We start from the raw sequence: 57,671 nt of genomic DNA, 5'->3' as shown, positions 1-57,671 counted from the left end.
AGGTCTTGGCGTAGTCGACCTCCTGAAACGCGCCGCGCCCGATCTGGCTGCGCGGAACGTGGCCGACGAACAGGATGAGGGGGGCGGCATCCTGCTCGGCCGAATGCACGCCGATGGCGGCGTTGGTCGCACCCGGCCCGCGGCTGACGAAGGCGACGCCCGGCCGATGGGTGAGCTTGGCATCGGCCAGCGCCATGAACGCCGCGCCGCCTTCGTGCCGGCAGGTCACGGTCTGGATGTCGGACCGCCCGTGCAGCGCGTCGAGAACCGGCAGATAGCTTTCGCCCGGCACGCAGAAGATACGGTCGGTCCCCTGGGCGACAAGACAATCGACCAACAGATCGGCGGCGCGCTGGGTCATTCTGGGGCTCCTTTCACGGCACGGCGACCGGGATCAGCGATTGGGGGTCAGGGTGAAGTTGCGGCCGCAGTCGACGACGATGGTCTGCCCGGTGATCGCGGTCTGCGCGCAGAGGAAGATCATCGCATCGGCGATATCCTCGGGCTCCACGAAACGGCGAAGCAGGGTATTCTCCAGCGAGCGTTCCTTGCGCGCCTCGGGCCAGCCATCGGTCCAGGGCGTGCGCGTCAGGCCCGGGGCCACGGCATTCACCCGGACGTCCGGCGCGAGCGCCTGCGCCAGGTTGCGGGTCAGGTTGATAAGGCCGGCCTTGCTGGCGCCATAGGCAAGCGAACTCGCCTGCCCGCCCATCCCGGCGATCGAGGCGGTGGCGACGATGCAGCCCTGTGCGGCCCGCAGCGCCGGTTCGGCGGCACGGGTGCAGCGGAACGGGCCCACAAGGTTGGTGGACAGGATCGCGTCCCAGAACGGCTCGTCCAGGCGGTCCAGATCGGCGTAGGGAACGGGTTCGGTCGAAACCGGGGTGCCGGCGTTGTTGATCAGGATATCCAGGCCGCCGAGCGTGTCGATCGCGCGGGCGACCATATCCTCGGCCGCGCCCGCGACCGATACGTCGCCGGGGGCGCTCAGCGCACCCAGGCGCGCGGCCTCCTGGGGTCCGCGCGGGTCGTCGGCCAGGTGATTGATCGCCACCTGCGCGCCGCATCGCACCAGCGCGCGCGCCGTCGCCAGGCCGATGCCCGAGGCCCCCCCGGTGACCAGCGCGCGCTTGCCCGAGAGATCGGCCGCGATCATGCCGGAAGCCCGAATATCTCTCGCGCCTCGTCCGGCGTGGCGACACTGTGCCCGGTCAGGTCCAGGATCGTCGCCGCGCGGTCCACCAGCGCGCCATTGCCGGGGGCAAGCTGCCCCTTCGAGAGGTAAAGATTGTCCTCGAGCCCGACACGCACATGCCCGCCCAGCGCCGCCACCATCGCCACCATCGGGAACTGCTGCGCCGCGATGCCGAAGCCCGACCAGATCGCATCGGCCTGCAGTTGCGCCTGCATCGCCATCAGGGTCTGCGGCGTCGCCGGGGCGCCGTACGGAATGCCCAGGCAGATCTGGAAAAGCGGCGGCGCATCCAGATGCCCCTCGGCGATCAGCTTTTTCGCCAGCGCGATATGGCCCAGATCGAAGACCTCGATCTCGGGCTTCGCGCCGGCGGCGCGCATCCGCCCGGCCATCTCGCGCAGATGCGCGGGCGTATTGACGAAGACATGCTCGCCGAAATTCATGCTGCCGACATCCAGCGACGCGATCTCGGGGCGCAGTGCCTCGACATGCGCCACCCGTTCGGCCGGGGTGCTCAGCGTCGTGCCCTCACCGGGCGAGCGCGGGTCCGGCGCGCCGGGCACGAAGCGCGCGCCGGACCCGCAGGTCAGGTTCAGGATCACCTGGGTGTTGCGCGCGCGAATCCGCTCGACCGTTTCGCGGTAGAGCGCGAGGTCCATGCTCGGCGCCTGGGTCTGCGGATCGCGGACATGGATATGGACCACCGCCGCGCCCGCCGCCGCCGCTTCCAGCGCCGAGGCCGAGATTTCCTCGGGCGTCACCGGCAGCGCCGGATTGCGGTCCTTGGTACCGAAGGCGCCGGTGATGGCGCAGGTGATGACGACAGGTCTGGACATTTCGACTTCTCCCCGGGCGGCATCATTGACGCCCCGCGACGGGGACGCAAGCCCTGTCGGGTTTCCGCCGGCGCCGCGCGCGTCGCGGGAATGTGGCGCCCAAAAGTCTTGTTCGCCGGAGTCGGGGTCGCTACGGTGGCGCCATGTGTCCGCGACAAACGCGGGGCGGAGCGATCCGTCGAACACGTACCCTGGGGAGGAAAAACTGATGAACAACTCGACTCGACTCGGACTGCTGGCCGGGGCGACGGCCCTGAGCTTCACCGCACTTTCGGCCACGGTCGTGGCCGCGCAAGACATCGAGCTGCCGGCAACGGTCAGCTGGACCGCCTATGACACGGGGTCGGGCGGCTACAACCAGGCCGTCGCCATCGGCTCGGCGCTGCGCAACGTGGTCGGCTCGGACCTGCGCGTCCTGCCCGGGCGCAACGACGTGGCCCGCCAGGTGCCGCTGCAGCAGCGCCGCGTCGACTTCTCGGCGACCGGCATCGGCGCAAGCTACTTCTCGCAGGAGGGCGTGTTCGAATTCGGCGGCCGCGAGTGGGGGCCCCAGGATGTCCGCGTGCTGATCGCGTCGAACGACGACGGCAACCTCGGCATCGGCGTGGCCGCCGACACCGGCGTGCGACTCGTCGAGGATCTGCGCGGCAAGCGCGTCGCCTGGGTCGTGGGCGCGCCGGCGCTGAACGAGAACATCACCGCGATGCTGTCCTTCGCCGGCATGACCTGGGACGATGTCGAACGGGTGGAATTCCCCGGCTTCGGCGCCTCTTGGGAAGGCATCATCAACAACCAGGTCGACGCGGCCTTCGCCACCACGACCTCGGGCCCGGCCTACCAGCTGGAGGCCAGCCCGCGCGGCCTGACCTGGGTCGAGTTCCCCCATGACGACGAGGAAGGTTGGGCAAGGCTGCAGAGTGCTGCGCCCTTCTTCGCGCCGAACATGGCGACCGAAGGCGCCGGCATCTCGGCGGAAAACCCGCATGAGGGGGCGGCCTATCCCTATCCCGTGCTGATCGCCTATGCCGACCAGGACGTCGATCTGACCTACAACATGACCAAGGCGATGGTCGAGTTGTTCGACGAATACGCCGATGCCGCACCGGGCGCCGGCGGCTGGGCGCTGGACCGTCAGAACTTCCAGTGGGCGGTTCCCTACCACGACGGCGCGATCCGCTACTACGAGGAGATCGGGGTCTGGTCCGAGGAGGCGCAGGCCCACAACGAGATGCTGATCGAGCGTCAGCGCGTCCTGCGCAAGGCCTGGGACGCTTACATGGAAGACGCCCCCTCCGACGACGAGGAGTTCCTGTCGGGCTGGATGGAAGCGCGCGCCGCCGGGCTTGAAGATGCCGGCCTGGATGTCGTGTTCCAACCCTGAGGCCAGCGCGCAGGGTGGCCCTGGCCCCTTGCGCGCCCCATTGCGCGCCGCCGCCTGACGCTGCGGCGCGACCCGGCGGGCCGTCGCGGCCCGCCGGCCATCCGGGACAAGCGGTCCGCATCGGAGGACATTGATGGCAGAGCGGGACCCCAGGCCGTCGCCGGGTACGTCGGAGGCCGATCAAGCCGCGGCCCTCGCCGCCGCCAACGAGGCCATCGCGGCCGAGTTGCGCCGCCGCATCCTGCCCGAGCCGTTTCGCACGATCGTCGCGGTTACGACGGCGGCCGGGGTTCTGCTGTCGGTCAACCAGCTTTTCAATCTGCAGCTGATCGGCTTCGCGCTCCTTGACCCGCAATACCTCTACATCCTGTCGCTGCTGTTTCTGTTCATCACCTTCCTGACCTTCCCGGCCTGGAAAACCGCGCCGATGGATCGCGTGCCCTGGTACGACCTGGTGCTGGCGCTCGCCTCGATCGTGGTGGTGGGCTATTTCGTCGCCAACAGCGAACGCGCGCTGATGCGGGGCTGGGAATACGGCGCGCCGCAGACCGCCTTCTACTTCTCCGTCGCGTTCTGGCTTCTGATCCTCGAAGGGGCGCGGCGCACGGGCGGCATGATCATCTTCGTGGTGGTGCTGCTCTTCTCGATCTACCCCACCGTCGCGGACCGCGTTCCCGGCCCGATCCAGGGCTTTTCGTCCTCCTTCTACGACACGGTGGTCTTTCACGTCATCTCGAGCGAAAGCGCGCTGGGGATCCCGATGCGGTCGTTCGGACAGCTTGTCATCGGCTTCATCCTGTTCGGCGCGACGCTGCAGTTCACCGGCGGCGGCAGGTTCTTCAACGACCTCGCCTTCGCGCTGGTCGGCCGGTTCCGCGGCGGGGCGGGCAAGGTCGCGATCTTCGCCTCGGGCTTCATGGGCTCGATGTCGGGCAGCGTCATCTCGAACGTGATGACCACCGGCACGGTGACCATTCCGGCGATGAAGAAGTCGGGCTTCAGCGCGAAGTACGCCGCCGGGACCGAGGCCTGCGCCTCCACCGGCGGGGTGCTGATGCCGCCGGTCATGGGCGCCACCGCCTTCATCATGGCGTCCTTCCTCGGCCGCCCCTATGCCGAAATCGTGCTCGCCGCGGCCATCCCGTCGATCCTGTTTTATTTCGGGATCTTCGTGCAGCTCGATGCCTATGCCGGGCGCAAGGGCCTGAAGGGCATGCCAAAGGACGAACTGCCCACCGTCCGCGCGACGCTGAAGGAGGGCTGGCCCTACATCGTCGTCTTCGCCGTCCTGATCTATTTCATGATGTTCCGCCGGCAGGAGACGATCGCGCCCTTCTACGCCACCGCGCTTCTGCTGGCGATCAACCAGCTCTTCCCTTCGACACGTTTCAGCGTGAAGGGCTTTGTCGACCTTTTCGTGAACGTTGGGCGCTCCCTCGCCGAACTGGTCGCGCTGCTTCTTGGCGTGGGTCTGGTGGTCGGGGCGTTTTCGGCCACGGGCCTGGCCGGCACGCTGGTCAACGACTTGGTGTTCCTTGCGGGCAACGAGGCGCTGCCGCTTCTGCTGATGGGCGCGGTCACCGCCTTCATCTTCGGCATGGGGATGACGGTCACCGCCTGCTACATCTTCCTGGCCGTCGTGCTGGCGCCGGCGCTGATCCGCGTCGGCCTCGATCCGCTGGCCGTGCACCTCTTCATCCTCTACTGGGGCATGGTGTCCTTCATCACGCCGCCGGTCGCACTGGGGGCCTTCGCGGCGGCGACGGTCGCGGGGACCAGCCCGATGGGCGCGGCGGTCGCCTCGATGCGGCTGGGCAGCGTGATCTACATCATCCCGTTCTTCTTCGTGCTCAACCCGGCGCTGATCGGCCAGGGCTCCATCGCCGAGGTCGCCACGGTCTTCTGCACCGCCATCGTCGGCATCTATTTCATCGGCTCGGCCCTGCAGGGTTACATCACCGGCATCGGAGCGATGCACGCGGGCCTCGCCGGATTCGCGCTGCGCTTCAGCCTCTTCATCGGCGGCCTCTTCTTCGCGTCGCCCGGTGCGATCGGACTGGGGCTGACGCATACGCACATGTCGCTCATCGGGCTCCTCGTCGGCTTGCCCTCGATCGCCCTGACCTGGATGGCAAACCGGACGCGCGCGGCATCCCCGTAGCGGGTCGGCGCGGGCGCTGGGCCGGTCCCGCAGCGCCGCGCTGACGCCGCCAGAAGCGGACAGTTGCCCCCGGCGTCAGGGGCCGAACATGAAACCCATTCATGTTCATGTCAAGAATCTCTCCATTTCCTTCACGTTGCTCGTGCTCTACCTGTCGGGTCTGCGCAGAACCGAGGATCCGACCGTCGATGAAAGCCTTCACGCTGCCCGATCATCCCGGCCTTGCCCGCCTGCAGGCCTTGGCTCGAGAGCGCATCCTCGTCCTCGACGGGGCGATGGGCACGCAGATCCAGGCGCTGGGTCTGTCCGAGGCGGATTATCAGGGCGACGCGGCTGAACCCGGCGGGCAGGCGCAAGGGCCGGGCTGTGCCTGCCCGCACCATTCCGACCATCCGCAGCAGGGTAACAACGACCTTCTGAACCTGACCCAACCGCAGGCGATCGAGGAGATCCACTGCCGCTACGCCCTCGCCGGGTCGGATATCCTCGAGACAAACACCTTTTCCTCGACCACCATCGCGCAGGCGGATTACGGGCTTGGGGACGCGGTCCATGATCTGAACGTGCAGGGCGCGCGGCTCGCGCGGTCCGCTGCCGACCGGGCGACGGCGCAGGATGGCCGGCCCCGCTTCGTCGCCGGCGCGCTGGGCCCGACCAACCGCACGGCTTCGATCAGCCCCGACGTGAACGATCCCGGCTACCGCGCGGTCAGCTTCGACGACCTGCGCCGCGCCTATGGCCAGCAGGTCCGCGGCCTGATCGCGGGCGGCGCCGACCTGATCCTGATCGAGACGATCTTCGACACGCTGAACGCCAAGGCCGCGATCTTCGCCTGCCTCGAGGCGTTTGCCGAGGCCGGCCAGAAGCTGCCCCTGATGATCTCGGGCACCATCACCGACGCCTCCGGCCGCACGCTCTCGGGCCAGACGCCGACGGCCTTCTGGCATTCCGTCCGCCACGCGCGACCCTTCACCGTGGGCCTCAACTGCGCGCTCGGCGCCGCCGCAATGCGCCCGCACCTGGCCGAGATCGCCGGCGTCGCCCAGACCTTCACCTGCGCCTATCCCAACGCCGGCCTGCCCAACGCCTTCGGCGAATATGACGAGGGGCCAGACGAGACCGCCGCGCAGATCGCCGAATTCGCCCGCGCCGGCCTCCTCAATGTCGTCGGCGGCTGCTGCGGCACCACGCCCGAGCATATCCGCGCCATCGCCGACGCCGTCGCCCCCTTCGACCCCAGAAAGCTGCCCGGCCATGACTGACCGCCATCTTCGCCTCTCGGGGCTGGAGCCCTTCGTGCTGACCCCCGACATCCCCTTCGTCAACATCGGCGAGCGGACCAACGTCACCGGCTCGGCGCGCTTCCGCAAGCTGATCGTCAACCGCGACCACGCCGCCGCGCTGGAGGTCGCCCGCGACCAGGTCGAGAACGGCGCGCAGATCCTCGACGTCAACATGGACGAGGGGCTGATCGACTCGAAGGCCGCGATGGTCGAATTCCTGAACCTCATGGCCGCCGAACCCGACATCGCCCGCGTGCCGGTGATGATCGACAGCTCCAAATGGGAGGTGATCGAGGCCGGGCTGCAATGCGTGCAGGGCAAGTCCGTGGTCAACTCCATCTCGCTGAAGGAGGGGGAGGCGCAGTTTCGCCACCAGGCCGGCCTCTGCCTCGCCTATGGCGCGGCGGTCGTCGTCATGGCCTTCGACGAACAGGGCCAGGCCGACACCTTCGACCGCAAGACGCAGATCTGCGCCCGCGCCTACCGCATCCTGACCGAGGACCTGGGCTTCCCGCCCGAGGATATCATCTTCGACCCCAACATCTTCGCCGTGGCGACAGGGATCGAGGAGCACGACAACTACGGCGTCGACTTCATCGAGGCCACGCGCTGGATCCGCGCCAACCTGCCGCACGCGCATGTCTCGGGCGGGGTCTCCAACCTCAGCTTCAGCTTTCGCGGCTTTGAGCCCGTGCGCGAGGCGATGCATGCGGTCTTCCTCTACCACGCGATCCGCGCGGGCATGGACATGGGCATCGTGAATGCCGGCCAGCTTGCCGTCTACGACCAGATCGACCCCGCCCTGCGCGAGGCCTGCGAGGACGTGGTGCTGAACCGCCAGCCGAAAGCCGGCGGCACCGCGACCGAGCGGCTGCTGGACCTGGCCGAAAGCTTCCGCGGCGCCACGCGCGAGGAACGGGTGCGCGATCTGACCTGGCGGACCTGGCCGGTCGCAAAGCGCATGGAACACGCGCTGGTCAACGGCATCACCGAATTCATCGAGGCCGACACCGAAGAGGCGCGCCAGGCCGCCGCCCGCCCGCTCGACGTGATCGAGGGGCCGCTGATGGCGGGCATGAACGTGGTCGGCGACCTATTCGGTGCGGGCAAGATGTTCCTGCCGCAGGTGGTCAAGTCCGCCCGCGTGATGAAACAGGCCGTCGCCATCCTGCTGCCCTACATGGAGGAGGAGAAACGCCTCAACGGCGGCACCGGCCGGCAGACCGCCGGCAAGGTGCTGATGGCCACGGTCAAGGGCGATGTCCACGACATCGGCAAGAACATCGTCGGCGTCGTGCTGGCCTGCAACAATTACGAGATTATCGACCTGGGCGTCATGGTCCCGCCGCAGAAGATCCTGCAGGTCGCCCGCGACGAGGGCGTCGATGCGATCGGGCTTTCCGGCCTCATCACCCCCTCGCTGGACGAGATGGTGCATCTGGCGAGCGAGATGCAGCGCGAGGGCTTCGACATCCCGCTCCTGATCGGCGGGGCGACCACCTCCAAGGTGCATACCGCCGTCAAGATCGCGCCGCGCTACACGCGCGGGCCGGCGGTCTACGTGACCGACGCCAGCCGCGCCGTCGGCGTCGTCGGCGCGCTCCTCAGCCCGACGCAGAAGGCGGATTACATCGCCGGCATCGAGGCCGACTATGCCGAGGTCGCGGAACGCCACGAACGCAGCGAACGCGCCAAGTCACGCCTGCCGCTGGCCAAGGCCCGCGCCAACGCGCTGCAGATCGACTGGGACGCCTACGACCCGCCCGCGCCCGCCTTCACCGGCACCCGCATCCTCGACGACTGGGATTTGGCGCAGATCGCCGCCCATATCGACTGGACGCCCTTCTTCCAGACATGGGAGATGAAAGGCGTCTACCCCAAGATCCTCGAGGATGAGAGGCAGGGCGACGCCGCGCGCGCGCTTTTCGACGACGCGCAGGACATGCTCGACCGGATCGTCGCGGAACGCTGGTTCGCCCCACGCGCGGTCCTCGGTTTCTGGCCGGCGAACGCCGTGGGCGACGATATCCGCCTCTATACCGGGCCGGCGCGCGACCGGACGCTGGCGGTGCTGCACACGCTGCGCCAGCAGACGGCGAAGCGCGGCGGCCGACCCAATGTCGCGCTGTCGGATTTCGTGGCACCGGTGGGCCGGGGCGCCGACCATGTCGGCGGCTTCACCGTCACCGCCGGGCCCGAGGAAGCCGAAATCGCCGCCCGCTTCGACCGCGCCAACGACAATTACGCCGCGATCATGGTCAAGGCGCTGGCCGACCGCATCGCCGAGGCGATGGCCGAGATGCTGCACCAGCGCGTCCGCCGCGAGTTCTGGGGATATGCCGCGGACGAGGCCTTCACGCCCGCCGAACTTATCGCCGAGCCCTATCGCGGCATCCGCCCCGCCCCCGGCTACCCCGCGCAACCCGACCATACCGAAAAGCGCACCCTCTTCCGCCTGCTCGACGCCGAGGCCGCGACCGGTGTGCGGCTGACCGAAAGCATGGCGATGTGGCCCGGCTCCTCCGTCTCGGGCCTCTACCTCGCGCACCCCGAGGCCTATTATTTCGGCGTGGCGCGCGTCGAGCGCGATCAGGTCGCCGATTACGCCGCCCGCAAGGGCATGGCGCTGGACGAGGCGGAACGCTGGCTCGCCCCGATCCTCAACTACATCCCCGGGTCCAGACCGGATCGCGCCGCCGCCTGACCGCCCGCCCGCGATGCGCTGATAGGGACGGAATTGACCCCGGCTCGATATGTGCATATGCAAGCAATAACCCCCACCGAGGCGAGACGCGATTGCCCCTTCCCCGCCCAACCGACGCCGCCGCACCTTCCCGCATGGACCATCTGGATGCCGCCCGCCTTCTGGCGGCGGAATGCCTTTGCTTTCGCAGCCGGCGCACGGCGCGGGCGATCACCCGCCTCTATGATGCGGCGCTGCGTCCGACGGGCTTGCAGGCGACGCAACTGACGCTCCTCGGCGCGATCGCGTTGGGCGACGACGGCGCGCAACCGATGGGCCGCCTGTCCGATATCCTGGCGCTCGAGATCTCGACGCTCACGCGCAACCTGCGCGCCATCGAGGCCGCCGGGCTGGTCACGATCGGGCGCAGCCCCACCGACCGCCGCGTGCGGGTCGCCCGCCTGACCGATGCCGGCAGGACCCGGCTGGAAACGGCACTTCCACACTGGAACCGCGCCCACGAGGCGCTGCTGCGCACCCTTGGCGAAGCGGGCGCCGAGGATCTGCACAAGGCGCTCGACACGGCCAGCCGGGCGCTGGGCGCAGCACCGGGCGCCCTCCCCCCTGCGGATCCCGCCTGATCCCGGCGCGCGCGGCGAAAACGACCCCCGTCGCACGCACGGCCCACCAGATATGGTATGCCCGATCGCCCCGACCCCAAAACGGCCCGAAAACCGTGCAAAAGTCCGGGGCCGAAAAACGTCGATTCTTTTCACCAAGCGACGATTTTCCGTTCGAATTTTTCATCCTGCGGGGATTTTCCGCAAACCACAGACACTTTTCCCGCGTGAGCGGCCAGTTGTGCAAGCTTGCACGCCCCCGCCCCCCGGCGCGACCCGATCCCACCCGATCCACGGCCCGGTTTCAGCGCCGCGCCCGGCTCCGCCACCCCGCATCGACGACACTTTCCAACGTGCGGAATTTCCTGTATCTGCCGCGCATCTGAAACGTGACGCCCGGGCCCCGGCGTTCGACGCAAGATGGATGGGGCCGGCGGCAATGGGGCCGCCATAGGATCAGGGGGCCCGGAGGGCCGGGTAGTCCCCGTACAGGATACGCTGAATGTTCAACATCACCAAGAAATCGATCCAGTGGGGCCAGGATACGCTCACGCTGGAAACGGGCCGCGTGGCCCGTCAGGCCGACGGCTCGGTCATCGCCACCCTGGGCGAGACCTCGGTCATGGCCAACGTCACCTTCGCCAAGGCGGCGAAGCCGGGTCAGGACTTCTTTCCGCTGACCGTGCACTACCAGGAACGCTATTACGCCGCGGGCAAGGTGCCCGGCGGCTTCTTCAAGCGCGAGGCGCGCCCGTCCGAGAAGGAGACGCTGACCTCGCGCCTCATCGACCGGCCGATCCGCCCGCTCTTTGCCGACGGCTTCAAGAACGAAGTGCTGGTCATCTGCACCGTTCTCTCGCACGATCTGGTCAACGAGCCCGACATGGTCGCGATGATCGCGGCCTCGGCGGCGCTGACCATCTCGGGCGCGCCCTTCATGGGTCCGATCGCCGCCTGCCGCGTCGGCTTCGAGGGTGGCGAGTATGTGCTCAACCCCGATTGCGAGGACATGCACAAGCTGCGCGAAAACCCCGAGCAGCGCCTCGACCTGGTCGTCGCCGGCACCCGCGACGCCGTGATGATGGTCGAATCGGAAGCCTACGAGCTCTCCGAGGCCGAGATGCTGGGCGCGGTGAAATTCGCCCATGACAGCATCCAGCCGGTGATCGACCTGATCATCGACCTGGCCGAGGATGCCGCGAAGGAACCCTTCGACTTCCAGCCGCCCGACTACGCCGACCTCTACGCCAAGGTGAAGGCCGCCGGCGAGGATCAGATGCGCGCCGCCTTCGCCATCCGCGACAAGCAGGAACGCGTCAACGCCATCGCCGCCGCCCGGCAGGCGGTCAAGGACACCCTCACCGACGAGGAACTCGTCGACGAGAACCTCGGCTCGGCCTTCAAGAAGCTCGAAGCCTCGATCCTGCGCGGCGACATCATCAACGGCGCCCCGCGCATCGACGGACGCGACACCCGCACCATCCGCCCGATCGTCGCCGAAACCGGCGTGCTGCCGCGCACCCACGGCTCGGCGCTGTTCACCCGGGGCGAGACGCAGTCGCTCTGCGTCGCCACCCTCGGCACCGGCGAGGACGAGCAGTTCATCGACGCGCTGACCGGCACGTCGAAATCGCCCTTCCTGCTGCACTACAACTTCCCCCCCTATTCGGTGGGCGAGGTCGGCCGCTTCGGGCCCCCGGGCCGGCGCGAGATCGGCCACGGCAAGCTGGCGTGGCGGGCGTTGCAGGCGGTGCTGCCGGCCGTGACCGACTTCCCCTACACCATCCGCATCGTGTCCGAGATCACCGAGTCGAACGGCTCGTCCTCGATGGCCACCGTCTGCGGCGGCTCGCTGTCGATGATGGATGCGGGCGTGCCGCTCAAGGCCCCCGTGGCCGGCGTGGCGATGGGCCTGATCCTGGAAGACGACGGCAAGTTCGCCATTCTCTCCGACATCCTGGGCGATGAAGACCACCTCGGCGACATGGACTTCAAGGTCGCGGGGACCGAGAACGGCATCACCAGCCTGCAGATGGACATCAAGGTCGCCGGCATCACGCCCGAGATCATGGAACAGGCGCTGGCGCAGGCCCGCGACGGCCGGCTGCACATCCTGGGCGAGATGAACAAGGCGCTGTCGGCCCCCGCCGGCTTCAGCGAATACGCCCCCAAGATCGAGACGATGACCGTCCCCACCGACAAGATCCGCGAAGTGATCGGCTCGGGCGGCAAGGTCATCCGCGAGATCGTGGAAGTGTCGGGCGCCAAGGTCGACATCAACGACGACGGCGTCATCAAGATCGCCTCCAGCGACCAGGCCGCGATCAAGAAGGCCTACGACATGATCTACTCGATCGTGGCCGAACCCGAGGTCGGCAAGATCTACACTGGCACCGTGGTGAAGATCGTCGATTTCGGCGCCTTCGTGAACTTCTTCGGCAAGCGCGACGGTCTGGTCCATGTCAGCCAGATCGCCAAGCAGCGCCTGAACCACCCCTCCGACGCGCTGAAGGAAGGGCAGGAAGTCAAGGTCAAGCTGCTGGGCTTCGACGACCGCGGCAAGGTCCGCCTGGCGATGAAGATGGTCGACCAGGAAACCGGCCAGGAACTGGCGCCGGAACAGGCCGAAGGCTGAACGCCCGCCACAGTCCATCCAAGGCCCCGGCGCCCCGCGCCGGGGCCTTCCCGTTTTCCAAGGAGAAACAAACCCATGCTGTATGTCGACATTCCCACGCCCGCCGAAGTCAGGAAACTGGTTTCCGCGCGCGGTGAAGCCTTTGTCAGCATCTACCTGAAGACCACGCCCGAGACACAGCATATCGACGCCGCCCGCACGCGCTTGAAGCAACTGACCAACGACGCCGTCGCGCAACTCGAAGCGGTCGGCGCGGCCAAGCGCACGATCTGGCCGATCGAGGAACAGCTTCACGACTTGATGGACGATGACGATTTCTGGCGCACCCAGGCCAACAGCCTGGCCATCTTCGTGACCCCGGACTCGCTGCGCACCCAGCGTCTGCCGAACCACCTGACCGAGACCGTGCAGGTTGCAGACCGCTTTCACCTCAAGCCGCTGCTGCGCGCCGTCTCGATGTCGCAGCATGCCTTCATCCTGGCGCTCGCCGAAAACGAGGTGCGGGTGATCGAGCTTCTGGGCGACCAGCCGGCGCAGGAAATCCGTGTGCCGGATCTGCCGAAGGACGCCGCCAGCGTCGCCGGCACCGCCAATGTCAATTCGCGCAGCTATTCGGGCCGCCAGGGCGGCGGCGAAGGCCAGAAACATCATCTGCGCCAGTACTGCCGCCAGGTTGATGCGGCGCTGCGCGGGCTCATGTCGGGCCGTTCCGAACCGCTGATCCTGGCCGCGACCGACCCGCTCCTGTCGATCTATCGCTCGATCAACAGCTATGCCCATCTCGCCGACGCCGCGATCGAGACAAGCCCGGTGCGCATCGCCCCCCATGACCTCGGCACCGAGGCGCGCAAGATCGTCGACCAGCTGAACGCGGAACTCGTCGCGGACTTCACCGGGCTCTATTCCGAGCGCGAAAACGAAGGCCGTGCAACCACGCAAGTGGCCCGCGCCGCGCGTGCCGCAACCTTCGGCGCCGTCGACACGCTGCTTGTCGACATGGACAGCGTCGTGCCCGGCCTGATTGACGAGGAAACCGGCGAGATTACCTTCGACACCGAAGACAGCGCCGTAAGCTACGGCGTGATCGACGAGATTGCCGGACGTGTCCTGGCCAATGGCGGGCGAGTTCTCGCCGTGCGCCGGGCCGACATCCCGCAGGAAGCCGAACTCGCCGCGATCCTGCGATACGCCATCTGACGACCTGACCGGCGACAGCAAGGGGCGGGCAGTCCTGCCGGCCCCCTGCTGACGAGGCCGAACTCGGACATCCGGTCCGCACCCGGGCGTCCACGCTCCGGCTCCGAAGGCGCCCTCGACGGAACGCCAACGCTCGGGTGCAAAGTGCCGGCACAGTCCCGCGCGCCGGTTTCGACCTTTGAGAACCCGGCTTTGTTCCGGCCCGCCGAAAGGCATTCGAAGCCCCCTCGCACGCCGGGCTTGCTGCCGCATCTGCGCCGACACAGCGCGCCCGCCGCCCGCCGCCAGCGACGGCATGTCTTGCCAAGGCCTTGCGGCACCGTTCGGAACTGCCATACGCTTGCCATACGCTTGCCAGCCCCTTGCCATACGCCTGCCAGCACCCTTCTGGCACCGCCGCAACCGGAGAAATCGATGTTCCTGTCCGTGTTCGACATGTTCAAGATCGGCATCGGCCCCTCGTCCTCGCACACGATGGGCCCGATGGTCGCCGCCGCCCGATTCCTCGACCGGCTGCGGAATTCTCCGTTCAAGGCCAATGGCTTGCGCGCCTCGCTGCACGGCTCCCTGGCGTTCACCGGCGTTGGTCACGCGACCGACCGCGCGGTAATCCTCGGCCTCGCCGGCTTCCAGCCCGACACCTACGACGCCGAAAAGGCCGAGGCTGAACTGGCGAAAATCAAGGAATCCCAACAGGTTACCCCACCAGACCTCTCCCCCCTCGCCTTCGACCCCGCGCGCGACCTCCATTTCGACTACGGCCCCCCCCTCCCCGGCCACCCCAACGGCCTGATCCTGATGGCAACCGACGCGCAAGGCGATGTAATCCTTCGCGAAACCTATTTCTCCATCGGCGGCGGCTTCGTCGTGACCGAAGACGAGATGCAGGCCGGCAACGCCCGCAACGCGCAGGCCGACATCCCCTTCCCCTTCGAATCCGCCGACGCAATGCTGCGCATGGCCCGCGAAAGCGGCAAGTCGATCGCCGCCATGAAACGCGCCAACGAGCTGAAAATGAACAGCTCTTCGGATCTGGACAGCGGCATCGCGCGGATCTGGCAGGTGATGAACGCCTGTATCGACCGGGGGCTCTCGACCGACGGCACGCTTCCCGGCGGACTCAAGGTGCGGCGCCGCGCCAAGGCCATCCACGAGGCGCTGCGCGCCGAATACGGCCTCAACATCACCGCCCCGCATGTCATCAACGACTGGATGTCCTGCTACGCCATGGCCGTGAACGAGGAAAACGCCGCTGGCGGCCAGGTCGTCACCGCGCCGACCAACGGTGCGGCGGGGGTGATGCCGGCGGTGATCCGCTACTGGCTCGACCATGTGCCGGGGGCAAGCACGCGCAGGATCGACGAATTCCTGCTGACCGCCGCCGCGATCGGCGGTCTGATCAAGCACAATGCCTCGATCTCGGGCGCCGAATGCGGGTGCCAGGCCGAGGTCGGCTCGGCCGCGGCGATGGCCGCCGCGGGGCTTTGCGCGGTGCTGGGGGGCTCGCCCGAGCAGATCGAGAACGCCGCCGAGATCGCGCTGGAGCATCACCTGGGCATGACCTGCGACCCGGTGAAGGGGCTGGTCCAGGTGCCCTGCATCGAACGCAACGGGCTGGGCGCGATCAAGGCGATCTCGGCCGCCAGCCTGGCGCTGCGCGGCGACGGCACGCATTTCATGCCGCTCGACAACTGCATCGAGGCGATGCGCCAGACCGGCGCCGACATGAGCGAGAAGTACAAGGAAACCGCGCTGGGGGGGCTGGCCGTCAACGTGCCGAACTGTTGAGGCCGGCGCGCCGGTTGGCCCCGTGCCGGGCGCGAATGGCGCAAGGTGTGCGCGCGTGCACACTTTTGCATAGCTTTGATATAGATATCAAATTCGGCGCGATTAACCGCAGTGAAACTTTTGGCTGAGGCCCTTTCTGGGTGTGCACGGCAACCTCGGGCAGAAGCAGCGTCACGCCTGCAGGCCCGCCCCGTTCAGCGCAACCGGTCGCGCAGGCGGCGTCCGAAGACCCGCGCGCCCGTGCGCAGCCCCTTGCCGGCCCGGCCGAGGTTTTCGCGGACATTCCAGCTTTCCGCCCCCTCCAGCCGGCGTCGATTGCGCTGCACCATCAGCGCCTCGTCCACCGCCGCGCTCAGGGCATCGATCACCGGGTCGACGTTCCAGTCCGGCGCTTCGGCCCGCACCGGGATCACCACCCGGCCGCCCATGTCCTGCCCGATCGCCGCCATCGCCGCCCCGACCCGGTCGGCCTCGTCCGCGGGCAGGCGACCCTCGGGATAGGGCCAGCCGGGCAGCAACGCATCGGCGGCGGCGGCGACAAGGATCAGCGGCGGGCGGCGGCGGGCGGGTTGCTCGGCCATCCGCGCCTCGAACTGCGCAAGCAGCGCGGTGTCCGGCGCGCGCCCGGGCCGATTGGCGCGCAGCACCCAGAGGATCAGATCGGCCTCAACCATCTGCGCCGAGAGGGACTTGAGCGTCTCCTTGCCGCCGTCCAGCCCTTCGGTATCGACCAGCCGGCAGGGCGTGTCATCCAGCACGAAGTCGTGCGCGGTCAGCCGGTCGGTGGTCGGTGCCATGTCCGTCTCGGCCGCCGAGTGTCCCAGCAAGGCATTGATCAGCGTCGATTTCCCCGCACTCACCTGCCCCAGCACCAGAATCCGCACCGGATCGTCGGGGATTGCCGCCGCGGCCATATCCCGCGCGTTCGAGGCCAGTTGCAACTCGGCCAGTTCGGCATCCGAAAACCTGAGGCGGCCGGAATAAAGATCCACCGCCGCCTGCGCCGCCTCCTCGAGCACGATGACCTGGCTGTCGAGCACCAACTGGTCGGTCAGCCTTTCCTGCAACCCGGCGGTCACCGCGCGCTCGACCTCGCGCAGCAGGCCGACGGCGGGGTTGAGAACGATCCGCACGCCGCGATAGGCCAGAAACCCGGTATCCCAGGCCCGCCGCACCCCATGCTGGCGCTGCCAGAGCCAGTAGAGCGCGCGCACCGATAACTGGTCCGAAAACGGCACGTTCACCCGCAGGAAGTCGCGGTAGCGCAGCGCCACGCGGTCGATCAGCAGCAGGGCCTCGGGCAGGGTGAAATCGAGCGCGGTGCGCTTGCCGCCCGAGATTTCGCGCGCCACCGTCTCGACCACGGCCAGGGCCTCGGCGGGCAGGTCCTCCCAGGTCAGGGGCTCCTTCACGCGCTTGCGGATGTGCGCGCGGGCGGTCTCAAAAGCGGCGCGCTCCGTATCCGACCAGTCGGGGTCGGCCTCGACCGCCGGCGCCTCGCGCACCGGCGCGGCGGTGAAGCCCGCGCGATTGCGCCGCATCCGCAGGACCAGCCGCACCGCCCGCAAGCCCGCGAACAGCAGGACCGAGGCGAGGACGAACCAGAGCAGCCATCCACGCTCGGCCAGCCACAAGAAGCCCAGGATCGAGGTGATGCCCAGCGGCAGGATCAGCACACCGGCCAGCCCCAGCCGGTTCCACCTGAGCCAGACCATCCGCAGCCGGTCAGCGAGGCGCATCGCGTGCGCTCCTCAGCGCCTCGACGTAGAGCTTGCGCAGATCGGCGGCATCGACCGTCTCGCCCCGAGAGGTTCGGAAAAGCCAGGCGGCCGCGACGCGCCCCAGGGCGTAGGTCGCCGCAAAGCTGACCGTTGCCGCCGCCGCCGCGCCCAGCGTCTGCCCGACGAAGGGCACCAGCTTCGCGCCCTGGCGCAGGGCGAAACCCGCCGCGTACCGCAGCAGGATCCCCGACCCCAGCGCCGAAGCGAAAAGCCCCGCGCGCGCCGCCGTCCAGTCAACCCCCTGACGGCGGGCAAGCGCGTGCAGCATCGCCCCCTGCAGCGCGGGCACGCTGACCACGCCGACCAGCGGCGCCGCATCGCTCGCCGCGGCGGCGCTGGCGTACCACATGACGATCGGTCGCAATTCGGCAAAGCGGCGCGCCTCGGCGTCGCGGCGCTTCTCGCGCATCATCAGCAGCGTCAGTTCGGGCAGCAGTTCGGCGATGGCGCCGCGCAGATCCTCCAGCCCCTCGGCCGCGCCGGCTTCGGGCAGGGCCAGCGTGACCGCGGGCAACGGATCCCCGGCGGCCTTTTCCATGACCGACTGCGTGCGCGACCGGGCCCGCTGCAGCGCGCCGGGGTCGTCGGGCAGGTCGGCGCCGGTATGAACCATCAGGACCGGCATCTCGGGCCGCCGCGCGCGGACGGCGGCCAGCGCCTGCGCGATCGACCCCTGCACCGGATCGTCGAGCCGCGCGATGACCAGCACCATGTGGCTGCCGCGCTCGGCCTCGGCCAGATCCTCGGACGGGTCGTAGCCCGCTTCGCCCAGGCCGCGCGTATCGAGGAAGCGCAGCACCGGCGTCTCGGCCGGATAGTCGAAGGCATGCGCGGTTCGGGTGCAGGGTGTGAAGCCGGAACCGACCTCGCCCACCCCGGTCAGGGCGCGCACGACCGAGGACTTGCCCGCGCCGGTCTTGCCCAGCAGCCAGAGCGTCGGCACCGGCACGTCCGGCGTTTCCGCGGGTCCCAGCCGTTCGCCCTCGCCCAACAGCTTGCGGATGATTCCCTTCACGCGCGTCCCTTGATTGCCCACTGCGCGAGTCTATGTGCAAAACCACCGGCCGGCAACGAAAGCCCCGCGAAATGGGTCGCGGCGCGCGTCGATTGGCGCTATGGCGGCCGGATGGATCCGTTCGAGATATTTCTGGTTGCCCCGCCCGGCCTGGAACCGCTGCTGGCCGCCGAGGCGCGCGCGGCGGGCTTTGCCGGCGTTGCCGAACAGCCCGGCGGCGTCGTCGTGCAGGGCGGCTGGCCCGAGGTCTGGCGCGCCAATCTGGAATTGCGCGGCGCCTCGCGCGTACTGGCCCGCATCGCCAGCTTCCGCGCGCTGCATCTGGCGCAACTCGACAAGCGCGCGCGCCGCGTGGGCTGGTCCGACGTGCTACGCCCGGACGACGTGCCGGTCAAGGTCGAGGCAAGCTGCCGGGCCTCGCGCATCTACCATGCCGGGGCCGCGGCCGAGCGCGTCGCCCGCGCGATCACCGAGGAACTGGGCGCGCCGGTCGCCGCGGAGGCCGCCCTGCGGCTTCTGGTGCGGATCGAGGATGACCTCTGCACGATCAGCCTGGATACCTCGGGCGAGCCGCTGCACCGGCGCGGGCACAAGCAGGCGGTGAACCCGGCCCCGATGCGCGAAACACTGGCGGCACTTTTCCTGCGGGCCTGCGGCTATGACGGGACCGAGCCGGTCCTTGATCCGATGTGCGGGGCGGGCACCTTCGTGATCGAAGCCGCCGAGATCGCCGCCGGCCTGATGCCCGGCCGCACACGTGCCTTTGCGTTCGAGGCGCTGGCGTCCTTCGACGCCGAGGCCTGGGCTGGGATGAAGACCCGCCCGCCTGCCTCCGACCCCGGCCTGCGCTTTATCGGGGCGGACCGCGACGCCGGCGCGATCACGATGAGCCGGGCAAATGCCGAACGCGCGGGCGTCACCGCCTTCACCCGGTTCGACCGCGCCGCGATCAGCGACCTGCAGCGCCCCGAGGGGCCGGCGGGCCTTGTCATCGTGAACCCGCCCTATGGCGGCCGGATCGGCAACCGCAAGCTGCTTTTCGGGCTCTACGCCGCGCTGGGTCAGGTTTTGCGGGACCGGTTCGGCGGATGGCGCGTGGGACTGGTTACCGCCGATGCCGGGCTGGCGCGGACGACCGACCTGCCCTTCGGCCCGCCGGGTCCCATCGTGCCGCATGGCGGGCTGAAGATACGCCTCTGGCAGACGGACCCCCTGCCCCTGCGTTGACGCGGTGTTGTGCGCGCCGGGCCATTGACCTTGGCGCGCCGGGCATGAGACCTTGCGAGCCTATTCTGGTGGGGGAAGACATGACCGACAACGCGAACCCGGTCCGCTACGCGGCAGAGGGCAAAATTGCCGTAATCTGCATCGACAATCCGCCCGTCAACGCCTGCAGCCAGCCGGTGCGTGCGGGGCTGATGGACGCGATGCAGCGCTTCGCCGACGGGCCCGAGAAGGTCGCGGTCATCTACGGCGCGGGACGCACTTTCGTCGCCGGCGCCGACATCAAGGAATTCGGCAAGCCGCCGATGGATCCGATGCTGCCGCACCTCGTCGATACGGTCGAGCAGCAGGAGAAGCCCGTGGTCTGCGTTCTGCACGGCACGGCGCTGGGCGGCGGGCTGGAACTGGCGCTGGGGGCGCATTACCGCGTCGCCCTGCGCGGCACCCGCGTCGGCCTGCCCGAGGTCACCCTGGGCATCCTGCCGGGCGCGGGCGGCACGCAGCGCCTGCCGCGGCTGATCGGCCTTTTGCCGGCGGCCGAGATCTTCACCTCGGCCCGGCAGGTGGGCGCCGAGGAAGCGCTGGAACTGGGGATCGTCGACGCGCTGTCGGAAGAGGAGCCGCGCGTGGCGGGGCTGAACTTCGCCGCCGAGATCCTGGCACGCGGCGACGGCCCGCGGCGCATCCGCGACCTTCCGGGTCCGAAGGTCGACGCCGAGGCCGTGGGCGACCTGCGCGCCAAGGTGGCGCGCGCCAACCGCGGACAGATCGCGCATCTGAGCGCGCTGGACGTCGCGGTCAAGGGCGCCTCCCTGCCCCTGGACGAGGGGCTGGCCGAGGAGCGCAAGGCGTTCATGAAACTGATGGAAAGCCCGCAGCGCAGGGCGCTGATCCACGCCTTCTTCGCCGAACGCAAGGTCGCCCGCCTGCCCGAGATCGAGGGCGTGGAGCCGCGCGCCATCGCGCATCTGGGCGTGATCGGCGGCGGCACGATGGGCGGCGGCATCGCGGTCGCGGGGCTGCTCAACGGCCTTTCGGTCACCCTGATCGAACGCGACACCGCCGCCGCCGACAAGGCGCGCGACGGAATCGGCCGGACGCTTGCCGACAGCGTGAAACGCGGCAAGCTGACCGAGGCCAAGCGCGCGGAACTGCTGGAGAAATCGCTGACCACCGGCGACGACTACGCGGCCTTGTCGGAGGCCGACGTCATCATCGAGGCGGTCTTCGAGAGCATGGAGGTCAAGCGCGAGGTCTTCGGCAAGCTCGACAAGGTGGCGAAACCCGGCGCGATCCTGGCCACCAACACCTCGTACCTGGACGTGAACGAGATCGCCGCGGCCACCGCGCGCCCGGCCGACGTGCTGGGCCTGCACTTCTTCTCGCCCGCCCATGTCATGCGCCTGCTGGAGATCGTCGTGGCCGACAAGACCGCGCCCGAGGTTCTGGCGACCGGCTTTGCGCTGGCCCGGAAGCTGAAGAAGGTTCCGGTGCGCGCCGGGGTCTGCGATGGGTTCATCGGCAACCGGATGCTGCGCGTCTACCGGCTGGCCGCCGACCACATGATCCTCGCGGGTGCCTCGCCCTATGACATCGACCGGGCGCTGGTCGAATTCGGCTTCGCCATGGGTCCCTATGCCGTGGCCGACCTGGCGGGGCTGGACATCGGCTACATGACCCGCCAGCGCCTGAGGCCGACGAAGCCGGCCGAGGAACGCTGGGGCGACTGGCCCGATCGCCTGCACGAGATGGGACGGCTGGGCCGCAAGTCCGGGCGGGGCTACTATATCTACGACGCCGAAAACCCGCGCGGCCGCCCCGACCCCGAGGTCGAGGCCCTGATCGCCGAGGAACGCACTGCCAAGGGGATCACCCCGCGCGACTTCCCGGATGACGAAATCGTCGCGCGCTACATGGCCGCCATGATCAACGAAGGCGCGCGCATCGTCGACGAGGGGATCGCCCTGCGCCCCCTCGACGTCGACGTGGTGAAGCTCTTCGGTTACGGCTTCCCGCGCTGGCGCGGCGGCCCGATGCACCATGCCGATGCGCAGGGGCTGGACACCGTGCTGGCCACGATCCACGACTGCGCAAAGGAAGACGCGTATTTCTGGCAACCCGCTCCGCTGCTTGCACGACTGGCGGCCGAGGGCGGCAGTTTCGCGAGCCTCAACGACGACTGAGCCGGCGCGCGTGGCGCAAAGCGTGACATCCATCAGACGGCCGCGGTCGCAGGGCTGCGGCCGCTTTCGCGGAGCCCCCGATGTCGGTTGAGCAGAGCCTGATCCTGTCGATCCTCGCGCTGACCATGGCGCTGTTCCTCTGGGGGCGGTTGCGCCACGACGTGGTGGCGCTGGCCGCGCTGCTGGCCTGCGTCGTCGTGGGCCTGGTGCCGCCGGAGGACGCCTTCAACGGCTTCGGGCACCCGGCGGTGATCACCGTCGCCTGCGTTCTGGTGCTGAGCCGCGGGTTGCAGAACACCGGCGCGGTCGATCTGCTGACGCGCACCGTGCTGCCGCAGTCAGGGGGGCGCATCGTGTCGATGACGGCACTCCTGGCGCTCGGCACCGGGCTTTCGGCCTTCATGAACAACGTCGGCGCGATGGCGCTGCTGATGCCGGTCGCGGTGCAGCTTGCCGGTCGGCTGGACCTGGCGCCGGGGCAGGTGCTGATGCCGCTCGCGTTCGGCACGATCCTCGGTGGCATGACCACGCTGGTCGGGACCCCGCCGAACCTGATCGTCTCGGGGTTTCGGCCGGGCGCGGGCTTTGCCATGTTCGACTTCGCCCCCGTGGGGTTGGCGGTGGCGATCACCGGCATCGTCGCCATCGTCCTCGTCGGTTGGCGCCTGGTGCCCGCGCGCAAGCCCAGCGGCGATGACGGCTTCCAGACCGCCGCCTATTTCACCGAGGTTCGCGTCGGCGAGAAAAGCGATGTCGCCGGCAAGACCCTGCGCAAGGTCGAGGAGGCGCTGGACGATACCGACGCGCAGATCGTGGCCCTCGTACGCAACGAGGTCCGGATGAGCGCGCCGCGCGGCAACCGCGTGGTGCGCGCCGGCGACATCCTGGTGCTCGAGGCGCATGTCGATGGGCTGGCCGAGGCGCTGGCGAAGCTGGACCTGCAGCTCGAGGAACAGGGCACCTCGGACGAGAAGGAGGAAGAGGAACTCGACGAGGAGATGATGGAAAAGGTTCGTCCGAGGCAGCCTGCGTCGACCGAGAAGGACGAGGACAAGGACGAGGAAGAGGATACGGACAAGGCCAAGGCCGACGACATCGTGCTGCGTGAACTGGTGGTGCTGCCCGGGTCGATCCTCAGCGGGCGCTCGGCCAAGGATATCAAGCTGCGGACGCGCTACGGGCTCAACCTGCTGGCCGTGTCGCGCGAAGGTCGGCGCCCGCATGCCCGCCTGCGCACCCTTGCCATTCGGTCGGGCGACGTGCTGCTGATGCAGGGACCGGCCGAGACGCTGGGCGAATTCGCCGGCGAAATGGGCTGCGTCCCGCTGGCCGACCGCGCGCTGCGCCTGCCGGAGCGGCGCATGGCGCTGACCGCGGCGGGCATCATGCTGGGCGCCGTGGCGATCGCCACGGCGGGGCTGCTGCCGGCCGCCCCGGCCTTCGCGCTGGGGGTGCTGGCCTCGATGCTGCTGCGCACCGTGCCGCCGCGGCAGATATATACCGCCATCGACTGGCCGGTGATCGTGCTGCTGGCGGCACTCATCCCGGTGGCCGGCGCGATGGAGGCGACGGGCACCGCCGACCTCCTCGCCGGGTCGATACTCTATGCGCTGATGGGCGGCGCCCCGGCGCTGGCGGTCGTCGCCATCATGGTGCTGAGCCTTCTGATCTCGAACGTCGTCAACAATGCCGCCACCGCGGCGGCCATGAGCCCGATCGCGGTCGGCATGGCCCAGGCGCTCGGGCTCAATCCCGACGCCTTCCTGATGGCGGTGGCGATTGGTGCCTCGGCCGCGTTCCTCACGCCCATCGGGCACCAGAACAACACGCTGATCCTCGGCCCCGGCGGCTTCCGGTTTGCCGATTACTGGCGGCTAGGCCTGCCGGCCTCGGTGCTGACCGTCGCGGTCAGCGTCCCCGTCCTGCTTCTGGTCTGGCCGCTGGACGGCTGACGCCGCCGGTGCTTCGCCTGTGAAGAAACCGCTTTTCACCGCCGCGCGCAGGCGCTAGGTCACCGGCATGAGCCTTTCTGCCTCGCCGCCCCCCTTCTCGGACGCCCGCGCCAGGCGCAATGTCGCGGTGCTGGTTGCGGCGCAGGCGATCCTTGGCGCGCAGATGCCGATGATCTTCGTCGTCGCCGGTCTTGCCGGCCAGTCGCTGGCCGCCAACATCTGCTGGGCGACGCTGCCGATATCCCTGATCGTGCTGGGATCGATGCTGACGGCGACGCCGCTGGCCGCCTTCATGCAGCGTCACGGCCGGCGCGCGGGCTTTGCGCTGACCGCGACCGGCGGCGCGATCGGCGCGGCGATCGGCGCGATCGGGCTGATGCAGGGTTCCTTCGTCCTCTTCTGCCTCGGCTCGCTTTTCACCGGTATCTACATGTCGGGCCAGGGCTTCTACCGTTTTGCCGCCGCCGATACCGCCTCGGAAAGCTTCAAGCCGAAGGCGATTTCCTATGTCATGGCGGGCGGGCTGCTGTCTGCCATTGTCGGCCCGCAACTGGTCAAGGTCACCGCCGATGCAATGGTGGTGACCTTCCTCGGCACCTATCTGGCGGTGATCGCGCTCAACCTCGGCGGCATGACGCTTTTCGCCTTCCTCGATATTCCGAAGCCGCCCGCCCCCGTCGCCGGCGCCGCGCGCGACGGGCGCTCGCGCGCCCAGATGCTGCGCGACCCGGTGATCGCCGTGTCGATCATCTGCGCGACGGTGGCCTATGCGCTGATGAACCTGGTGATGACCTCGACCCCGCTGGCGGTGGTCGGATGCGGCTTCACCACCGGCAATGCCGCCGACATCGTCTCGGCGCATGTGCTGGCGATGTATGCGCCCGCCTTCGTGACCGGCCACCTGATCGCCCGCTTCGGCGTGGAAAGGATCGTCGCCGCGGGACTGGTCATCCTGGCCAGCAGCGGCGCGGTCGCGCTGACCGGCGTCGAACTGGAGCATTTCTTCATTGCGCTGATCCTTCTGGGCGTCGGCTGGAATTTTGGCTTCATCGGCGCGACGACGATGCTGGCCCGCTCGCACAACGCGGCCGAGCGGGGGCGCATCCAGGGCATCAACGACATGATCGTCTTCGGCGGCGTCACCGCGGCGTCGCTGTCGTCGGGGCAGTTGATGAACTGCTCGGGCTCGGACGCCGAAACCGGCTGGCAGCTTGTCAACCTGGCCATGCTGCCCTTCCTGGTGCTCGCCGGCGGCGCGCTGATCTGGCTCGCCCTGCGCCCGCGCGCGGCCTGATCCGGCATTCCAGCGCGGCCGAAGACGACGGTCCTTCCCCCGTTAAGTGGAACGAAGGGGCCGGCCCGGAGTTCGACTCCGAAACAATGGAAGATGGGAGAGCAAACCATGAAAACCGCCATGATGTCTGCCGCCGCCGCGTTCATTGCCCTTGCCCCGAGCGCCGCAAGTGCCAGTGAAATCGGCACTGCCCTCATGCTGGATCGGGACAAGCGCGATATCGGCACCGTCGAGTTTCGCCAGACCCCGAACGGCGTCCTGATTTCCGTCGACCTCCGCGGTCTTCCGCCCGGCCAGGTCGCGTTCCATATCCACGAGACCGGCGCGTGCGAGGGGGACTTCAGCTCGGCTGGCGGGCATTTCGATCCCGACGATCGTGATCATGGCTATCATGCCGAAAGCGGACCGCACGCCGGCGACCTGCCCAACCTGCACGTTCCGGAAAACGGCGAGGTTCGCGTCGAGTTTTTCAACGCGATGGTGACGCTTGAGGAGGGCCAGGACAACAGCCTTCGTGGCGGGGATGGCACCGCGATGGTCATCCACGCCGATCCTGACGATTACGAGTCGCAACCTGCCGGCGACGCCGGCGAACGGATCGTCTGCGGCGTGATCCAGTAAGCCGGATCCGTTTCACCCCTCGGCCAAGGTCGGCAGAAACGTGATGGCCGCCGGGCATTGTCGCCCGCCGGCTGGGACCGGCGCCAAAGGTTTCATTCTGGTTTACATCACGATTTTTACTTAGCGAATACAGCATCGTGAAGAAATGTGCGCTGGCGCACGCGCTGCCCACGCTGCACGGTTCCGCCAGTATCAGCCGTTGTCCACCCCCTTGAAGCGGTCGCGGAACCGGTGTCGGGCGATGGCAGGCAGAGAGCTGCGCCGCAATCAGACCGAGCGGAACGTGCGGGTCAGAAAGTCGGGGACATGATCGCCCATGCCGACGACCGGCGCGTCATTGTCGCGGCCGCGCCGGCGGTCACGGCGGTCGCCGCGCTTGTCGTTGCGCCCGCGCTCGTCCGCGTTCGCGGGGTCGGGCTGCACCGGCGCGGGCGCCGGTTCCACGGGCTTTTCCACCTTCGCGGCGGCTTCGGGCTGGCTGGCAACCGCTTCGGGCTGCGCCTCGACCGGCTCCCGGCGCGCGCGGCGGGGCCGCTCGGCCCGCGCCGGTCGTGCCGCGCGTTCCGACCCCTCGCCCCGCTTCGGCTTCGGCGCGGGTTCCGGCCGCTCATCCGCCGCGACCTCGGGCGCTTCGCCGCGCGGCAGGGGCTTTTGCAGCATGTGCTCGATCGCGCCCAAGTACTTCTCGTCCGACGGCGACGACAGTGTAAAGGCCTTGCCCTTGCGCCCGGCGCGCCCGGTCCGGCCGATCCGGTGGACATAATCCTCGGCATGGCTGGGCACGTCGAAGTTGAAGACATGGCTGACCGCCGGGATATCCAGCCCGCGCGCCGCCACGTCCGACGCCACCAGGAACCGCAGCGACCCGTCGCGGAACCCGTCGAGCGTGCGGGTGCGCACCGACTGGTCCAGATCGCCGTGGATCGGGGCCGCGTCGAAGCCGTGCTGCTTGAGCGATTTCGCCACCACGTCGACATCGATCTTGCGATTGCAGAAGATGATGGCGTTCTTGCAGGCTTCGCCCTCGGCGACGATCAGTTCGCGCAGAAGCGCGCGCTTCTCGGCAAAGGTCCGGTCCTTGCGCGACGGTCTGAACTCGATCAGCCGCTGTTCGATCGACTCGGCGGTCGTCGCCTGGCGCGCCACTTCGACCTTCAACGGGTTGGACAGGAACTGGTTGGTGATCCGCTCGATCTCGGGCGCCATGGTGGCGCTGAAGAACAGCGTCTGGCGGGTGAACGGCGTCAGCTGGAAGATGCGCTCGATATCCGGGATGAACCCCATGTCGAGCATCCGGTCAGCCTCGTCCACCACCATCACCTCGACGCCGGTCAGCAGAAGCTTCCCGCGCTCGAAATGATCGAGCAGCCGGCCCGGCGTCGCGATCAGCACGTCGACGCCGCGGTCGATCAGCTTGTCCTGCTCGCCGAAGCTGACGCCGCCGATCAGCAGCGCCTTGGTCAGCTTGGTGTATTTCGAATAGGTGTCGAAGCTTTCGGCCACCTGCGCCGCCAGCTCGCGCGTCGGCGCCAGCACCAGGCTGCGCGGCATCCGCGCCCGCGCCCGGCCGCGGGCCAGCCGCGTCACCAGCGGCAGCACGAAGCCCGCGGTCTTGCCGGTGCCGGTCTGGGCGATGCCCAGCACGTCGCGGCCTTCCAGCGCTGCGGGGATGGCCTGCGCCTGGATCGGCGTGGGGGTTTCGTAGCCGGCTTCAACGACGGCTTTCAGGACCTTGGGGTCCAGCTTCAGGTCGGAAAATTTGGTCATGTGCGTCCGTGAATTACGGCATCGGGCCGTAAATGGGTCATGGGACGCATGCCTTTCGCGTCCCGGCATCTTGCGGATCGGCCCGTCTGGCCGTCAGAGGCGGCTACCGGAAAACGCCGCCCGCGTCAACCGGCGCCTTTGTTTCTTGGTTTTCGCGGGCGTTGTGTCGCTCTTGTGAAGGCTCCGGCGCTGGCCTATACGCCCGCCCATGCTGCAAGAGACCACCAACCGCCCGCCCCTGCCGCCCGAGGTCGCCCGGCGCCGCACCTTCGCGATCATCTCGCACCCGGATGCCGGCAAGACGACGCTGACCGAAAAGTTCCTGCTCTTCGGCGGCGCGATCCAGATGGCGGGACAGGTGCGCGCCAAGGGCGAGGCGCGGCGCACCCGGTCGGACTTCATGCAGATGGAAAAGGACCGCGGCATCTCGGTCTCGGCCTCGGCGATGTCCTTCGATTTCGACGGTTTTCGCTTCAACCTGGTGGACACGCCCGGCCACAGCGACTTTTCAGAGGATACCTACCGCACGCTCACCGCGGTCGATGCCGCGATCATGGTGATCGACGGCGCCAAGGGTGTCGAATCCCAGACGCAAAAACTGTTCGAGGTCTGCCGCCTGCGCGACCTGCCGATCCTGACGTTCTGCAACAAGATGGACCGCGAGGCGCGCGAGACCTTCGAGATCATCGACGAGATCCAGGAAAGCCTCGCCATCGACGTGACGCCGGCCAGCTGGCCCATCGGGCAGGGGCGCGACTTCCTCGGCTGCTACGACATCCTGAACGACCGGCTTGAACTGATGGACCGCGCCGACCGCAACCGGGTGGCCGACTCCATCGTCATTGCCGGCCTGGACGACCCCAAGCTCGCGCAGCACGTCCCCCCCGCCCAGCTGGCACAGCTGCGCGAGGAGTTGGAGATGGCCAAGGGCCTGCTGCCCGCCTTCGACCGAGCGGCGATCCTCAACGGCTCGATGACGCCGATCTGGTTCGGCTCGGCGATCAACTCCTTCGGCGTGCGCGAGTTGATGCGCGGCATGGCCGAGTATGGCCCGCCCCCGCAGGTCCTGCCCACCGACGCCCGGCAAGTGGGGCCCGAGGAGGAGGCCGTCACCGGCTTCGTCTTCAAGGTGCAGGCCAACATGGACCCCAAACACCGCGACCGCGTGGCCTTCCTGCGCCTCGCCTCGGGCCATTTCACCCGCGGGATGAAACTGCTGCATGTCCGGGCGGGTAAGCCGATGGCGGTATCGAACCCCGTCCTCTTCCTCGCCGCCGACCGCGAACTGGCCGAGGAGGCCTGGGCCGGCGACATCATCGGCATCCCCAACCACGGGCAGTTGCGCATCGGCGACACCCTGACCGAGGGCGAGGCGATCCGCTTCACCGGCATCCCGTCCTTTGCGCCGGAGCTGCTGCGCAGCGCCCGCGCCGGCGATCCGCTGAAGGCCAAGCATCTGGAAAAGGCGCTGACCCAATTCGCCGAGGAGGGTGCCGCCAAGATCTTCCGCCCGATGATCGGCGCGGGCTTCATCGTCGGCGTCGTTGGCGCCCTGCAATTCGAGGTTCTTGCCAGCCGGATCGAGCTGGAATACGGCCTGCCCGTGCGGTTCGAGGCGTCGCAATTCACCTCGGCCCGCTGGGTTTCCGGCCCGAAAGCGGCGGTGGAGGCGTTTGCCGCGGCCAACAAGGGCCACATGGGCACCGACCACGACGGCGACCCGGTGTACCTGACGCGCCTGCAATGGGACATCGACCGCGTCGCCCGCGACCACCCCGAGGTGAAGCTGACCGCGACCAAGGAAATGATGGTCTGAGGGCCGAATCCGGGTAAAGATCAGGTTAAATTGTTATGGGTAACACAACGATTTCATGGTCTTGCGCGATTGCTCAAGCTTGAGCAGCCCCCGGTTTCGCGCCCTCCACCAGGCAACGCGCCAGGTCCCGGCCGCTCAGATCCCGTCGAGCAGGCAGCGCATGAGCGGGCTTTCAGGGTCACGCAGCCCGTCGATCACGTCGAAATGGTGGCGCCCCGGCTCGGCATGCCAGGGGCAGTCCCAGGCCTCCGACAGCAGGCGCGCCTGCCACAGAAAGGCCGGCCGCTCCTGCGCGCCGACCCAGACGCGAACCTCGACCCCCGGCCGCCGGTCCCGCAGCGCCGGGCTCTCGGCCGCCGCCTCGTCGGGATCGAGGGCCAGCTTCGCGTTCATTCCCGTCCGCATCAGCGGCCGCAGGTCGGCCAGCGGCGAGATCGGCACGACCCGCGCCAGACGGTCCGCCCATTCCGGCGAACGGTCGGCGCAGGCCATCCGCGCGCTCAGATGCCCGCCCGCCGAATGCCCGGTCACCACCACAGGCCCGTCGACCTCCATCGCCGCCGCGCCGATCGCCGCCTCGATCTCGTCGGTCATCGCCCTGATGCGCGCCTCGGGCGCCAGGGTGTAGCCCGGCAGCGCCACCGCCCAGCCCCGCGCCAGCGCGCCCGCCGCAAAGGCCGACCAATCCCCGGGTGCGAACGCCAGCCAGTAGCCACCGTGGATGAAGACCAGTAATCCCTTTGCGCGCCCCTCGGGCAGGAAAAGGTCGAACACCTGCCGCGCCCCGGGGCCATAGGCCAGCCCACAGCGCGCCCGCCCGCCCAAGGCGTCGCGGAACGCCGCCGCCTCGGCCCGCCAGCGCGGCGGATAGTCGGCGGCACTGGGGATGAAATCGGCGTTTGCATAGGCAAGGCTCAGGTCTTCCGTCGCATCCATTGTCTTCCTCCGGCCGATATGATCTGAGTCCGGCAATCTTTTGACCACCTGCAGCCTTGGGAGGCAACCATGCTCGACACCCGCACCGATCTGCGCACCCTTCTGAAGGACCCGGCGCTTCTGGAAACCCGCGCCTATGTCGCCGGCGACTGGGTCGATGCCAAGGACGGCAAGACCTTTCCGGTATCCAACCCCGCGCGCGGCGACGTCATCGCCGAAGTCGCGGACCTGTCCCGCGACGAGGTAGCGCACGCGATCGCGGCCGCGGAAAAGGCGCAGAAAAGCTGGGCCGCGCGCACCGGCAAGGACCGTGCCGGCATCCTGCGCAAGTGGTTCGACCTGATGGTCGCAAACGCCGACGACCTCGCCACGATCCTGACCGCCGAGATGGGCAAGCCGCTGGCCGAGGCCAAGGGCGAGGTCATGTACGGCGCCGCCTTCGTCGAATGGTTCGGCGAGGAGGCCAAGCGGGTCTACGGCGAAACCATCCCCGGCCACCAGCCCGACAAGCGCATCACCGTCCTGCGCCAACCGATCGGTGTCGCGGCCTCGATCACGCCCTGGAACTTCCCCAACGCGATGATCGCCCGCAAGGTCGCCCCGGCGCTGGCCGCGGGCTGCGGCTTCGTCGGCCGCCCCGCGGCGGAAACGCCGCTCTCGGCGCTGGCAATGGCGGTCCTGGCCGAACGCGCCGGCATACCGAAGGGCCTGATGTCCATCGTCACCTCGTCGCGCTCGTCGGATATCGGCAAGGAGTTCTGCGAGAACCCGAAGGTCCGCAAGCTGACCTTTACCGGCTCGACCGAGGTCGGGCGGATCCTGCTGAAACAGGCCGCGGACCAGGTGATGAAATGTTCGATGGAACTGGGCGGAAACGCGCCCTTCATCGTCTTCGACGACGCCGATCTGGATGCCGCGGTGCAGGGCGCGATCATGTCCAAGTACCGCAACAACGGCCAGACCTGCGTCTGCGCCAACCGCATCTACGTCCAGGCCGGGGTCTATGACAAGTTTGCCGAAAAGCTGAAGGCGGCGGTAGAAAAGATGAAGGTCGGCGACGGGCTGGAGGGCGACGTGGACCTCGGCCCGCTCATCAACAACGACGCGGTCGACAAAGTGCGCGAACACATCAAGGATGTGCTCTCCAAGGGCGGCAAGGTGCTGACGGGCGGCGAGCGGCATTCGCTGGGCGGTAGTTTCTTCCAGCCCACCATCGTCACCGGCGTCACCCAGGACATGGCCGTCGCCAAGGAAGAGACCTTCGGCCCGCTTGCCCCGCTCTTCAAGTTCGAAACCGAGGACGACGCGATCGCCATGGCCAACGACACGATCTTCGGCCTGGCCGCCTATTTCTACGCCCGCGACGTCGGCCGCATCCATCGCGTGCAGGAGGCGCTGGAATACGGCATCGTCGGCGTGAACACCGGCATCATCTCGACCGAGGTTGCCCCCTTCGGCGGCGTCAAGCAGTCGGGTCTCGGCCGCGAAGGGTCGCGCCACGGGATCGAGGACTACCTGGAAATGAAGTACGTCTGCCTGAGCATCTGACGCCGTTCAGGCCAAGACCGATCAGATGCGATCGAAAACGCCCGCAAGAAGAGAACGCGCGCCCGCCGGGCGCGCGTTCTTGGTTTGGGGACGGCCAGGAAAGGGGGAGGGTCGCACAGAGGTTGTACCCGTTTGATCCCGGCTCGGTGCAGCAGGTGAGCAAAGGGGGGGTGTGCAAGGTTGCACAAACTCGCAAGCCACTGATTTGTAACGGGTGAATTCCCGCCGTTAACCGCAATGAAACTTTCGGAATCTGCGAGCGAATTTGACGGGGCGCGCGTGCGGCGGGCCGTCCAGGAAAGTGCGGCAATGCAGGCGAAAGTGCGGGCCGAACGCCGGGTTACAGAAAGTCCCCGGGGGCCGGCCTCACACTCAGGCCCGTCTTCTCAGACAGTTGAGGCTTGCAGTCCCAGTTGCCGGCCCATTTCCATGATGTCGGCAAAATGCTTGTTCGCCGCGTCATATTCCGGACCGCTCGTGGCGTCGCGCGACGTCTTCGCTTCGGTCACCATCTCGTCGAACTCGGGCTGCTTCAGTTCTTCCGCAAGCAGGCTGCGCTCTGCCAGAAGCGAGACATGCTCGCCGGTGACTTCGGCGAAGCCGCCGGTCACGACATAGCGGATCTCGCCCTTGTCGGTCGCGGCGATCACGATCCCCGGCCGAAGCGTCGAGATGAAGGGAACATGCCCCGGCATCGCGGTGAAGTCTCCCTCGGCGCCGGGGATCTGCACCTCGGTCGCGGGGACCGAGGCCAGCATCCGTTCCGGCGAGACGAGGTCGAATTGCATCGTATCGGCCATTGCTGCCCTCCTCAGGCTGCGGCGGCGAGGCGTTGCGCCTTGGCGACCACTTCGTCGATATCGCCGACCATGTAGAACGCAGCTTCGGGCAGGTGGTCGTATTCACCCTCGACCACGGCCTTGAAGCTGGAGATCGTCTTTTCGATCGGCACCTGCACGCCGTCGGTTCCGGTGAAGACCTTGGCGACGTCGAAGGGCTGGCTGAGGAAGCGCTGGATCTTCCGGGCGCGGGCCACGGTCAGCTTGTCCTCTTCCGACAGTTCGTCCATGCCGAGGATGGCGATGATGTCCTGAAGCGACTTGTAGCGCTGCAGGATCCCCTGCACGGCGCGGGCGACGTCGTAGTGTTCCTGCCCGACGATCTGCGGATCGAGGATCCGGCTGGTCGAGTCGAGCGGGTCCACGGCCGGGTAGATGCCGAGTTCCGAGATGGCGCGCGACAGCACGGTCGTGGCGTCGAGGTGGGCAAACGAGGTCGCGGGCGCGGGGTCGGTCAGGTCGTCGGCGGGGACGTAGATCGCCTGCACCGAGGTGATCGAGCCGGCCTTGGTCGAGGTGATGCGTTCCTGCAGCGCGCCCATGTCGGTGGCCAGCGTCGGCTGGTAGCCCACGGCCGAGGGGATGCGGCCAAGAAGCGCCGACACCTCGGAACCCGCCTGGGTGAAGCGGAAGATGTTGTCGACGAAGAACAGAACGTCGGTGCCCGACTGGTCGCGGAACTGCTCGGCCAGGGTCAGGCCGGTCAAGCCCACGCGCGCGCGCGCGCCCGGCGGCTCGTTCATCTGGCCGTAGACCAGCGCCACCTTGGACTTTTCCGGGTTCTCGATGTCGATGACGCCAGAGTCGATGAATTCGTGGTAGAGGTCGTTGCCTTCACGCGTGCGTTCGCCCACCCCGGCAAAGACCGAGTAGCCCGAGTGCACCTTGGCGATGTTGTTGATCAGTTCCTGGATGAGCACGGTCTTGCCCACCCCGGCGCCGCCGAAGAGGCCGATCTTGCCGCCTTGCGAATAGGGCGCCAGCAGGTCGATGACCTTGATACCGGTGACCAGGATCGCGCTTTCGGTCGACTGCGCCTCGAAGCTCGGCGCGGGCTGGTGGATCGCGCGCCGCTCGGAGGCATTGACCGGACCCTTCTCGTCGATCGGCTCGCCAATGACGTTGAGGATGCGCCCAAGCGTCGCGTCGCCCACCGGCACCTCGATCGGCGTGCCGGTGTCGGTGACCGGCTGGCCGCGCACCAGACCCTCGGTCGCGTCCATGGCGATGCAGCGCACTGTGTTCTCGCCCAGATGCTGGGCCACTTCGAGGACCAGCCGCTTGCCGTTGTTGTCGGTCTCCAGCGCGTTGAGGATCGCGGGCAGATCGCCCTCGAACTGCACGTCGCAGACGGCGCCAATCACCTGGGTGATCTTGCCGGTGGCTTTTGTCTCGGCCATTTTTTCTCTCTCCGGTTTCTCAGAGCGCCTCGGCGCCCGAAATGATCTCGATCAGTTCCTTGGTGATCGCGGCCTGGCGCGAGCGGTTGTACTCGATGGTCAGACGGTCGATCATGTCGCCCGCGTTGCGCGTCGCGCTGTCCATGGCGCTCATCCGCGCGCCCTGTTCGGAGGCCGCATTTTCCAGCAGCGCCGTGAAGATCTGCGTGGCCACGGAACGCGGCAGCAGGTCCTCGAGGATCGCTTCCTCCGACGGTTCATACTCGTAAACCGTCGATCCCTGCGATTCCTCCTCGGTTTCGGCGATCGGGGCGGGGATGATCTGCTGAGCGGTCGGGATCTGCGAGATCACCGACTGGAAGCGGCTGAAGAAGATCGTGGCGACGTCGAATTCCTCGGCGTCGAAGCGCTTGAGCACGTCCTGCGCGATGTCGCGGGCGTTCTGGTAGCCGACGCGCTTGACGTCCGACAGATCGACATGCGCGATCAGATGCTCGCCCAGATCGCGGCGCAGTTGTTCGCGCCCCTTCTTGCCGACGGTGATGATCTTCACCGTCTTGCCCTTCGAGCGCAGTTTTGCCGCGTGCTGGCGCGCCAGCTTCACGATCGACGAGTTGAACCCGCCGCAAAGCCCGCGCTCGGACGTCATCACGACCAGCAGATGCACGTCGTCCTTGCCGGAGCCGGACAGCAGCTTCGGCGCGGTATCCGACCCCTTGACCGAGGCCGCGAGGCCGTTGACCACCGCCTCCATCCGCTTGGCATAGGGGCGCGCGTTCTCCGCCGCTTCCTGCGCGCGGCGCAGCTTGGCGGCGGCGACCATCTGCATCGCCTTGGTGATCTTCCGGGTCGATTTGACCGAGTTGATCCGGTTCTTCAGGTCCTTGAGGCTTGGCATCGCCCTCTCCTCTCGTCCTGTTTCAGGCGAAGTCCCGGGCGAATTCGTCGAGCGCGGCCTTGATCTTGTCCTGCAACTCGCCCTTCACCGCGCGGTCGTTCTGGGTGATGTCATCCAGCAGCGCCTTGTGCTTGTCGCGCAGATGCGCAAGCAGACCCTTCTCGAACCGGCCGACATCGCCGACGGGCAGCTTGTCGAGGTAGCCGTTGGTGCCGGCGAAGATCACGCAGACGATTTCCGCGTTGGTCAGCGGCGAATACTGCCCCTGCTTCATCAGTTCGGTCAGGCGCGCGCCGCGGTTCAGAAGCCGCTGCGTCGAGGCGTCGAGGTCCGAGCCGAACTGCGCGAAGGCGGCCATCTCGCGGTACTGCGCGAGCTCGAGCTTCACGGGGCCGGCGACCGATTTCATCGCCTTGGTCTGCGCGGCCGAGCCGACGCGGCTGACCGACAGACCGGTGTTCACGGCCGGGCGGACACCCTGGTAGAAAAGCTCGGTCTCGAGGAAGATCTGGCCGTCGGTGATCGAGATCACGTTGGTCGGGATATAGGCCGACACGTCGCCCGCCTGCGTCTCGATGATCGGCAGCGCGGTCAGTGAGCCCGAGCCGTTATCCTCGTTCAGCTTCGCCGACCGCTCCAGCAGGCGCGAGTGGAGGTAGAAGACGTCGCCGGGATAGGCCTCGCGCCCCGGCGGGCGGCGCAGCAGCAGCGACATCTGCCGGTAGGCGACAGCCTGTTTCGAGAGGTCATCGTAGATGATCAGCGCGTGGCGGCCGTTGTCGCGGAAGAATTCGGCCATTGCGGTCGCGGAATAGGGCGCGAGGAACTGCATCGGCGCGGGGTCCGAGGCGGTGGCGGCAACGACGATCGTGTATTCGATCGCGCCGGTTTCCTCCAGCTTCTTGACCAGCTGCGCGACGGTCGAGCGCTTCTGCCCGATGGCGCAGTAGACGCAGTAGAGCTTTTTCGATTCGTCGTCGCCTGCGGCGTCGTTGTAGGCCTTCTGGTTTAGGATCGTGTCGAGCGCGACGGCGGTCTTGCCGGTCTGGCGGTCGCCGATGATGAGTTCGCGTTGGCCGCGACCGATCGGGATCATCGAGTCGATCGCCTTGAGCCCCGTCGCCATCGGCTCGTGCACCGATTTCCGCGGGATGATGCCCGGCGCCTTCGAGTCGGCGATGCGGCGCTCGGACGCCTTGATGTCGCCCTTGCCGTCGATCGCGTTGCCCAGGCCATCGACTACGCGGCCCAGAAGCGCGTCGCCGGCGGGAACGTCCACGATGGACTTGGTGCGCTTGACGGTGTCGCCTTCCTTGATCGACCTGTCGTCGCCGAAGATCACGATGCCGACGTTGTCGACCTCGAGGTTGAGCGCCATGCCGCGAATGCCGCCGGGAAACTCGACCATCTCGCCGGCCTGGACGTTATCGAGGCCGTGGACACGGGCGATCCCGTCACCGACCGAGAGCACCTGGCCGACCTCGGAAACCTCGACCTCCTGGCCGAAGTTCTTGATCTGCTCCTTGAGGATCGCAGAGATCTCAGCTGCTTGGATACCCATTTATCCGACCTCTTTCATGCTGTTCTGGAGGGAAGCGAGCTTGGAGCGGATCGAGGTGTCGACCATCTTCGAGCCCACTTTGACAATAAGACCGCCGATGAGCGATTCATCGACGGCGACATTCAGCTTGACCTTCTTGCCGAAGCGTTCGTTCAGCGTGGCAGCCAGCGCATCGGCCTGCGCCTTGGTCAGGACGGTGGCGGAGGTCACTTCGGCCGAGACCTCGCCCTTTTCTTCAGCGATCATCCGGCGCAGTGACACAAGGAGATGCGGCACGGCGAACAGACGGCGGTTCTGCGCCATGAGGCCAAGCACACCGGTCATCGTCTTCGACAGCGTCATCTTCTCCGCAATAGCAGCGACGGCGCGGCGCTGTTCGTTTCGCGGGAAAAGCGGTGACGTCATCATGCGCCGCAGGTCGCCACTCTCGGCAAGGGCTGCTTCCAGTGCGTCGACGTCCGCTTCCAGCACCTTGAGTGCCTTTTTCTCGCGCGCGAGGTCGAAAACGGCGGTGGCGTATCGCTGCGCGATGCCGGACGAAATCGAAGCTGATTCGGACACGTCCATCCTTCCGATGTCTGGTCACCCTTCGGCCACGCGCCTGGCCCGGGCAAAGGGGTGCGGACGTCGGCGCGGCACCCGAAATCGGCGCTTCCCTAGCAGAGCAATCACCCCCCCGCAACCGTGAAGGCGGGGTCTTGGCCCCAACAGGGCGCTGTTAGCGACAAAGGCCATGCATTCTGGCGGTTTCAGTCCCTTCGGGACAGACCATGGCTGCGATCGTAGCCGTTGGCCTGCGGCGGGGACCAGCCTTCAAGCGCCCCGTCTGCCGGCGCGAACACCTCGATGCACAGCGCATGGCATTTCGCCGCATCCGATGAATGCTCCGCACCGCAGTCTCCGCCGGGGCAGGCCGAAAGGACGCCCAGCAGATCGATCTCGGCGAAGAACTCGATGAAATCACCGGCGCGCGCGGGACTGGCCTTCATGAAATACTGCCCTGTATCGGCCGTGAACCCGGTGCACATGAAGACGTTGAGGACGTCATGAACCATCGCCTCGGCCCTGTCGGGCGCGAAACCCGCGTCGTCCAACGCGCGCGTGAGGTTCGAATGACAACAAAGATGATACTGCCCGCCCGTCAGCAGATGGTGCGTGTAGGGATCACAGCGCGTGCCGATCACGTCGTGGACGCGCCCGCCGTGGGCGTCCGCACCGTACCAGTCCAGGCTGTCCGACACGATGGTCGCCATCGGGCGCAGCCAGGGAAAACCGGACCACATGCGCGCGCCGGTCGACAGATGCGTTCCATGCAGGGCGCGCGTCTTGCCGGAATAGAATCGTTCCCCGGGGTCCGCCGCCGAGAAGAGATTGAGGTCGCCAACCTGCGATCCGTCGGGGCAGGAGATGCGGAAGAAATGCCCCTTGGGGACCTCGAAGGCCCTCGCGTCACGCGGCGGGATTCGCAAGCTGGCAACCTGCCGTGCGCTTTCCCTTGCCTTGCGGTAGAGGTTCAGGTCCGGTCGTGGCAGCGTTCCGGTCGGATAGCAGATCACCGGCGCCACGGCGCGACGGGCTTCGGCGTCGGAGGGGGGGTGGTGCATGGATGCGCTCCTGCAACTGGATGGAAAGACGGCGACATTGCCAGCACAGACGAGCGCGCACAGGGTGTCAAGCGGCGGTGAAGCACAGCGTCCGCGAGCAGGTTAACCATATATAAATTCTACTCGCGCTCTCTGGACCGCGCCCTTTCCCGTTCCGGTGAAGAACAGTCAATGCAGGTTGTACAGCCGAAAACCCTGCTTCCACCGGAAGACGCGCTGGGTGTCTATCCGATCGTCGTCGACGCGCTGGGACGGTTGCTGCGCGCGGATCGGGACGCGGTCGATCCGACCATTGATCATGTGCTCGCTCAGATCGGCACGCTCGGCGATGCCTGCCGCGCCTATGTATTCCAGTGCGACGGCGCCACCTGGCGCAACACCAGCGAGTGGTGCGCACCCGGTATCGCGGCCTTCAAGGACACGATGCAGGCCATACCCGAAGCCGACATCGCGCCGATCATCGATCCGATCCGTTCGGGACGTCACATGATGATCGAATCGGTCGACGCCCTGCCCGCGCATCCCTTGCGCGATCTGCTGGCCTCTCAGCATATCCGCTCGCTTCTGGTGGTTCCCCTGACACGCGACGGGACCTTTCAGGGATTGCTCGGTTTCGATCGCGTGCGCACGCAACGGGCCTTCACGCAGACCGACATCTGGGCGCTGCGCACCGTCGCCGACGGGATCATGTCCGCCATCATCCGCCAGCGCACCGAGGCCGCGCTGGTCGACGCGCGCAACGAACAGGCCGAAACGCTGGGCAGGCTGCGCGCGACACTGGCCGCGATGCCGGAGGTGGTGCTGGAGATCGACGAGGAGGGGCGCTGTTTCGACTATCACGTCTCTCGCCCCGATCTTCTGGCCGAATCGCCCGAGAAGATCCGGGGAAAGACGCTGGAGGAAACGCTGCCGCCCGAGGTGGCGTCCCTGCAACGTCGCGCCATGGCCGAAGCGCGGGCGAACGGTATCGCCTCGGCTCCGGTCTACCGGCTGGAAACCGGCGGCACCACGCGCGCATTCCAGCTGACGGTCGCTTGGCGCCAGTCCGTCGGGGCGAGTTCGGCGGGCTACGTCTTTCGCATCCGCGACGTGACCGAGGATCAGGCCCGCGTCGAGGAAAACGCGATGCTGGGCGAGGTCGTGCGCCGGATGCAAAGCGCCGCTGTGGTCACCTCGGCCGATCTGCGGCCGCGCTGGATCAATGCCGCGCTCGAGAAACGGATCGGCAAGACCCTTGAGGAGGTCCGCGACATCACGATCGAGGACTACCTGCTCTCGCCCGAGTTCAGAAACAGCGATGCCGACTGGATCCTTTCGAAGCTGCGCGCCCGGGAACCCGTACGCGTGGAGATAGAGCGCACCGTCTCTGCACAGGGGCCTGCCTGGGTCGATGTCGATTTTCAGCCGCTGTTTTCATGCTGCGGCGCCTTCGAGGGCTATCTGATCCTCTCGGTCGATATCACCGATCGAAAGCAGAAGGATGCCGAACTCGCGCGCCTGGCGCATCAGGCGGCGGAAGCCCAGGCCAGGGTCGATCACGCGATCGAGGCGTTGCAGGACGGGTTTGTCCTGTTCGACCCCGATCAGCGCCTGGTTCTGTGCAACGCCAAGTATCGCGAACTCAACGCCCCGGTCGCGGACATCCTCGTCCCGGGCGTAAGCCTGGTAGAGATCATGCGGACCGGGTTCGAACGCGGCATGTACGACTGCTCGACCAAGGAAATGGCCGACCAGCTTGGCTCGATGCTGGAAACGGGCAATGAGGAATATTTCGAGTTCGACCTGCCCTACCGCGATGGACGGATCATTCGGCTGCACAACAAGCGGTTGCGAGACGGCGGATATGTCGGCCTCCGGATCGACGTGACCGACATCCGCGATACCGAGCGGCGCCTGAGCGAGATCATCGACGGCGCACGGATCGGCACGTTCGAACTGGACCTGGAAACGCTGCTGGAAGATGTGAACAGCTACTGGGCCGAAATCCTTGGCCTGCAGCCGGAGTCGCACGCACGGGTGAGCCAGGAGATGTGGGATGATCTGGTGCATCCCGAGGACGCTGCGCGCGTGATGGAGGGAATTCGCCGGGTCAAGGACGGCGAGACCGACCGCTTCGAAGCCGAATACCGGATGCTCCACCAGAAGGGGCACTGGGTGCATCTGCTGGAAAGCGGCCGTGTCAGCCGGCGCGACGCCGAGGGGCGGCCGAGACGACTGAGCGGGGTGATGCTTGACGTCACCGAGCAGCGCAACGCCGAGGAACGTCTGCATCGCATCCTCAACGCCACGGCGGTCGGGGTCTGGGAACTCGACAACCTAACCGGCGAGGTAGTGTTCGAAGAGCAATACGCAGCCCTTCTGGGATACACGCGCGCCGAGTTGGAACCCTTTTGCCATGCCAGGTTCGAATCGCTCGTACATCCCGACGACCTGGACCGCCTGCATGCGAATGTATCGTCGCATTACGGGTCGGGACAACGTAGCGTCACGCACGAATTCCGCCTTCGCCACCGCGAGGGTCACTGGATCTGGGTGCTGTCCAAGGCTCAGGTCACCCGTTGGGCCGCGCCGGGCAAACCGGCTGCGGAAAGTGGCGTGATGCTGGATATCACCGAGCACAAGCTGCGGGAATTCGCACTCGCGCAGGCGAAGGAAGAGCTAGAACAGGCGCTTGCCGCGCGACAGGAGGCCGAACAGCGGTTCGCCGATATCGCCGATGTCAGCGACAGTTGGTTCTGGGAGCAGGACGAAAACCTGCGCTTCACTTACATCTCCAGTGGCTTCGAACGGGCGACCGGTATGCCTGCGACCACTCTGCTGGGACGCACGCGGCACGAAATGAATATGCATGCCGAAGCGCGCCTGAGTGCGGATTGGGACGAACTCGCGCGTCAGACTTCCCGGCGCGAGCCCTATTCGGACTTCGTCTACCGCGTCGCGGATGATGCCGACGGCCGGCCGATCTGGATCCGGATCAGCGGCTCGCCCTATTTCGGACCTGATGGGGCCTTCCGAGGGTATCGCGGGGTGGGTTCCAACGTCAGCGCGTTGGTTGCGGCGACAGAGCGCGCCGAGGCGGCGAACCGGGCCAAGTCCGCCTTCCTGGCGAACATGAGCCATGAGCTTCGGACCCCGCTCACCGGTGTGCTGGGGATGGCGGAATTGCTGGGCGATTCTGCGATAGATACCGAACAGCGCCGCATGATCGATACGATCCGCGATTCGGGTGAAGGGCTGTTGGCAATTCTCAACGATATCCTCGATCTGGCGAAGATCGAGGCGGGAAAGCTGGAACTGGAAAGCTATCCCTTCGCCCCGTCTGATCTGGCCCGGCGGGTCAGGGCGCTCTATGGCCCGCATGCCGCAAGCAAGGGGCTGACGTTGGATGTCACGGCATGCGCGCAAAGTGCCATGATGCGCATGGGGGACCGGAACCGCATACTGCAGATCCTGAACAACCTGATCGGAAATGCGCTCAAGTTCACTCAGGTGGGTTCCGTTTCGGTCGACTTCTCGATGCGTCCGGGCGATGTGCTGCAGATCCGCGTGACCGATACTGGAATCGGAATGACCGCAACGCAATGCGCCCGGGTCTTCGATGAATTCGAACAGGCCGAAGGATCGACGGCCCGCCGGTTTGGCGGCACCGGTCTCGGGCTGTCGATCACGCGCCGGCTCGTGCAGCTGATGGCCGGCGAGATCGCTCTGCAAAGCGCGCCGGGCAACGGCACGAAGGTTATCGTCAGTCTTCCGGTGGCGCCAGCGGTGCAGGATCAGATCCCGGCACGGATCGGGCAGGCCAACCTCGGCGGTGTGCGGGTTCTGGTTGCGGACGACAACATGACGAACCGGCGCATTCTGGATGGCATGCTGCGCAGCCTCGGGCTGTCGGTGACGCTGGTCGATGACGGTCGTGCCGCGCTGGAGGCGTTCCGCCCCGGCAAGTTCGACCTGCTGCTGCTCGATATCGCAATGCCCGAACTCGACGGGATCGAGGCACTGGCGCGCATCCGCGTCCGTGAGCGCGCGGCGGGTTCGACCCCCGTTCCAGCCATCGCGGTGACCGCGAACGCCATGCAGCATCAGGTTGCAGAGTACCTTGCGGCGGGCTTCGTCGGGCATGTCGCAAAGCCGTTTCGCAAAGCCGCCCTGGCCGAGGAGATCGCGCAGCACATCGACGCCCGGCAGGACGCCTAGTCGAACGCCTCACCCCTCTCGCTTCGCGCGGCGGCGGATCAGGACCCCCGCTGTGACCACCGACACGGCGACGATCCCGATGATGATCGTGGCCAGGGCGTTCACGTCCGGGCTGACGCCCAGCCGGACCTTCGAGAAGATGACCATCGGCAAGGTCGACGCCCCCGGACCGGACACGAAGCTGGCGATCACCAGATCGTCGAGCGAAAGCGTGAAGGCCAAAAGCCAGCCGGCGACCAGCGCCGGCGCGATCACCGGCAAGGTGATGTCGAAGAACACCCGCACGGGACCGGCACCCAGATCGCGCGCCGCTTCCTCCAGGCTTTCGTCCATGTCACGCAGCCGCGATTGCGCGATCACCGCGACGAAAGCCGCGCAGAAGGTCGTGTGCGCGATGATGATCGTGGTCAGCCCCCGCCCGGCCGGCCAGCCCAGCGTCAGTTCCATCGACACGAAGAGCAGCAGCAACGACAGCCCCGTGATGACCTCGGGCATGACCAGCGGCGCGGTGGCCATGCCTGTCAGCAGCAGCCGGCCGCGAAATCCGCCGAAACGCGTCAGCACGAAGGCCGCGAGCGTCCCGATCGCGGTGGCGACCGTGGCCGACGCGAAGGCCACCTGCAGACTGATCCAAGCCGCGCCGAGGATCTGCCGGTCACGCAGCAACTCGCCATACCAGCGCGTGGAAAACCCGCCCCAGACCGTCACCAGCCGGCTTTCGTTGAAGGAGAAAACCACGAGCGAGATGATCGGCGCATAAAGGAAGACGAAGCCGAGCACGACCGCCACCGGCAGGAACCAGCCGCGCGCCATCAGTCAAGCTCCCGCCGGTTCTGGACCGATTGCAGCCACATGATCGGCGCGACCACCAGCACCAGCATGACGATGGCCACCGCCGAGGCCACCGGCCAGTCGCGACTGGAGAAGAATTCGTCCCACAGCACCCGGCCGATCATCAGCGTGTCCGGCCCCCCCAGCAGAGCCGGGATCACGTATTCGCCGATGGCCGGGATGAAGACGAGCATGGAGCCTGCGATGATCCCGGGCATGGAAAGCGGCAGCGTCACGGTGAAGAACGTCACCATCGGCGAGGCGCCCAGATCCGCAGCAGCCTCCAGATGCGCGCTGTCGAGCTTGGTGAGGTTCGCATAGAGGGGCAGGATCATGAACGGCAGATAGGTATAGACAATCCCGATCAGCACGGCGAAGTCGGTCTGCAGCATGACCAGCGGCGTGTCGATCACGCCCATGCTCATCAGCATGTTGTTGATCACCCCCTCGCGCCGCAGAAACCCCATCCACGCATAGACACGCAGCAGGAAGGACGTCCAGAAGGGCAGGATCACCATCAGCAGCAGGATCGACTGGCGCGGCTCGGGCGAGCGGGCGATGTAGTAGGCGATCGGATAGCCGATGAGCAGCGCGAACACGGTCGAGATCACCGCGATCCGGATCGAGGATAGATAGGCGTTGCGGTAGAGCGCATCTTCCCAAAGGAACCAGTAGTTCTCGAGGCTGGCGATGATCTGCAAGGAGCCGTCCGGCCCGCGCTCGAACAACGGCGTATAGGGCGGCAAGGCAATCCGCGGCTCGGCAAGCGAGATGCGGCCCAGAACGAAAAACGGCACCAGGAAGAAAACCAGGAACCAGAGCATCGGGATGGCGATGACCAGACCGCGCCCGCTCAGGCCTAGCCTGCCAAACAGCCACGCGGTGCCACGCCAGACAGGGGAACGGGTGAGTGCGTTCATTCGGTCAGAACCCGCACCGCCGCCGGTGACCAGCTGGCGAATATCGGCTCGTCCCAGCTGATCGGATCTTCGTCGCGCAGGCGGTTGGACTGGGTCACGCGGATCACCCGCCCGCCGTCGAGCCGGACACGGAAATTCGACATGTGGCCCATGTAGCCCACTTCCTGAACGACGCCGGACACCACGTTCGTCGCCGCATCGGGGCGCACGCGGCTCAGGGTGATCCGCTCGGGCCGCAGGGCGACCCAGATCCGCTGGTTGCGACTTAGCCCTGATCGCGGCAGGGTCACGACGGGTCCCAACTCGTCGGTCTGCAGGCGCATCAGGTCCGGGGCGGCGGCCTCCACGCGGCCTTCGAACAGGTTCACCGAGCCGATGAAATCGGCGACGAACTTCGAATTCGGCTCCTCGTAGATCTCGCGCGGCTCGCCGACCTGGCGGATTTCACCCTCGTTCATCACCCCGATCCGCGTGGCCAGGGTCATCGCCTCGTCCTGGTCGTGGGTGACGACGATGAACGTGACCCCAAGCGATTCCTGAATTCGGATCAACTCGAATTGTGTTTCCTCGCGCAGTTTCTTGTCGAGCGCGCCGAGCGGCTCGTCCAGCAGCAGCAGCTTCGGCTGCTTGATCAACGATCGGGCCAGCGCCACCCGCTGCCGCTGCCCGCCGGAAAGCTGGTGCGGCTTGCGCTTCGCCAGCGTCTCGAGTTTCACGAGCCTCAGCATTTCCGCGACGCGCGCATAGGCTTCGCGCTTGGACTTGCCTTCGCGCAGCAGGCCATAGGCCACGTTCTTCTCGACGGTCATGTGCGGAAATAGCGCGTAGGACTGGAACATCATGTTCGTCGGACGCTTGTCGGGCGGGACCTTCGCCATGTCCTGCCCGTCAATCAGGATCTGCCCCTCGGTCGGGGCCTCGAAGCCGGCAAGCATCCGCAGCAAAGTCGATTTTCCGCAGCCCGAGCCGCCGAGAAGGCAGAAAAGCTCTCCGCGGAATATGTCGAGATTGATGTTGTTGACCGCGGTGAAGGTGCCGAACCGCTTGGTGATCCCCCGAATGGAGATGAATGGCTGCGCCTCGGGATCGAGCCAAGGCCGTGTTTCGGCGGCGATCGGCTGATTGGAGCCATGCTGGGTCATGCGGTGCCTCGACCATCGAAAGACCCCGCCTGTCGGACCGGCAGGCGGGGCATCTGCTTCTTACTGGCCGGTCCGCACGCGCGTCCAGAGCCGTGTGACCACCCGGTCCGTCCTGCCGTCGTAGGTGACGCCGGTGAACAGCTTGTCCATCACCTCGTCGCTCGGGTAGATCGCGGGATCGGTCCGGATCTCCTCGTCGACCAGCTCGAACGCGGCGGAATTGCCGTTCGGGAACCAGACATAGTTGGTGATCGCCGCCGCAACCTCGGGCTTCATGATGAAGTTGATGAAGGCATGCGCGTTCTCGGGGTTGGGGGCATCTGCCGGGATGGCCAGCATGTCGAACCACTGCATCGCGCCCTCTTCGGGGATGGCGTACCAGACGCTGACGCCGCGCCCGGCCTCCTCGGCACGCTCGGCCGCCTGCAGCACGTCACCCGACCAGCCGACAGCGACACAGATCTCGCCGTTCGCCAGATCCGAGATGTACTGAGAGGAGTGGAAATAGCGAACGTGATCGCGGACAGAGGACATCAGCTCCGCCGCGGCCTCGAAATCCTCGGTCGCGGTCGACTGGGGGTCAAGTCCCAGGTAGGCCATCGCCGCGGGGAACATGTCGGTCGGCGAATCGAGGAAAGAGATGCCGCAATCGGCCACCTGCGCCGCAATCTCGGGATCGAAGATCAGCGACCAGCTGTCGACTTCGTAATCCTCGCCCAGACGCTCCGCGATCATGTCGACATTGTAGCCGATGCCCGTGGTGCCCCACATGTAGATCACAGCATGCGCATTGTCGGGGTCGTGGCTGGCGGCCGACGCCATCAACCGCTCGTCCATGTTGTCGATGTTGGGCAGCAGATCGCGATCCAGGGGCTGATAAACCCCCGCCGCGATCTGCCGCTCCAGGAAGGTCGCGGTCGGCACGACCACGTCGAAACCCGACGATCCGGCCAGAAGCCGCGCTTCCAGCGTGTCGTTGCTGTCGTAGACATCGTAGACGACGCGGATGCCGGTTTCTTCGGTGAACTGCTCCAGCACCTCGTCGGTGATGTAGTCCGACCAGTTGAAAACGTTCACCACGCCCTGTGCCTGGGCGGTGCCGCCCAGCATTGCCAGCATCGCAGTCGTCGAGGCCAAAGTCCTAGCCCTGAGGCGTTTCATTCTATCGTCTCCCTGTCTTACCGGCGAACCGGCTTTCGTTTGCAATGGTACGCTGCGGGAAACTGACAAGAATTCAAGCCCGAATCCCACACGCGCTGATCGTTCGCCTGGCCCCGAAGGCCAGGGTCGACCCCGCATCCGAGATTAGTTGGCGGCACGCCGGCCGGCAAGCGCCACGCCGTGAGCCCAACAGTTCGCCGGCTCAGTCCCGGCGAGTCAGGATGACCAGCGCCACCAGATTGAGCAGCGCGGCGATGGCGAACGGTGCGCCGGGCAGCTCGATCACCGCGCCGCTGCCCGTGAACTTGGCGAAGACCTGCGTGAAGACCAGCGGCGCCGCCATCATGCCGACCGCGCGCAGGGACGCCATCAGCCCCTGCAACTCTCCCTGCCGGTCGGCACCGACGCGGTCGGACAGCTCGGCCCGCAACGCCGGCACGACGAATCCGCCCAACGCGGCAACAGGGACCAGCGCCAGGGCGAGCGCACCGCTTCCGACCACCGCCAGCCCCGAGAACGAGACGATACCGGCAAGCGTGCCGGCGATCATCGCCCCCTGACGGCCCAGTCCATTCAACGCGGGGCGGATCAATCCCGCCTGGACGACCGCAAAGCACAGTCCGAACAAGGCGAGCGAGAATCCGACCTGGCCGGGCGACCATCCGAAGCGGGCGATCGAGAAATAGGCCCAGACGACCGGATAGACGAAGAAACCGAACTCGTGCAGGAAATAGACCGCCAAAAGGCGCCTGCCCGCGCGGAAGCGGCCGATGTGGCCGAAGGCCGCGAAGGGGTTCGCGCGCCGCAAACGAAACGGACGACGGTTCTGGGGATGCAGGGTTTCGCGCAGGACGATGGCACCGAACGCCATGTTCGCCGCGGCAAGGGCCGATGCCACGACAAAGGGCGCGCGCGTTCCGAACTCCGCCAGCAGGCCGCCAATTGCCGGGCCCAGAACGAAACCCACGCCGAAGGCCGCGCCAACCAGCCCGAAACGCTGCGCCTTCTCCTCGGGCGTGGAGATGTCGGCGAGATAGGCCACCGCCGTCGCCTGCGTAGACGACGCCGCACCGGTCAGCAATCGCGCGGCAAAGACCAGCCAGATCGTCCCCGCAAGCGCCAGAATCAGGTAATCCGCAGAGAGGACGGCAAGCGACAACAGTAGAACCGGTTTGCGCCCGAACCTGTCCGACAACCCGCCGATCACCGGCCCGCAGAAGAACTGCATCACCGCGAAACCGCCGGTAAGCATTCCGGCCCAAAGTGCTGCGTGCGACAGGTCGCGCCCCGTCACCTCGACCAGCAGATCGGGCATCACCGGCAAGATCAGCCCGAAGCCGATCGCATCCAGCGTCAGGGTGACGAGGATGAAGACGACCGGCAGACGGGACGGCATCAGTCGCCGAGGATCGCGACGACCCGCTCGGCCAGCGCGCCCGGCATCGCGAAGAAGGGCGAATGCGACGATTGCAGTTCGCTCACGCGCTCCAGTGGCAGGTTGCGGGCCATGTAGCGTTGGTAGTCGGGTGGAATGGTGCGGTCATCGGCACAGACGATGTAATGCGATTCGATCCCCTCCCATGCGGCGGTCAGGTCCAGCGGCGTCGCTTGCGGGGCAATGGCCTGCGGACCCAGGTTCTCGCGCGCGAATGCGACCGCCTCTGCCGGGCAGTCGTGGTAGAAGACCTGGGGCTGCCAGTCCTCGGCGATGGTGAAGGAAAGACCGTCATCCCTGCGTCGGATCGCCGGCATGAGCGGTTGTTCGGGCCAGGCTGCCCGCATGTCGCTGAGCGAGCGACCGGACTCGGGCAGATAAGCGGAGAGGTAGATCAGCTTGTCGATCATGCCGGGTGCGCGCTGCGCCGCCGCGGTGATCGGGTAACCCGCCATCGAATGGCCCAGAAGGGCGACGCGTCCCCCCATGTCTTCGGCCGCGGCCAGGATCGCTTCGGCATAGGCGTCAAGCGTGACCTCTGACAGCGGCCTGGTATCTGCGCCATGCCCCGGCAGGTCGATCGCCCGCGCCGCGATCCCCCGTGCGGTAAGTTCCGGTAGAAGATCGCGCCAGCACCAGGCCCCGTGGCAGGATCCGTGGACCAGAAGAAGCGGGGGATGCGGCACGGCCTCAGCCCTGCAAATGGCCGGTTTCGGTGATGAAGGCGTTCAGGATCGCGGCATAGGCTTCGGGCTGGTCTACGCAGGGCAGATGGCCCGAGCCCCGGATCAGGGCGAACCGGCTGCCGGGGATCAGGTCCACCGTCTCGCGGACCAGATCCGGCGGGGTCGAGCCATCCTCGGACCCGGCGATGCCCAGAACCGGCAGGCGCAGGCCAGAGGTCGGCGTATAGAAGTCGGTGCCGGCGATGGCGGCGGCGCATCCCGCGTAGCCCTCGGCCGGCGTGCGCTCCAGCATGTGCTGCCAGGCGCGGCACTCGTCGCTGTCGCGGAAGGCTTGCGGGAACCAGCGTTGCATCACCCCTTCGGACAGGGCTGACACGCCATGCTCGTTGACCGCTTCGATACGCTCTTGCCACATCTCGGCGGTGCCGATCTTGGCGCCGGTGTTCGACAGCACCATGGCGCGCACCTGGTCCATCCGCTTGACCGCCAGCCCCTGTGCAACCATGCCGCCGATCGACAGCCCGACCAGCAGCACATCGCGCAAGCGCAGATGGTCCAGAAGCCTTTCCAGATCGCGCACGAGCGCGCCCATCGAATAGGGCGCCGCCGGCGCGTCGGACAGCCCGTGCCCGCGCATGTCGTAGCGCACGATCCGCAACCCTTCGGGCAGAAGCGGCACCACCTTGTCCCAGAGCCGCAGATCGGTGCCCAGCGAATTGGCAAAGACCACCGGCGCGCCGTCCTCGGGCCCGTCGATCCGATAGTGCAGGCGAAGATCGCCCAGATCGGCCATCAGCATGTGATCCTCCGGTGCCGGTGCAGACGAGACACTCTCTGCCGGCTTTCCGTGCGAAGGGCAAGCGTCCGCCCGGTGAACGGCCTTGCCCTCGACCGCTCGAAGGGACAGATCAGCGCGAAGCCCAAGAAACCGGAGAGACCATGACCGACCTTCCGCCCCCCGCCCGACCCGAGGTTCTGGAGTTTCTTCTGTCGCGCCGTTCCCGTCCGGCCAAGATGCTGCGCGCGCCCGCACCGGATCGTACAGTGCTGACCCGGCTACTGACGGCAGCCGCCCGCGTTCCCGACCATGGAAAACTCGAACCCTGGCGATTCGTGGTGCTGGAGCAGGCCGCGCTCGCCCGGCTGGGCACGCTCTGCGCGGAACGCGGCCTGGCGCTGGGCGAGGCACCCGAGAAGACCGAGAAGGCCGCCGCCACGTTCCGCGATTCACCCTTCGCGGTGGCGGTCATCGCCGCGCCCAAACCCTCTGACAAGATCCCCGAGGTCGAGCAGTTGCTCTCCGCCGGCGCGGTCTGCCTGTCCCTGGTCAACGCCGCCCTCGCCCAAGGGTACGGCGCGTGCTGGCTTACCGGGTTCGCCGCCCATGACCATGAGTTCTGCGCGCGTGGACTGGGCCTTTCACCGACCGAGAAGGTCGCGGGCTTCATTCACATCGGCACCACCGACGCGACCCCGCCAGAGCGTCCGCGCCCCGACGTCGCATCGATCACCCGCTGGGTCGAGGATTGAATTTCAACCCCGGGTCGCGCGGTATAGGAAATCGATGTCGTCGATGCCGACCAAGCCCGACAGGATGATCGCGGCAACGATCGCCCAGATGACGAAGCTTGCGATCGTGGTGATGGTCAACCGCTTGCGCATCTGCGCGTCCTGCGGCGCCGAAGACGGCGTGCCCGGCACGACCGAACCCGCATCCCCTTGGGTGGTAAGCCGCAATGGCAAGACCAGGAACAAGGTCAGGAACCAAAGGACCGCGTAAAGCACAAAACCCGAAAAGACGGTCATCAGACCTGCTCCAGTTCGACGAGGCAGCCGTTGAAATCCTTGGGATGCAGGAACAGCACGGGCTTTCCATGCGCGCCGATCTTCGGCTCGCCGGTGCCGAGGACGCGTGCCCCCGCCGCCTTGAGCCGGTCGCGGGCCGCGATGATATCCTGCACTTCATAGCAGATATGGTGGATCCCGCCCGCCGGGTTCTTCTCGAGAAATCCCTTGATCGGGCTCTCCTCGCCCAAAGGATACAGAAGCTCGATCTTGGTGTTCGGCAAGGTGATGAAGACCACGGTCACACCGTGATCGGGTTCGTCCTGCGGCGGGCCGACCTCGGCGCCCAGCGTGCCGCGATACTGCGCGGACGCGGCCTCCAGGTCCGGCACGGCAATGGCGACATGATTCAAGCGACCGATCACAGGCATTCTCCGTTGCGATTGTGCAATCGTGATATGTCCGCCGGCGGGTCGATGGCAACCCGGCTGCGCGGATTAACCGCGCCTTAGGGAATTCCAAGCAGGCTCGCTCCCTTGGATGGAGGTGCTGCCATGCCGTCATCATCCCCCGGCACGCCGCCGCTGGGTGTTCTGCCCGCTCTTCTTGCCGTGATGCCGCGCCCGCAGACGATGCTGCTGGTCGAGGATAGCCGGTTCGCGGCCGAGACCGTGCGCCTGATCTGCCGCGCGGCGGGTATCCGCCTGCGTCGCGTCGAAACCCTCGCAGCGGCGCGTAGGCACTTGCGGCTCTACAGGCCGGAACTGGCCCTGATCGATCTGGGGTTGCCCGACGGATCGGGCCTGGATCTGATCGTCGAACTGGCCGCGCTGACGCCACGCCGGCCACGCATCGTGGCGGTGTCCGGTGATCCCGAGGGGCGCGGCGCCGCGCTTTCGGCCGGCGCGGATGCCTTCTGCGCCAAGCCGCTGGGCCTTGCCGCGCATCTGGAGACGATCCTGGGCATTTCGATCGTCGAGGCCGAATCGATCCTCGCCCGCGACTTCCTCTCGGCGACGGCGGCACGGCGCACGGCGATCGCCAGGGCCTGCAGCGGAGGCGCCGATCCGATGGCGCTGCACGATGATCTGAAGCGGGCGCAGACGCTTTTGCTCGACGGCAGGCGAACCGGTTATGCAGGCCAGTTCATCGGCGGGATCGCCCGAAGCCTGAACGACGCCCCCCTCGTCGCCGCCGCCGATCTGGCGCGAACGCGGGGTCGGCGGCGCCCGTTGCTGACCGCGCTTCAGGCACGCGTGGCGGCTGGACCGGCGATCTGACCGAAAGGTTTCGCGTCGGCCGGGCCCCGGTTCGGAATCACGCCACGTTCTGAAGCGGAACCCGCGCGGTCACGCCCAGGGCATGACAGACATCGCGGGTGAGTTGTGCGCGGTTCAACGTGTAGAAGTGCAGATCCTCCACCCCCTCGCCCATCAACCGGTCGCAGAGTTCCGTGCAGATCGCCGTCGCCAGCAACTGCTCGCGTCCGTCGCGGATCGCCTTGTCGAACGCGTCGTCCAGCCAGACCGGAATGGAAGTCCCAGTCGCCTGCGCGAAACGGCGAATACCCGCCCAATTCTCGATGGGCACGATCCCGGGAACGATCCGGCTTGCGTCGAGGCCCTCGCGGACGCACGCGTCGCGAAAGCGCAGGAAGGTCTCGGGCTCGAAGAAGAACTGGGTGATCGCACTGTCGGCGCCGGCTTCGAACTTGCGCTTGAGCCAGTGAATGTCGGCTTGCGGATCCGCCGCCTCGGGGTGCGGTTCGGGATAGGCGCCAACGCGAAGGTTGAAATCGCCCGCGTTTCGCAGCGCCGCGATCAACTCCAGTGAATCGGCAAACCCGTCGGGGTGCCGCGTGAAGCGCCCCTGGCCTTTCGGCGGATCGCCCCTGAGCGCCACGATCTCCCTGACCCCGGCCTCGGCATAGGACCGGGCGATGGCCAGCGTCTCGTCCCGGGTGGCATCGACGCAGGTCAGATGCGCAGCCACGTTCAGCCCGAACTCGCGTCCGATCGTCGTCACTGCCTCATGCGTCAGCTGCCGGGTCGTGCCACCCGCGCCATAGGTGACCGAAACGAACTCCGGCGAGAGGGGCGCCAGCATCCGCACGGTTTCCCAAAGCCGAAAACTGGCTTCGAGCGATTTCGGCGGGAAGAACTCGAAAGAGACGCGTGGTGCGGGCATGAAAGGGCTCCTTTGGTGCCCCACTTGTGGCACGAACCTCCATGTGAGACAAATTCATTGTTCTCATCATCTCCATGAGCCTCGCCGCATAATGCACCTTGAGTTCCGACACCTTCGCACGATCCGCGCGATCCACCTGGCCGGTGGCGTCGGCAAGGCGGCGGATCTGCTGAATCTCACCCAGTCGGCCCTGAGCCATCAACTGAAGGGCCTGGAGGATCAATGCGGTGTCGAGCTTTTCGTGCGCCGGACGAAACCGCTGCGGCTCTCGGCGGCCGGGATGAAGCTTCTGAAACTGGCCGAGGACGTCCTGCCGCGCATCGATGCGCTGGAAGACGAATTTCGCGCCCTAATTGCTGGCAAATCCGGCCGATTGCACATCGCGATCGAATGCCATGCCTGCTTTGAATGGCTGTTCCCGGTACTCGAGAAATTCCGCCACGCCTGGCCCGATGTCGATGTCGACATACGCCCCGGCCTGGCCTTCGGCGCCCTGCCCGCTCTGGCGCGCGAAGAGGTCGATCTGGTCGTGTCCTCCGACCCCGAGGAGATCGAGGGCGTCACCTTCATCCCGCTTTTCGACTATGAGCCGCGCTTCGTCGCCGCCGCCAATCACCCGCTCGCCTCCAGACCCTTTGTCGAGGCCGAGGATTTCCGCGAGGAAGTCCTGATCACCTACCCGGTGGAGCGCACGCGCCTCGACGTCTTCACCGGGCTGCTGACGCCTGCCAAGGTCGAACCGCGCGCGATCCGGCAGGTGGAACTGACCGCGGTGATCCTGCTCCTCGTCGCTTCCGGACGCGGGGTCGCCGTCCTGCCGGACTGGGTGCTGCGCGAGGTCAAGTATTCCTCGGACTACGTCACCCGGCCCCTGACCTCGAAAGGCATGACCCGGCGCCTCTACGCCGCCACGCGCACCGACGATGCGACGAAGCCCTTCATGGCGCATGTCCTGCGTCTGGCGCGAACCGAGCCGGTGAAGCTGCAACGGGGGTAGGATGGCGCGGATCGTTGTGCTGACCGGGGCGGGCATCTCGGCCGAAAGCGGGCTGGGGACCTTCCGTGATGAAAACGGCCTCTGGTCGCAGTACGACCTGGAAGAGGTCGCCACGCCCCAGGGATTCCGTCGCAACCCCTCGCTGGTGCATGACTTCTACAATGCCCGCCGGCGGAACTGCGCCGAAGCCAGGCCAAACGCCGCGCACACGGCGCTCGCCCGCCTGGAAGCCGCGCTGCCAGGCCAGACCCTGATCGTGACGCAGAATGTCGACGACCTGCACCATCGCGCCGGCTCCAGGAACGTGATCCAGATGCACGGCGCATTGATGCGGGCGCGGTGTGGGGCCTGCAACCGCGTCTGGCCCGCCCCGATGCACATGGCGCCCGACGACCCCTGCCCCGCCTGCCGCCGCGCCGCGACCCGCCCCGATGTCGTCTGGTTCGGCGAAATCCCCTATCACATGGATCGGATCGCGGCGGAACTTGCCGATTGCAGGGTGTTTGCGGCCATCGGCACCTCCGGTCAGGTCTGGCCGGCGGCGGGCCTGGTGATGGAGGCGCGCGCGGCCGGCGCGCATTGCACCGAGATCAACACGACGCAGACCGATGTCTCGGGCGATTTCGACGCGCATCTCCTCGGCCTGGCCAGCCGGGTGGTGCCCGACTGGGTCGCATGGGCGCTGGCGCGTGCGGACCCCGGCGCCGCTGGCGGCTGAACGCCGCCGCCGCCGCTTGCCCTTGTTTACCGCCGGCGAACGGCGCAACATCCAGCGGAAGACCGGGCAGGACGCCCGAGAACGGGAGGGGCGAATGGAAGAGTTCCTGCAGGTGGTTGGCGGGATCGGAGGGCTGATCCTGATCGTGATCGGGGTGTTGGCGGGGTTGATCGCCTCGGCCCTGACCGGGGGGCGCAACAAGGCCCGCAACATCGCCCTCGGCGTCGTCGCTGCGCTGGCCGCGCCTTTCGTGCTGGCGCTGGTGGGGGCCGGGGTTCTGGCGGCCTACGGGCTTGTCGCGATCCTGGTGGTGTCGGCCATCGGCGCGGTGATCGTGCTGGCGATCGCGGCGGCGCTGGGGCGCTAGGTCGGCGCCTTTGCGCCCCGGAAGGCGGCTGAAAGGCCGACTGCTCGCATGCGAGCAGTCACGCAAGCTATTGGAAAGAAACGAAATTCTGAGAAATTTAACCGCAATGAAACCTTTGACTCGGCTCGACGGGGCGTATCCGCACGCCGCCCAAGCCGGAGCCACAGCGCGAACGTAACGCCTCGACTACCCGCGCGCTCGCGATGCCGGCGGCGCGTCCTACCGTTTGCTACGCCGCTTGACGCCGCCGCGCTGACCCGCCCTCCCGGCTGTGGAGCGGCCCGAGCGCGTCGTGGCGTCCTCCACCGCCTCCTCGATCACCGACTGGCGCGCCAGCGGGTCGTCGGCGATGGCCAGTTCCACCGTTTCCAGCCGCTTGACCTCGTCGCGCAATCGGGCGGCTTCCTCGAATTCCAGGTTCTCGGCGGCCTTGCGCATCTGCGTCCTCAGCGCCTCCAGATGCGCCGCCAGATTGGCGCCGACCAGCGGTTTGTCGACCTTCACGGTGACGCGACTCAGGTCGGTGTCGCCCTGCCAGAGGCCCGAGAGCACGTCCTCGACGTTCTTCCTGATCGTCGCCGGGGTGATGCCGTGCTCGATGTTGTAGGCCATCTGTTTGTCGCGGCGCCGGTTCGTCTCGGCCAGCGCGCGCTCCATCGAGCCGGTGGTGCGGTCGGCATACATGATGACGCGGCCCTCGGCATTGCGCGCCGCCCGGCCGATGGTCTGCACCAGCGAGGTCTCCGAGCGCAGGAAACCCTCCTTGTCGGCGTCCAGGATCGCCACAAGCCCGCATTCGGGGATATCGAGCCCCTCGCGCAGCAGGTTGATGCCGACCAGCACGTCGAACGCGCCGAGCCGCAGGTCGCGCAGGATCTCGATCCGTTCGATCGTGTCGATGTCGGAATGCATGTAGCGCACGCGGATGCCCTGTTCGTGCAGGTATTCGGTCAGATCCTCGGCCATGCGCTTGGTCAGCACCGTGACCAGCACCCGCATCCCCCGCTGCGCGACGGTGCGGATCTCGTCCAGCAGATCGTCCACCTGCGTCGCCACCGGGCGGATTTCGACCTCGGGGTCCAGCAGGCCGGTGGGGCGGATCACCTGTTCGGTGAAGACGCCGCCGGTCTGTTCCATCTCCCATCCCGCCGGCGTGGCCGAGACGAAGACCGATTGCGGGCGCATCGCGTCCCATTCCTCGAACTTCAGGGGGCGGTTGTCCATGCAGGACGGCAGGCGGAACCCGTGTTCGGCCAGGGTGAACTTGCGCCGGTAGTCGCCCTTGTACATGCCGCCGATCTGCGGGACCGAGACGTGCGATTCGTCCGCGAATACGATCGCGTTGTCGGGAATGAACTCGAACAGCGTCGGCGGCGGCTCGCCGGGCGCGCGGCCGGTCAGGTAGCGCGAATAGTTCTCGATCCCGTTGCAGACGCCGGTGGCTTCCAGCATTTCCAGGTCGAACTGCGTGCGCTGCTCCAGACGCTGCGCCTCCAGCAGCTTGCCTTCGCCGATCAGTTGCTTGAGCCGCACCTGCAACTCGGCCTTGATGCCCTTGATCGCCTGCTGCATCGTCGGCCGCGGCGTCACGTAGTGGCTGTTCGCGTAGATCCTGATCTTGTCGAAACTGTCAGTTTTCTGACCTGTCAGCGGGTCGAACTCGGTGATCGCCTCCAGTTCCTCGCCAAAAAACGACAATTTCCAGGCCCGGTCCTCCAGGTGGGCGGGCCAGACCTCGATCACGTCGCCGCGCACCCGGAAGGCCCCGCGCTGAAAAGCCGCATCATTGCGCCGGTACTGCTGCGCGACCAGTTCGGCGATGATTTTTCGGGGATCGTAGTGCCCGCCGACCTCCAGATCCTGCGTCATCGCCGAATAGGTCTCGACCGAACCGATGCCGTAGATGCAACTGACCGAGGCCACGATGATCACATCGTCACGCTCCAGCAAAGCCCGGGTCGCCGAGTGGCGCATCCGGTCAATCTGCTCGTTGATCTGGGATTCCTTCTCGATATAGGTGTCCGAGCGGGGAACGTAGGCTTCGGGCTGGTAGTAGTCGTAGTAGCTGACGAAGTATTCGACCGCGTTATCGGGGAAGAACCCCTTGAATTCGCCGTAAAGCTGCGCCGCCAGCGTCTTGTTCGGCGCCAGGATGATCGCCGGGCGCTGCGTCGCCTCGATGATCTTCGCCATCGTGAAGGTCTTGCCGGTACCGGTTGCCCCCAGCAGAACCTGGTTGCGTTCGCCCTCGTCTATCCCCTCGACCAGTTCCGCGATCGCGGTCGGCTGGTCACCCGCCGGTTCGAACGGCGTCGCCATGCGAAAACGGCGCCCGCCTTCGAGTTTCTGCCGCCCGGCGGGCGGTGCAAGGCTAGAATCTGTCACCGGGATACCTCGCCCATGTCGCAGGACAGGTTGTGTCGCTCCCGTCCGGTTTCAACCCCGCGCCTCTTGCGCTTGTTCGCGCGCTTGGCGATAACGGATCGAATATCCGGAGGTTTCCATGCGCGCCCGTATCTATCGCCCCGCCCGCAACGCCATGCAATCGGGCACGGCCCGTACCCGGCACTGGGTGCTCGAGTTCTTTCGCGGCGAGGCGCGCTACACCGAACCCCTGATGGGCTGGATCGGATCCACCGACACCCAGGGCCAGGTTCGCTTGCGCTTCGACAGCCAGGCCGAGGCCGAGGCCTACGCGAAATCGCATGGCATCGACTACATCCTGGTTCAACCCAAACCGCGCCGCCCGAACATCCGCCCCGGCGGCTACGGCGAAAACTTCGCCACCAACCGGCGAGAGGTCTGGACTCACTGAGTTTTCAGGCGCGGCGGCAAGAAGCCCGCGCGCGGAGCGCAACTCCCGGCGGCGATGCTCCCGGGGTTTTGCGCCAGACGCCCTTTTCGGGCCAAAGTCATCGCACACAAAAGTCGCTCAGGTTCGGTCGAAGTCGAGAGCTGGGACGCTTGAACTTCAGCGGGCGTAGCAGGAACGTCGCCTCTGCGCCGTTCGAGCAGAAGTTTCATTGC

The 57,671-nt window shown here is 67.1% G+C and carries 46 protein-coding genes (1 of these 46 running past the window's edge); 22 read left to right on the top strand and 24 right to left on the bottom strand.

The window, feature by feature from the left end; translation table 11 throughout:
- The 3 genes in view from IM708_RS10840 to IM708_RS10830 are tightly spaced (at most 33 nt apart) and all read right to left on the bottom strand, a layout consistent with a single transcriptional unit that may run on beyond the window.
- Positions 1 to 361 carry the start of a thiamine pyrophosphate-dependent enzyme gene (locus IM708_RS10840; protein WP_209426543.1) on the bottom strand. It extends 1,283 nt beyond the left edge of the window, so the window shows 361 of its 1,644 coding nt (coding positions 1–361); its start codon is at positions 359 to 361; its stop codon lies off the left edge, out of view.
- Between the two features lie 33 nt (positions 362 to 394).
- Complete coding sequence (locus IM708_RS10835) at positions 395 to 1,156, bottom strand: SDR family oxidoreductase (RefSeq protein WP_209426542.1); 762 nt, start codon at positions 1,154 to 1,156, stop codon at positions 395 to 397.
- The gene (locus IM708_RS10830) at positions 1,153 to 2,031 is read right to left on the bottom strand and encodes a 3-keto-5-aminohexanoate cleavage protein (protein WP_209426541.1); all 879 of its coding nucleotides are present in this window, start codon (positions 2,029 to 2,031) and stop codon (positions 1,153 to 1,155) included. Before IM708_RS10830 ends, IM708_RS10835 begins: the two co-directional genes overlap by 4 nt.
- A gap of 208 nt (positions 2,032 to 2,239) precedes the next feature.
- Between IM708_RS10830 and IM708_RS10825 the strand changes: the two genes are divergently transcribed.
- The 8 genes from IM708_RS10825 (at position 2,240) to IM708_RS10790 (ending at position 15,779) form a co-directional block, all read left to right on the top strand.
- Positions 2,240 to 3,412, top strand: a complete 1,173-nt coding sequence (locus IM708_RS10825) for a TAXI family TRAP transporter solute-binding subunit (RefSeq protein ID WP_209426540.1) — start codon at positions 2,240 to 2,242, stop codon at positions 3,410 to 3,412.
- Between the two features lie 133 nt (positions 3,413 to 3,545).
- A complete protein-coding gene (locus tag IM708_RS10820; RefSeq protein WP_209426539.1) occupies positions 3,546 to 5,573 on the top strand; it encodes a TRAP transporter fused permease subunit in 2,028 nt (675 codons plus the stop codon).
- A 188-nt stretch (positions 5,574 to 5,761) separates the two neighbouring features.
- Positions 5,762 to 6,835, top strand: a complete 1,074-nt coding sequence (locus IM708_RS10815; RefSeq protein WP_209426538.1) for a homocysteine S-methyltransferase family protein — start codon at positions 5,762 to 5,764, stop codon at positions 6,833 to 6,835.
- Positions 6,828 to 9,560 (top strand): methionine synthase, encoded by a 2,733-nt coding sequence (metH, locus tag IM708_RS10810; protein WP_209426537.1) that lies wholly within the window; start codon positions 6,828 to 6,830, stop codon positions 9,558 to 9,560. The genes IM708_RS10815 and metH overlap by 8 nt, the downstream gene beginning before the upstream one ends.
- A gap of 134 nt (positions 9,561 to 9,694) precedes the next feature.
- A complete protein-coding gene (locus tag IM708_RS10805; RefSeq protein ID WP_209426536.1) occupies positions 9,695 to 10,180 on the top strand; it encodes a MarR family winged helix-turn-helix transcriptional regulator in 486 nt (161 codons plus the stop codon).
- Positions 10,181 to 10,661: 481 nt separating this feature from the next.
- Positions 10,662 to 12,794 carry a polyribonucleotide nucleotidyltransferase gene (gene pnp, locus IM708_RS10800; protein WP_209426535.1) on the top strand — a complete coding sequence of 711 codons (2,133 nt, stop codon included), beginning with the start codon at positions 10,662 to 10,664 and terminating at the stop codon, positions 12,792 to 12,794.
- A 75-nt stretch (positions 12,795 to 12,869) separates the two neighbouring features.
- Positions 12,870 to 13,991, top strand: a complete 1,122-nt coding sequence (locus tag IM708_RS10795) for a hypothetical protein (protein WP_209426534.1) — start codon at positions 12,870 to 12,872, stop codon at positions 13,989 to 13,991.
- A gap of 414 nt (positions 13,992 to 14,405) precedes the next feature.
- Positions 14,406 to 15,779, top strand: a complete 1,374-nt coding sequence (locus IM708_RS10790) for an L-serine ammonia-lyase (RefSeq protein WP_209426533.1) — start codon at positions 14,406 to 14,408, stop codon at positions 15,777 to 15,779.
- 194 nt (positions 15,780 to 15,973) lie between these two features.
- Here the strand turns inward: IM708_RS10790 and IM708_RS10785 are convergent, their stop codons facing one another.
- Both IM708_RS10785 and IM708_RS10780 read right to left on the bottom strand, forming a co-directional pair.
- A complete protein-coding gene (locus IM708_RS10785; RefSeq protein ID WP_209426532.1) occupies positions 15,974 to 17,518 on the bottom strand; it encodes a GTPase in 1,545 nt (514 codons plus the stop codon).
- On the bottom strand, positions 17,505 to 18,575 hold the full coding sequence (locus IM708_RS10780; protein ID WP_209426531.1) for a GTPase: 1,071 nt from the start codon (positions 18,573 to 18,575) through the stop codon (positions 17,505 to 17,507). The genes IM708_RS10785 and IM708_RS10780 overlap by 14 nt, the downstream gene beginning before the upstream one ends.
- Before the next feature lie 111 nt (positions 18,576 to 18,686).
- On the opposite strand from IM708_RS10780, the gene IM708_RS10775 reads away from it, so the two are divergent.
- The 5 genes from IM708_RS10775 (at position 18,687) to IM708_RS10755 (ending at position 25,849) form a co-directional block, all read left to right on the top strand.
- The gene (locus tag IM708_RS10775) at positions 18,687 to 19,802 is read left to right on the top strand and encodes a class I SAM-dependent RNA methyltransferase (RefSeq protein ID WP_209426530.1); all 1,116 of its coding nucleotides are present in this window, start codon (positions 18,687 to 18,689) and stop codon (positions 19,800 to 19,802) included.
- A gap of 80 nt (positions 19,803 to 19,882) precedes the next feature.
- A complete protein-coding gene (locus IM708_RS10770; protein ID WP_209426529.1) occupies positions 19,883 to 21,982 on the top strand; it encodes a 3-hydroxyacyl-CoA dehydrogenase NAD-binding domain-containing protein in 2,100 nt (699 codons plus the stop codon).
- A gap of 80 nt (positions 21,983 to 22,062) precedes the next feature.
- Positions 22,063 to 23,934 (top strand): SLC13 family permease, encoded by a 1,872-nt coding sequence (locus tag IM708_RS10765; RefSeq protein ID WP_209426528.1) that lies wholly within the window; start codon positions 22,063 to 22,065, stop codon positions 23,932 to 23,934.
- A gap of 67 nt (positions 23,935 to 24,001) precedes the next feature.
- Complete coding sequence (locus tag IM708_RS10760) at positions 24,002 to 25,228, top strand: MFS transporter (RefSeq protein ID WP_209426527.1); 1,227 nt, start codon at positions 24,002 to 24,004, stop codon at positions 25,226 to 25,228.
- Between the two features lie 123 nt (positions 25,229 to 25,351).
- Positions 25,352 to 25,849 carry a superoxide dismutase family protein gene (locus IM708_RS10755; protein ID WP_245243123.1) on the top strand — a complete coding sequence of 166 codons (498 nt, stop codon included), beginning with the start codon at positions 25,352 to 25,354 and terminating at the stop codon, positions 25,847 to 25,849.
- A 267-nt stretch (positions 25,850 to 26,116) separates the two neighbouring features.
- Here IM708_RS10755 and IM708_RS10750 read toward each other — a convergent pair whose 3' ends face one another.
- On the bottom strand, positions 26,117 to 27,616 hold the full coding sequence (locus IM708_RS10750) for a DEAD/DEAH box helicase (protein ID WP_209426525.1): 1,500 nt from the start codon (positions 27,614 to 27,616) through the stop codon (positions 26,117 to 26,119).
- Positions 27,617 to 27,824: 208 nt separating this feature from the next.
- Here IM708_RS10750 and IM708_RS10745 point away from each other — a divergent pair, with 208 nt between their 5' ends.
- Positions 27,825 to 29,432: a peptide chain release factor 3 gene (locus IM708_RS10745; protein ID WP_209426524.1), complete on the top strand. Its 1,608-nt coding sequence runs from the start codon at positions 27,825 to 27,827 to the stop codon at positions 29,430 to 29,432.
- Between the two features lie 135 nt (positions 29,433 to 29,567).
- Here the strand turns inward: IM708_RS10745 and IM708_RS10740 are convergent, their stop codons facing one another.
- Positions 29,568 to 30,368 (bottom strand): alpha/beta hydrolase, encoded by an 801-nt coding sequence (locus IM708_RS10740; RefSeq protein ID WP_209426523.1) that lies wholly within the window; start codon positions 30,366 to 30,368, stop codon positions 29,568 to 29,570.
- Between the two features lie 69 nt (positions 30,369 to 30,437).
- Here IM708_RS10740 and IM708_RS10735 point away from each other — a divergent pair, with 69 nt between their 5' ends.
- A complete protein-coding gene (locus tag IM708_RS10735) occupies positions 30,438 to 31,916 on the top strand; it encodes an NAD-dependent succinate-semialdehyde dehydrogenase (RefSeq protein WP_209426522.1) in 1,479 nt (492 codons plus the stop codon).
- Positions 31,917 to 32,302: 386 nt separating this feature from the next.
- Here the strand turns inward: IM708_RS10735 and IM708_RS10730 are convergent, their stop codons facing one another.
- The 6 genes from IM708_RS10730 to IM708_RS10705 all read right to left on the bottom strand — a co-directional run bounded on the left by IM708_RS10730 (position 32,303) and on the right by IM708_RS10705 (position 38,218).
- Positions 32,303 to 32,716, bottom strand: a complete 414-nt coding sequence (locus IM708_RS10730) for a F0F1 ATP synthase subunit epsilon (protein WP_209426521.1) — start codon at positions 32,714 to 32,716, stop codon at positions 32,303 to 32,305.
- A gap of 11 nt (positions 32,717 to 32,727) precedes the next feature.
- Complete coding sequence (gene atpD, locus IM708_RS10725; protein ID WP_209426520.1) at positions 32,728 to 34,155, bottom strand: F0F1 ATP synthase subunit beta; 1,428 nt, start codon at positions 34,153 to 34,155, stop codon at positions 32,728 to 32,730.
- Positions 34,156 to 34,174: 19 nt separating this feature from the next.
- Complete coding sequence (locus IM708_RS10720) at positions 34,175 to 35,053, bottom strand: F0F1 ATP synthase subunit gamma (protein WP_209426519.1); 879 nt, start codon at positions 35,051 to 35,053, stop codon at positions 34,175 to 34,177.
- Positions 35,054 to 35,075: 22 nt separating this feature from the next.
- Entirely contained in the window at positions 35,076 to 36,614 is a 1,539-nt protein-coding gene (gene atpA, locus IM708_RS10715) for a F0F1 ATP synthase subunit alpha (RefSeq protein WP_209426518.1), read from the bottom strand.
- Complete coding sequence (locus IM708_RS10710) at positions 36,615 to 37,175, bottom strand: F0F1 ATP synthase subunit delta (protein WP_209426517.1); 561 nt, start codon at positions 37,173 to 37,175, stop codon at positions 36,615 to 36,617.
- 188 nt (positions 37,176 to 37,363) lie between these two features.
- On the bottom strand, positions 37,364 to 38,218 hold the full coding sequence (locus tag IM708_RS10705; protein WP_209426516.1) for a DUF1989 domain-containing protein: 855 nt from the start codon (positions 38,216 to 38,218) through the stop codon (positions 37,364 to 37,366).
- Positions 38,219 to 38,389: 171 nt separating this feature from the next.
- Here IM708_RS10705 and IM708_RS10700 point away from each other — a divergent pair, with 171 nt between their 5' ends.
- Complete coding sequence (locus IM708_RS10700; protein WP_209426515.1) at positions 38,390 to 42,415, top strand: PAS domain S-box protein; 4,026 nt, start codon at positions 38,390 to 38,392, stop codon at positions 42,413 to 42,415.
- Positions 42,416 to 42,424: 9 nt separating this feature from the next.
- Here the strand turns inward: IM708_RS10700 and IM708_RS10695 are convergent, their stop codons facing one another.
- The 7 genes from IM708_RS10695 to pcaD form a co-directional block, all read right to left on the bottom strand.
- On the bottom strand, positions 42,425 to 43,228 hold the full coding sequence (locus tag IM708_RS10695) for an ABC transporter permease subunit (protein WP_209426514.1): 804 nt from the start codon (positions 43,226 to 43,228) through the stop codon (positions 42,425 to 42,427).
- Positions 43,228 to 44,070, bottom strand: coding sequence for an ABC transporter permease subunit (locus IM708_RS10690; protein ID WP_245243125.1), 843 nt, complete (start codon positions 44,068 to 44,070; stop codon positions 43,228 to 43,230). The genes IM708_RS10695 and IM708_RS10690 overlap by 1 nt, the downstream gene beginning before the upstream one ends.
- 92 nt (positions 44,071 to 44,162) lie before the next feature.
- Positions 44,163 to 45,308, bottom strand: a complete 1,146-nt coding sequence (locus tag IM708_RS10685) for an ABC transporter ATP-binding protein (RefSeq protein WP_209426512.1) — start codon at positions 45,306 to 45,308, stop codon at positions 44,163 to 44,165.
- Between the two features lie 60 nt (positions 45,309 to 45,368).
- Positions 45,369 to 46,469: a polyamine ABC transporter substrate-binding protein gene (locus tag IM708_RS10680; RefSeq protein WP_209426511.1), complete on the bottom strand. Its 1,101-nt coding sequence runs from the start codon at positions 46,467 to 46,469 to the stop codon at positions 45,369 to 45,371.
- A 202-nt stretch (positions 46,470 to 46,671) separates the two neighbouring features.
- Positions 46,672 to 47,865: an MFS transporter gene (locus IM708_RS10675; protein WP_209426510.1), complete on the bottom strand. Its 1,194-nt coding sequence runs from the start codon at positions 47,863 to 47,865 to the stop codon at positions 46,672 to 46,674.
- The gene (locus IM708_RS10670; RefSeq protein ID WP_209426509.1) at positions 47,865 to 48,590 is read right to left on the bottom strand and encodes an alpha/beta fold hydrolase; all 726 of its coding nucleotides are present in this window, start codon (positions 48,588 to 48,590) and stop codon (positions 47,865 to 47,867) included. Before IM708_RS10670 ends, IM708_RS10675 begins: the two co-directional genes overlap by 1 nt.
- A 4-nt stretch (positions 48,591 to 48,594) precedes the next feature.
- The gene (pcaD, locus tag IM708_RS10665) at positions 48,595 to 49,389 is read right to left on the bottom strand and encodes a 3-oxoadipate enol-lactonase (protein WP_209426508.1); all 795 of its coding nucleotides are present in this window, start codon (positions 49,387 to 49,389) and stop codon (positions 48,595 to 48,597) included.
- A gap of 140 nt (positions 49,390 to 49,529) precedes the next feature.
- Between pcaD and IM708_RS10660 the strand changes: the two genes are divergently transcribed.
- Complete coding sequence (locus IM708_RS10660; protein WP_209426507.1) at positions 49,530 to 50,120, top strand: nitroreductase; 591 nt, start codon at positions 49,530 to 49,532, stop codon at positions 50,118 to 50,120.
- A gap of 3 nt (positions 50,121 to 50,123) precedes the next feature.
- Here the strand turns inward: IM708_RS10660 and IM708_RS10655 are convergent, their stop codons facing one another.
- Positions 50,124 to 50,396: a DUF1467 family protein gene (locus tag IM708_RS10655; RefSeq protein ID WP_209426506.1), complete on the bottom strand. Its 273-nt coding sequence runs from the start codon at positions 50,394 to 50,396 to the stop codon at positions 50,124 to 50,126.
- Entirely contained in the window at positions 50,396 to 50,800 is a 405-nt protein-coding gene (gene mce / locus IM708_RS10650; RefSeq protein WP_209426505.1) for a methylmalonyl-CoA epimerase, read from the bottom strand. Before mce ends, IM708_RS10655 begins: the two co-directional genes overlap by 1 nt.
- A 129-nt stretch (positions 50,801 to 50,929) precedes the next feature.
- Between mce and IM708_RS10645 the strand changes: the two genes are divergently transcribed.
- On the top strand, positions 50,930 to 51,655 hold the full coding sequence (locus IM708_RS10645; RefSeq protein WP_209426504.1) for a response regulator: 726 nt from the start codon (positions 50,930 to 50,932) through the stop codon (positions 51,653 to 51,655).
- A 37-nt stretch (positions 51,656 to 51,692) separates the two neighbouring features.
- Here IM708_RS10645 and metF read toward each other — a convergent pair whose 3' ends face one another.
- A complete protein-coding gene (metF, locus tag IM708_RS10640) occupies positions 51,693 to 52,562 on the bottom strand; it encodes a methylenetetrahydrofolate reductase [NAD(P)H] (protein ID WP_209426503.1) in 870 nt (289 codons plus the stop codon).
- Positions 52,563 to 52,653: 91 nt separating this feature from the next.
- Between metF and IM708_RS10635 the strand changes: the two genes are divergently transcribed.
- The 3 genes from IM708_RS10635 to IM708_RS10625 all read left to right on the top strand — a co-directional run bounded on the left by IM708_RS10635 (position 52,654) and on the right by IM708_RS10625 (position 54,644).
- Entirely contained in the window at positions 52,654 to 53,559 is a 906-nt protein-coding gene (locus IM708_RS10635; protein ID WP_209426502.1) for a LysR family transcriptional regulator, read from the top strand.
- Position 53,560: 1 nt separating this feature from the next.
- The gene (locus IM708_RS10630; protein ID WP_209426501.1) at positions 53,561 to 54,277 is read left to right on the top strand and encodes an NAD-dependent deacylase; all 717 of its coding nucleotides are present in this window, start codon (positions 53,561 to 53,563) and stop codon (positions 54,275 to 54,277) included.
- Between the two features lie 94 nt (positions 54,278 to 54,371).
- Positions 54,372 to 54,644, top strand: coding sequence for a GlsB/YeaQ/YmgE family stress response membrane protein (locus IM708_RS10625; RefSeq protein WP_209426500.1), 273 nt, complete (start codon positions 54,372 to 54,374; stop codon positions 54,642 to 54,644).
- 219 nt (positions 54,645 to 54,863) lie between these two features.
- Here IM708_RS10625 and uvrB read toward each other — a convergent pair whose 3' ends face one another.
- Positions 54,864 to 57,029 carry an excinuclease ABC subunit UvrB gene (uvrB, locus tag IM708_RS10620; protein WP_348524960.1) on the bottom strand — a complete coding sequence of 722 codons (2,166 nt, stop codon included), beginning with the start codon at positions 57,027 to 57,029 and terminating at the stop codon, positions 54,864 to 54,866.
- 118 nt (positions 57,030 to 57,147) lie between these two features.
- Between uvrB and IM708_RS10615 the strand changes: the two genes are divergently transcribed.
- Positions 57,148 to 57,459 (top strand): ETC complex I subunit, encoded by a 312-nt coding sequence (locus IM708_RS10615; protein ID WP_209426499.1) that lies wholly within the window; start codon positions 57,148 to 57,150, stop codon positions 57,457 to 57,459.
- Positions 57,460 to 57,671: the final 212 nt, after the last annotated feature.

Source organism: Pararhodobacter sp. SW119 (assembly GCF_017811755.1).
Classification (GTDB): domain Bacteria; phylum Pseudomonadota; class Alphaproteobacteria; order Rhodobacterales; family Rhodobacteraceae; genus Pararhodobacter.
This window is presented reverse-complemented; position numbering and strand designations above follow the sequence as displayed.

What these genes read in the sequence shown, in the direction of transcription:
- IM708_RS10835 (WP_209426542.1), bottom strand. Translation starts at nt 1,156, where the DNA reads ATGATCGCGGCCGATCTCTCGGGCAAGCGCGCGCTGGTCACCGGGGGG.
- IM708_RS10830 (WP_209426541.1), bottom strand. Translation starts at nt 2,031, where the DNA reads ATGTCCAGACCTGTCGTCATCACCTGCGCCATCACCGGCGCCTTCGGT.
- IM708_RS10825 (WP_209426540.1), top strand. Translation starts at nt 2,240, where the DNA reads ATGAACAACTCGACTCGACTCGGACTGCTGGCCGGGGCGACGGCCCTG.
- IM708_RS10820 (WP_209426539.1), top strand. Translation starts at nt 3,546, where the DNA reads ATGGCAGAGCGGGACCCCAGGCCGTCGCCGGGTACGTCGGAGGCCGAT.
- IM708_RS10815 (WP_209426538.1), top strand. Translation starts at nt 5,762, where the DNA reads ATGAAAGCCTTCACGCTGCCCGATCATCCCGGCCTTGCCCGCCTGCAG.
- metH (WP_209426537.1), top strand. Translation starts at nt 6,828, where the DNA reads ATGACTGACCGCCATCTTCGCCTCTCGGGGCTGGAGCCCTTCGTGCTG.
- IM708_RS10805 (WP_209426536.1), top strand. Translation starts at nt 9,695, where the DNA reads ATGGACCATCTGGATGCCGCCCGCCTTCTGGCGGCGGAATGCCTTTGC.
- pnp (WP_209426535.1), top strand. Translation starts at nt 10,662, where the DNA reads ATGTTCAACATCACCAAGAAATCGATCCAGTGGGGCCAGGATACGCTC.
- IM708_RS10795 (WP_209426534.1), top strand. Translation starts at nt 12,870, where the DNA reads ATGCTGTATGTCGACATTCCCACGCCCGCCGAAGTCAGGAAACTGGTT.
- IM708_RS10790 (WP_209426533.1), top strand. Translation starts at nt 14,406, where the DNA reads ATGTTCCTGTCCGTGTTCGACATGTTCAAGATCGGCATCGGCCCCTCG.
- IM708_RS10785 (WP_209426532.1), bottom strand. Translation starts at nt 17,518, where the DNA reads ATGCGCCTCGCTGACCGGCTGCGGATGGTCTGGCTCAGGTGGAACCGG.
- IM708_RS10775 (WP_209426530.1), top strand. Translation starts at nt 18,687, where the DNA reads ATGGATCCGTTCGAGATATTTCTGGTTGCCCCGCCCGGCCTGGAACCG.
- IM708_RS10770 (WP_209426529.1), top strand. Translation starts at nt 19,883, where the DNA reads ATGACCGACAACGCGAACCCGGTCCGCTACGCGGCAGAGGGCAAAATT.
- IM708_RS10765 (WP_209426528.1), top strand. Translation starts at nt 22,063, where the DNA reads ATGTCGGTTGAGCAGAGCCTGATCCTGTCGATCCTCGCGCTGACCATG.
- IM708_RS10760 (WP_209426527.1), top strand. Translation starts at nt 24,002, where the DNA reads ATGAGCCTTTCTGCCTCGCCGCCCCCCTTCTCGGACGCCCGCGCCAGG.
- IM708_RS10755 (WP_245243123.1), top strand. Translation starts at nt 25,352, where the DNA reads ATGTCTGCCGCCGCCGCGTTCATTGCCCTTGCCCCGAGCGCCGCAAGT.
- IM708_RS10750 (WP_209426525.1), bottom strand. Translation starts at nt 27,616, where the DNA reads ATGACCAAATTTTCCGACCTGAAGCTGGACCCCAAGGTCCTGAAAGCC.
- IM708_RS10745 (WP_209426524.1), top strand. Translation starts at nt 27,825, where the DNA reads ATGCTGCAAGAGACCACCAACCGCCCGCCCCTGCCGCCCGAGGTCGCC.
- IM708_RS10740 (WP_209426523.1), bottom strand. Translation starts at nt 30,368, where the DNA reads ATGGATGCGACGGAAGACCTGAGCCTTGCCTATGCAAACGCCGATTTC.
- IM708_RS10735 (WP_209426522.1), top strand. Translation starts at nt 30,438, where the DNA reads ATGCTCGACACCCGCACCGATCTGCGCACCCTTCTGAAGGACCCGGCG.
- IM708_RS10730 (WP_209426521.1), bottom strand. Translation starts at nt 32,716, where the DNA reads ATGGCCGATACGATGCAATTCGACCTCGTCTCGCCGGAACGGATGCTG.
- atpD (WP_209426520.1), bottom strand. Translation starts at nt 34,155, where the DNA reads ATGGCCGAGACAAAAGCCACCGGCAAGATCACCCAGGTGATTGGCGCC.
- IM708_RS10720 (WP_209426519.1), bottom strand. Translation starts at nt 35,053, where the DNA reads ATGCCAAGCCTCAAGGACCTGAAGAACCGGATCAACTCGGTCAAATCG.
- atpA (WP_209426518.1), bottom strand. Translation starts at nt 36,614, where the DNA reads ATGGGTATCCAAGCAGCTGAGATCTCTGCGATCCTCAAGGAGCAGATC.
- IM708_RS10705 (WP_209426516.1), bottom strand. Translation starts at nt 38,218, where the DNA reads ATGCACCACCCCCCCTCCGACGCCGAAGCCCGTCGCGCCGTGGCGCCG.
- IM708_RS10700 (WP_209426515.1), top strand. Translation starts at nt 38,390, where the DNA reads ATGCAGGTTGTACAGCCGAAAACCCTGCTTCCACCGGAAGACGCGCTG.
- IM708_RS10695 (WP_209426514.1), bottom strand. Translation starts at nt 43,228, where the DNA reads ATGGCGCGCGGCTGGTTCCTGCCGGTGGCGGTCGTGCTCGGCTTCGTC.
- IM708_RS10690 (WP_245243125.1), bottom strand. Translation starts at nt 44,070, where the DNA reads ATGCTCTGGTTCCTGGTTTTCTTCCTGGTGCCGTTTTTCGTTCTGGGC.
- IM708_RS10685 (WP_209426512.1), bottom strand. Translation starts at nt 45,308, where the DNA reads ATGACCCAGCATGGCTCCAATCAGCCGATCGCCGCCGAAACACGGCCT.
- IM708_RS10680 (WP_209426511.1), bottom strand. Translation starts at nt 46,469, where the DNA reads ATGAAACGCCTCAGGGCTAGGACTTTGGCCTCGACGACTGCGATGCTG.
- IM708_RS10675 (WP_209426510.1), bottom strand. Translation starts at nt 47,865, where the DNA reads ATGCCGTCCCGTCTGCCGGTCGTCTTCATCCTCGTCACCCTGACGCTG.
- pcaD (WP_209426508.1), bottom strand. Translation starts at nt 49,389, where the DNA reads ATGCTGATGGCCGATCTGGGCGATCTTCGCCTGCACTATCGGATCGAC.
- IM708_RS10660 (WP_209426507.1), top strand. Translation starts at nt 49,530, where the DNA reads ATGACCGACCTTCCGCCCCCCGCCCGACCCGAGGTTCTGGAGTTTCTT.
- IM708_RS10655 (WP_209426506.1), bottom strand. Translation starts at nt 50,396, where the DNA reads ATGACCGTCTTTTCGGGTTTTGTGCTTTACGCGGTCCTTTGGTTCCTG.
- IM708_RS10645 (WP_209426504.1), top strand. Translation starts at nt 50,930, where the DNA reads ATGCCGTCATCATCCCCCGGCACGCCGCCGCTGGGTGTTCTGCCCGCT.
- metF (WP_209426503.1), bottom strand. Translation starts at nt 52,562, where the DNA reads ATGCCCGCACCACGCGTCTCTTTCGAGTTCTTCCCGCCGAAATCGCTC.
- IM708_RS10635 (WP_209426502.1), top strand. Translation starts at nt 52,654, where the DNA reads ATGCACCTTGAGTTCCGACACCTTCGCACGATCCGCGCGATCCACCTG.
- IM708_RS10630 (WP_209426501.1), top strand. Translation starts at nt 53,561, where the DNA reads ATGGCGCGGATCGTTGTGCTGACCGGGGCGGGCATCTCGGCCGAAAGC.
- IM708_RS10625 (WP_209426500.1), top strand. Translation starts at nt 54,372, where the DNA reads ATGGAAGAGTTCCTGCAGGTGGTTGGCGGGATCGGAGGGCTGATCCTG.
- IM708_RS10615 (WP_209426499.1), top strand. Translation starts at nt 57,148, where the DNA reads ATGCGCGCCCGTATCTATCGCCCCGCCCGCAACGCCATGCAATCGGGC.